Consider the following 57,671-nt stretch of genomic DNA (forward strand, 5'->3'; position numbering starts at 1 on the left):
CCACGTAAAGCATCGGAAACCATTCATATAATCAATATCCAAATAAATAGCGTCACAAGGAATCTGAAGTTTTCTAAATGTAGCCGCAATATCCTTCACCTTACGTTCTGGAAAATAGCTCCATTTGGATTGATGAAATCCTAATGCCCACAATGGTGGTAATTCAGGTACTCCCGTTAAATCAGTATAGGATTCGACCACTTGGCTCATCTCTGGGCCATAAAAGAAATAATAGTTCATCTCTCCCCCATCTGCCCAGAAACTGGTCACATTTCTTTTTTCATTGGCAAAATCAAAATATGTGCTGAACGAATTATCAAAGAAAACCCCATAGGCTATGTTTTCCTTTAGTCCAACATAAAACGGTATTGATTTGTACAACGGTTCTTGGTCCTTACCATAGGCATATGAATCCGTTACCCAATTATTTACGCGTTTGCCTTTTAAATTTGTGTGCGAAGCTTTGTCACCCATGCCATAATAGCTTTCGCCAGAATGACATACTTTTCCCATTTTAACAATGTTACCCCCATAGTCATAGTTCTCTTCCCAATGAAACCCCAACTCGTCATCACTAATGATTACATCTTCCAAATCGACAATCTGCACCTTTAGGTTGGACTTGTTGATGTATATCTTAATTTTTGATGTGGTAACTACATACTCGGGAATCTCGTCTTTTACTTCAAGCTCGTTGTACCCCAAGCTAACGTCGTCGCTTATGGCATAAGAAAAATCAGGTTCAAAAACATGTTCGGTCGCGTACCTGAACCGTACCACACTATCGCGTAGTATGGTCAGCTCCAAAATTACACCGTTCTGGGTGGTAAAATAAAGCTTATCATTTTCGTGCTTAAAGTCGACTATATGGTTAGGGTGCTGGTTACCTCTTTTTTCAATCTCTGTGTTGGTAATCATCTTTCTGTGATTAGGTCTCACAAAAGAAAGGCTTTATACCGAGAAATTAAAAAGATGTTTTAAACAACTTTACTACAACGTTTGCGTAAAATAACTATCGGTAAACCACTACACTCAAGGGAGGTAACGTCATTAAAACAGATTGCTTATGACCGTTCCATTCTTTTGCTGAAGGTTTTAGCGTTTTTTTGCCTTTTCCGGAACCGCTATATTTTTTATCATCACTGTTAAACAGCAATTTTAACTGTGTTGTCTTTGGCACCCCAACCCTATAATTTTCTCTGGGCACGGGTGTGAAATTGCAAGCAACAATGAGGTCATCCTTCGAATCATGGCCTTTTCGCATGTAAGTTATGGCCGTATTTTCCTGATCATTGTATTCAACCCATTGAAAACCCTCTGGACTAAATTGTTTTTCATAGAGTGCAGGGTTGTTTTTGTACAACGCATTTAAATCTTTGACGACTTCTTGAATCCCTGAATGAAAATCGTACTGCGTTAAATGCCAATCCAAGCTTTCCTGAAAATTCCATTCGGAAGATTGCCCAAATTCCCCTCCCATAAAAAGCAGATTTCCTCCAGGGTGGGTAAACATGTATCCAAAAAGCAATCTTAGGTTGGCAAAACGTTGCCATTCGTCACCGGGCATTCTGTACAGCAGTGATTGTTTACCGTAAACTACTTCATCATGTGAAAATGGAAGCATAAAATTTTCAGTAAACGCATAAGTCATACTGAAGGTCATCATATTTAAGTCGTACGAACGATGAATCGGTTCCTTTTTAAAAAATTCCAACGTATCGTGCATCCAACCCATCATCCATTTCATGCCAAAACCAAGTCCGCCATAATGTACAGGCTTGGAAACTCCTGTAAAGGCCGTAGATTCTTCTGCAATGGTCTGTACACCTTTAAAGCTCGCATATACTTCTTGATTCATTTCCCTAAGAAAAGACATGGCTTCTAAATTCTCGTTATTACCATACATATTGGGTTCCCACTCACCATCTTCGCGGGAATAGTCCAAATACAACATCGAAGCTACTGCATCAACACGAAGTCCATCCACATGATATTGATCTAGCCAAAAAATTGCATTACTGATCAAAAACGCTCGTACTTCGTTTCGTCCATAATTGAAAATCAAACTTTTCCAATCAGGATGGTAGCCTCTTCTTCTGTCTGGGTGTTCATATAAGTGAGAGCCATCAAAAAATCCAAGACCGTGGGCATCTTCGGGGAAATGGGACGGTACCCAATCCAAAATTACCCCTATCCCTTTTTGGTGGAATTTATCAACAAGCAGTTTAAAATCTTCAGGCTTTCCAAATCTGGATGTTGGTGCAAAATACCCTGTCAATTGATATCCCCAAGAAGGGTCATAAGGATATTCCATTATGGGCATAAACTCTACATGGGTAAAGCCCATTTCAGCAACATAATCAACGAGTTCATCCGCCAATTCAATATAGGAAAGCGATTCCCAGCCATTTTTCTTTTTCCAAGACCCCAAATGTACTTCATAAACCGAATAAGGCTTATCCAGCGCATTGTGGGCCTCTCTAGAATCCATCCATTTTTTATCCTTCCAGCTATATGGGCCGTCCCAAACTACAGATGCCGTATTTGGGGGAATTTCGCAGTACCTGCCAAAAGGGTCCGCTTTTTCGGTCCAAATGTCATTGTTATGCGATTGAATTTTATACTTGTATTTTGTGCCTTTGTCCACTCCAGGTACAAAGCCCTCCCAAATACCGCTTTCATCCCAACGTACATTGAGCTGATGCTCCCCTACTTGCCAAAAATTAAAATCCCCAACTACGGCCACAGATTTTGCCGAAGGAGCCCAAACCGCAAAATAAGTCCCTTTGACACCATCAACTTCCGTTAAGTGGGCGCCCAATTTTTCATAAAGCCGAAAATGCTTTCCTCCCTTAAAAAGATTGATATCAAATTCAGTAAAAAGACTATGGGCAACTACCTTGGACATACATGCTGATTTAACGTGTACAAGATACTACATCTTTGACCAAGAATTCGATTTTAAACACTTGGTTTAAAATAAAACTAACGTTACACAAAAATGGAATGCTTTTTGATTTTAACAAAAAAACAAATACAATGAAGACAAATCAAAAATCAAAAATTATGAATAAATTTAATGTACTAATTGGAGCACTGCTTATTTTATTTACCGTGTCATGTGAAGGCCCCGAAGGTCCTCCGGGATTTGACGGAAGGGACGGAGAAGATGGACTTGATGCTCCCATAACTGAAGTGTTCGAAGAGACCGCAAATTTTAGTTACGATGTGGAGGGCAATATTTGGAGAAGTAATCTGCTATCTTATGACATCTTAGTCGATGATGTTGTTTTTTTAGTTTACATCTCCTTGGAAGACGGGTTATTTACACCGTTACCTGCAAGTATTTTTGATGAGTTTGGAGAATTTCAATACGTTTTTGATCATGATATCAACACTGTTGAATTGCAAATTATTGGTGATAATGACCTTAGTACATTAGAGGCTGTAGATACCCAGAATATACCTGTTCGAGTAGTTATAATAGCGGCCGATCTAATCGCAACCATGTCTGCAGATCAATTGTCCAACATTAATACCGCAATGAGCTTGGATAGTGTAAATGTTCAAGACATTGAAAGTATAATCAAAGAATAAATTACTGTATCCCACAAGTTTTGAGATACGAAGTTTTATTTCTTCAAGATATTAAACCAGAAAAATCCCTTTCTTTCGAAAGGGATTTTTTTTATTTATATTAGTTTGAAAGGTTCTACTTAAAATTACGTCTATTTATAAAAAGATTACATGGGAAAAAAATTGCTATTACTAGTACTCATAAGTATTGCTGGGTGTAAGGGTATATCACAAGAAGAGAAAAAGGAAACTACAACGAAAGAAAAAGAAATTGCTTATGCCGTAACCAAAACGGATGCAGAATGGAAAGCCGAGCTGACCGATATGGAATACTACGTACTTAGAAAAGCGGCAACCGAAAATGCATTCTCAAGCGATTTATTGGAAAACAAAGAAAAAGGAACTTATGTTTGTGCTGCCTGCCAAACCCCATTGTTCAGAAGCGAGAACAAGTTTAAATCGGGAACGGGGTGGCCAAGTTTTGACCAAGAAATAGAAGGGAACGTAGCGTATGACGTAGACTATAAAATTGGTTACGCACGTACCGAGGAACACTGTGCGACCTGTGGAGGACATCTAGGTCATGTTTTTAATGATGGTCCTAGCGACACGACCGGAAAAAGACATTGTATCAATGGCGTGGCATTGGACTTCATTCCAGATGTGAAGTAGGGTTCGTTGTTCGTTGTTCGTTGTTCGTTGTTCTTTGTTCTTTGTTCTTTGTTCGTTAAAAATGTACTTTTATAACAACATGCCGCGAATTTTCAACTTAAAAACTTAGAGCTTATATTTTAGAGGGCTAGGATTCAGGAAAATTGCAAAATCCATCTGCCATCGACCAAAAAAAGATATGGAAAACAAATACGATATTCAGAAAACGGAAGCTGAATGGAAAGAGGAGCTCTCTCCCGAAGAGTTTTATGTACTGAGGCAAAAAGGTACAGAGCGACCAAATACTGGAGCATACAATCTCCATTTTGAAAATGGCAATTATCATTGTAAAGCTTGCAATGCAAAACTCTTTGAAAGCGAGCACAAGTTCGAAAGCGGCTGTGGATGGCCTTCTTTTGATAAAGCTGTAGAAGGAGCAATCGAATATATTAGGGATACCAGCCATGGTATGCTAAGGACCGAAACCGTCTGTGCAAACTGTGGAAGCCATTTAGGCCATGTTTTTAATGACGGCCCCAAAGAAACAACGGGACAGCGTTACTGTATTAACTCGGTTAGTATTGGTTTTGATGCCAAGGAACAGGAATGACGTTTGAAGAAAACTATTTAAAAAATGTTCTCTTTGAGTTTCATCGATATAAAACATTGGGAGACAAAACCTTTGCACAACTTTCCAATGATGAAATCCATTGGGTACACGGCCCTAACGACAATTCCATTTCTATCATCGTAAAGCATATGGTTGGCAATATGTTGAGCCGCTGGACCAATTTCTTGACCGAGGATGGCGAAAAAACTTGGCGAAATCGAGATACGGAATTTGTCGAAGCCTATGATTCAAAAAAAACAATGATCATTGCTTGGGAAAAAGGGTGGAATTGCCTTTTTGAAGCAATCGCCAGTATCGATGCATCTAATTTCAACACAAAGATTAAAATCCGCAATGAAGAACATACTGTTGTTGAGGCCATCAATCGGCAGTTGGCACATTATTCCTATCATGTGGGCCAGCTTGTTTTTGTTGGAAGGATGATTAAAGGTTCGGAATGGATTTCACTTTCAATCCCCAAAGGAAGCTCTGGGGGTTTCAACAAAAAAATGTTTGGACAAGACATTTCTTAAATCAAGGCCGAAGATAATTCAATGGATTTAACACTTGGTTTTTGGTGTCTTAATTGCGTACTTTTGCACTTCATTTTTAATAATTAAAATCAAAAACGAATGAGCAATTTCGATGTAATTGTTTTGGGTAGTGGTCCTGGTGGATATGTAACTGCAATACGAGCTTCTCAGCTTGGATTCAAAACAGCTATTGTAGAAAAAGAAAGTTTAGGTGGCGTATGTCTTAATTGGGGCTGTATCCCTACTAAAGCACTATTGAAATCCGCTCAGGTTTTTGAATACTTGAAGCATGCCAAAGATTACGGCCTAAATGCCGAAAACGTAGAACACGATTTTGATGCCGTTGTTAAAAGAAGCCGTGGTGTAGCCGATGGCATGAGCAAAGGTGTTCAGTTTTTGATGAAGAAAAATAAGATTGAAGTTTTAAACGGCTTTGGAAAAATACAACCGGGAAAAAAAGTAGTGGTCAAAGGCGAGCATGGTGACCCTGCCGAGTATTCCGCCGACCATATTATCATTGCTACCGGAGCACGAAGCCGTGAACTACCAAGCCTGCCACAGGACGGAAAAAAGGTAATAGGCTATCGTGAGGCCATGACCTTGGAAAAACAACCGAAGAAAATGATCGTTGTTGGTAGTGGTGCCATCGGAATCGAATTTGCTTATTTCTACAATTCGATGGGCACGGAAGTTACCGTTGTAGAATATCTGCCCAATATCGTTCCCGTAGAAGACGAAGATATCTCCAAACAACTGGAACGTAGTTTCAAAAAAACAGGCGTTAAAATAAAAACCTCTGCAGAGGTCACTAAGGTAGACACTTCGGGAGAAGGTGTAAAAGCTACCGTAAAAACTTCGAAGGGCGAAGAAGTACTGGAAGCTGACATTGTATTATCTGCAGTAGGTATAAAAACCAATATCGAGAACATTGGATTGGAAGATGTAGGGATAGCGGTGGACAGAGACAAAATATTGGTCAACGATTACTACCAGACCAACATTCCGGGATATTATGCCATTGGAGATGTTACCCAAGGCCAAGCTTTGGCGCACGTTGCATCTGCAGAAGGCATTCTTTGTGTGGAAAAAATCGCAGGAATGCACGTAGAAGCGTTAGATTATGGAAACATTCCTGGATGTACCTACTGTATGCCAGAAGTTGCTTCTGTAGGACTTACTGAAAAACAAGCCAAAGAACAAGGGTACGATATTAAAGTGGGTAAATTTCCATTTTCTGCAAGTGGAAAAGCAAAAGCCTCTGGAACTTCAGATGGATTTGTAAAAGTAATTTTCGATGCCAAGTATGGAGAATGGTTAGGCTGCCATATGATCGGTGCCGGTGTAACCGATATGATTGCAGAAGCTGTTGTTGCCAGAAAATTGGAAACTACGGGACATGAAGTTTTAAAGGCAGTACATCCACATCCTACCATGAGCGAAGCCGTTATGGAAGCTGTTGCAGATGCATATGACGAGGTAATCCACCTATAGTTTAGACCATGCTCAAAGCTTTTAGGATTACAGCAATTTTAGAAGGAATCTCTTTCCTGCTCTTGTTTGGTTTGACCATGCCGCTAAAGTATTGGGCGGGAATGTTAGAACCCAATAAGGTGGTCGGTTATGCACATGGATTCCTTTTTATAGCCTATGTCGTTATCGCATTGGTTTTTTGTTGGGAACGAAAATGGGGAATCAGAAAATTCTCTATTTTGTTTGTGGCATCGTTATTACCTTTCGGCACATTTTATGCCGATAAAAAATACCTTAAAAATCTAGGTTAAAAAACTCTGTATAGCAAGGTCATAACTCTGAAGGCCAAAACCTAAAACCACTCCTTTTGCTCCTGAAGATATGTAGGAAACATGTCTAAACTCCTCTCGCTTAAAGGTATTGGATATATGTACTTCCACAACTGGAGCTTCTATGGCCTTGACCGCATCCCCAATGCCAACAGAAGTATGGGTATAAGAAGCGGCATTTAAGATGATACCATCATAAGAAAAACCTACCTCTTGAAGCTTATCAATCAACTCTCCTTCAATGTTGGATTGAAAATACTCAAGCTGTGTTGCTTTAAACTTGAATTGAAGTTTAGAGAAATAGTCTTCAAAAGTCGTATCACCATAGACTTCGGGTTCGCGTTTTCCCAATAGATTTAAATTTGGGCCATTAATGATAATTAATTTCATGCAGATAAATATAGGGGCATATTTTAATTCAAAAAAATGAGGTCGCCCAAAAATTAATTTTTGGGCGACCTCTTAGCTATATTATGTAAAAATCGGCTTAATTAAAAGCGAACTGTATCCCAAAGCCAAATGCTCCACCTTCGGTCTCTCCAGCGTCACTTAACGCAATGGCAGGTCTCCAATCAAAATTGAAAACCAGTGGCACGCCGTCTATTTTAAAGTCCAAACCAGCATGCGGCCGCAATGAAAATATATTATCAGAATTATCGACAAGGATTATGCTGGGGCCAACACCTGCATACCATCTTAGGCCTGGTGCTCCAGCAAATTGCTTGTGGTAGGAATATAAGAAGGTGAAAATAGTTCCACCATCCTCAAAACCTAAGTCGGCCTGACCTACATGATTACTGGAAAAAAAGTATTTGGCACTAGGACCAACAAAAGTCGCATTGTCGTATAAATCAATACCGAGCCCCACAGCACCTTTATAGCTGGTTTGTGCTTTTGTGTTCAACGAAAATAAAAGGGTTAAAGCAAAGACAAAAAATATTTTTTTCATGGTTTATAGAATTTAAGATTTTAGGTTCAAACGCTAAAAATACAAAATGAGTATAGTTTTATTACTATAACTTCAATCATATGTTAAAATTGAGATATATCAACATGCAAAAGTTTATAGTTTGCTTAAGTAAGCAGTAATATGATTTTTATGCGCTGTGAATGTAGTATATCTTATCAAAAAAGAAATAAAACACCAAGAGTGGCAATGGCAAAAGTTCCATTGTTGTCTACAGCCGTGTAGGATACATTAAGTTCTGTGTTACCTGTGATATTGTAGCCGACTATAGGCCTATAATAGAATCCGCCTTCATTACCTTCGTTTATGCCAACTGCATAACCAACATCAGCACCAAACTTGAATTCAAACGTAGGGTAAATTCTAAACGATGTCGCCAAGGGGATAAACTGATAATCTTCAAATTCGGCTTCAATTTCAATAATACCTTCAGAAATAGTTTCGGTATCACCAAATGCATTTACGAAGCCCGTGGCCAAACCTACATCTAATAATTCCGAAACTCCCCAGTGGTAGGCCATATCAAAACCGATACTAAAAGAAGAGAAATCGGAGGCATCTCCAACAGGTATTCCCGCATTCATACCAGCTTTAAAACTGCTTCTATCTTGAGCATTGGCAATTAACAAGGTCATAAAAATAGCAATGTAAAATAAATATGTTCTTTTCATGGTCGATTAGTTTTGGAGATTTAAAAACGTAAACTATCCATGAATAGTATCATTTGTTTTCAAAATACTTGGCCTTAATAAACAAAAGCTAAGGCCAGTTAAGCTTTAATAACACCTTCCAGTCACATCAAAACTTATAGCCAACGCCCAGTTGAAAGCCTTTTGTTTTATACTTTATTTCAAAATCCTCAAATGCTAAATCATCTTGAATAGCATTGGGCAATTCAACATCGTAAATATTGGATAATCCAAAATTATACCTTGCATCAAAGAACAAGCCCATCGGCAAATCATATCCCAATCCAACATTTAACACAAAGTTGGTGGATTTAAGAACTTCCGTACCATTTTCTGCATCCACGAGTATCCCCAATTGCGGGCCAGCCATAATATTAAAGCCTTCGACTACATAGTACTTGAGCAAGAGAGGAACATTTACATAGGTTATGCCTGCATCCCTAGCACCCGCTATAGAAAATAATGCTTCAGGCTGTAAATGAAGTTTTTCCGAAAGCGTTACATCCAAAAGAATACCTGCAAAAGGATTTGTGGCACCTTCCGACATAGCTCCCCCAAAATCCGAAACAAATTTTAAATTGGAAAAGTTTGCACCGGCCCTAAAACCAAATTTGGTCTCTTGGGCATTGGAATCGAATAATAAGACTATAGTTAAAACAGTAAAAATGATTGTTTTTTTCATAAGTTAATATCTTTAGATTGTGTGTTGGAAATTATAATACTATCGCGAAGCTTTCATTACGGATTTTATAAGTCTAGCTGCTAATCAATTGTGTATGGGGAACAAAAACCAAGTCTTTATACAACGCCTTAGCCCTTTGATCATGTTGCCCGGTTTCCATTGGAGCTGTGTCACCAAAACTTATACCCCAACCCAATGGTCAAATAATTGAACCTTACTTTTACGTTGTCGTTTCCAGTAAAGGAGTTGTTCAATTGAAAAGAATATCGCGCCTGTGCGAAAAACAAATCTGTAATATCCAGACCCAAACCTCCCGCCAAGCCAAATTCTACACCAGTAAAATCATCGGGTATATCTTCCAAGGAAAAGGCTATCTGGGGCCCTGTTTGTAGATACAAAATGTCGGTCATGTAGAATTTACCCATAATGGGCACCACAATTGCCTGTACATCTTCTACGGCAGAGTATAACAGCTCGGGCTGAATTGCAAAATTATTGTTGACACTGAAGTTGGCAAAGGCCCCAGCATAAATCCCGGATTCCGAATCTGATATGGTAATATTACCTTCCTTAACTGTTTGTCTGACATTTGCAAAACCACCAGTTAGTCCAAAATTGATGTCTTGAGCCACTCCGGTTAAAGCTGTTCCTGTTAAAGCAAAAATCAATACTATTCTTTTCAACATTTTTTAAGATTTTAGTTACTTAAGCGAAAGTAGCAATGTCAAGAAGTTGTGGCTGTCCCATTTGACCAATGGCAGCTTTCAATTGATGGATTCCATATTGTACCTAAAATTTTAGTGAAAAAATTAACGGCTATCTTTAACCAATGAACTGGCAACAAGCGTTACAGGATTACCAAAATTACCTAAAGATAGAGCGGGGACTTTCAGAAAATACAATTTCCAGCTATGTTTTGGATCTGCAAAAGTTGACGAACTATTTAAATGCTTACGAGATTGACCAAACACCTATTCAGATAAGCCAGGAAACCGTTCAAAAATTTATCTATGATATTGCCAAAACCATAAACCCGCGTTCCCAGGCACGAATCATTTCTGGATTAAAGGGTTTTTTTGGTTATTTGATTTTTGAAGATTATCGAACCGATAACCCCATGGATTTAATAGAGCCGCCTAAAATTGGGAGAAAACTACCCGATACGCTGGCTTTAGAGGAAATCAACAAATTAATCGCGGCAATTAATTTATCCAAACCAGAAGGGGAACGCAATCGAGCCATTTTAGAGACTTTGTACGGCTGTGGTCTTAGGGTATCCGAACTAGTCAATCTTAAACTATCTGATCTTTATTTTGATGAAGATTTTATAAAAGTTACTGGAAAAGGGAATAAACAAAGATTTGTGCCCATTAGCGCGATAAACAAAAAATATATCAATATTTACACGAATGAAATTAGAAACCATTCGAACATCCAAAAGGAACATGAGGATTTCCTTTTTTTAAACCGAAGAGGTAAACAACTTACAAGGGCCATGATATTTACGATCATAAAACGATTGGCGAAAGAAATCGGTCTTGAAAAGAATATAAGCCCGCATACGTTCAGACACTCCTTTGCTACGCATCTTTTGGAAAACGGCGCAGATTTACGGGCAATTCAGCAAATGCTTGGGCATGAAAGTATAACCACTACAGAAATTTATGTGCATGTCAACAGAACCCATTTGGTGAATGTCTTAAATGAGTTTCATCCCAGAAAAATGAAATAGCTAAAACTTAAACTTTGAATTGAGTCTAAAACTAGAAGAGGGCTTATCCAATCCAAGGGGACTAAAACCTGGGTTATTAATTGGATTTTGTATCATCGCCTCCAATGAAAGGCCCGGCTTAACATCGTAACCCATTCCGTAAAAAATGCTTTGTAAAGGTCTGTTGTTTGGAGTACCTATGTTTTGATTTCGTAAATCCCACTCTTGTTCATAGCCACCAATCAAAAATGCATTTTTATTCAAATATTGTTTTACTTGCAAGCGTATTTGAAATCTTTCGGCTATCATATTTCTATAATGATTTCCAAAAACACCTATTTCAGTAGTATTGGTCAATAGATATCGTAACGAAAATGAGGCGTAGCGAGAACCATCATTAAAATCCGGGTAGCTAAAGCCGTCAACTAGCAATTTAGGTTTTTCCTCTAAACTATACTGGTTTAGCACTTGAGCGTTCAGAAAAAAATGAGGCGCAAAAAAAACTAAAAAACCTATAATCTTTATCACTTCAAAACTGTTTGGCTTCGAACTCTAAATTAATTCAAAAAAACCTTTGCTTATGTAATTGTGCAAATTTTAACCTTCTTAGCGGGAATGTTATTAATTTGCGATGAGATTGCAAGAGACCTTTTTATCTTTTACTTTTAAAAGTATATTCAAGTATCACAACACATTAATGGGCAAAAAAAATAAATCAACCAAAAATCGCTGGTCAACCGATAGAATCATTAGTTCTTCTGCATTTTTTATCAGTGTCGTTTCTTTAATAGCACTACTTTATCAATCCTATCTGGCAAGAGAGGAAAACAAACTCATTCAGAAACAGCAAAGTGCCACTGTAATGCCTTATCTCACCCAGTGGTTCGATGATTCTGAAGGTAACCATAAAATGGTTGTAGGCAATGATGGTGTTGGTCCAGCGTTTGTGAAAGCGTTCAATATTACCATAAATGAAAACCAGAATTTCAACAATACAGATGATTTGTTACAAGAATTGACCAAAACGAACAAGTTTTTGGACACTGTCAACTATTTGTACAGCACCCTTACCATTGGCACTTTGATTCCTGCAAACGAAACAGTTGAGATTATCTCTTTTGATAATTCTGAAGAGTTTAAGACCTTTCGTACTATATTATATCGCAATAAATTCGATTTCGAAATTACCTATGAAGACGTATATGGCACACAATGGACATTGAATTACGATGAGGATGTGCCAAAAAGGATAACGGAATAACTACTGCGATCAAATCAGTATTTAATACATTTTTTTAATGAAACAATCACGCACTTGGTGGAAAGAGGGAATCGTTTATCAGATATATCCTAGAAGTTTTCAAGATACTACAGGAAATGGAGTTGGCGATATTCAGGGAATCGTAAAACGTTTGGATTATATAAAGAGGCTAGGAATTGATATTATTTGGTTATGCCCTGTTTACCAATCTCCCAACGATGATAATGGATATGATATTAGTGACTATCAAAATATCATGGACGAATTTGGGACCATGGCAGATTTTGATGAACTGTTGGAGGAAATGCATAGACGTGACCTAAAACTGGTCATGGATTTGGTCGTTAACCATACCAGCGATGAACACAAATGGTTCCAAGAATCAAGAAAATCAAGAGATAATCCCTATCGAGATTACTACCATTGGTGGCCCGCTGAAAATGGAAAACCGCCAAAGCGCTTTAGTTATTTTGATGTAGATGGAAATGCATGGAAGTATGATGAACCAACGGATAGTTACTACCTCCACTACTTCTCGGTAAAACAGCCCGACTTAAAATGGGAGAACCCCAAAGTGCGTCAAGAGATTTACGACATGATGCATTTTTGGTTTAAAAAAGGGGTCGATGGTTTTAGAATGGATGTAATTCCCTTTATTTCCAAAGACACCAGTTATCCAGAACTTCCTGATGAATACAATGGAAACTTCATTCCATTTTATGCCAATGGACCAAAGCTGCATGAGTATTTGCATGAAATGAACAAAGAAGTATTGAGCAAATACGACATCATGACCGTTGGTGAAACCCCGGGGGTCGACAGAGACCAAGCATTATTATTTGTGGATGAAGATAGAGAAGAGCTCAATATGTTTTTCCATTTTGAGTTGATGTCCCTTGACCGGGATGGTGACGAGGTATTCTGGATGCGCAAAGACCCATGGAAGCTTTCCGAATTCAAAAAAATTCACTCCGATTGGGATGAGACCTTTGCAAAGAAGGGATGGGGCAGCATGTTCTTGAGCAATCATGATAATCCTAGGACCGTAAGCCGATGGGGAAACGATTCTCCTGAACATTGGTACAATTCCGCCACCATGCTTCATACATTTTTATTGACCATGAAAGGGACACCCTATTTCTACTACGGTGATGAAATTGGAATGACCAATATCCGTTTTGACAATATTGATGATTACCAAGACATTAATACCTTGAATAGATACGAATTACTGAAACAACAAGGTATAAACACAGAAACGTTTATTGCCAACGAAAAAGATGCAAGCCGTGATAATGGGCGAACACCTATGCAATGGGATGCTTCGGAAAATGCTGGTTTCTCGAAGAAAAAACCTTGGCTCAAGGTACATCCAAATCATAAAGATGGCCTCAACGTTGCCGAACAGGAAAAAGATAAAAGTTCCGTATTGAACTATTTCAAAAAAATGGTTCAGATACGAAAAACCCACTTAGGTTTGGTGTATGGAAATTATCAATTGCTAGTGAAGTATAGTGAAGAAGTTTATGCCTACACAAGAAGTATGGATTCGGAAAATTATCTGGTACTTCTTAGTTTCTCTGAACAAAAGGCAGTTATCCAACTAACCGATTTCATGGGCAAAGAAATGAAACTATTGATTTCAAACGATACCAACAGTGCATTAAAGGACAACGCCAATTTTGAGCTGAAACCCTATCAAGCTTGTGTCTATAAAGTTGATTAGCCCGGTATTTGAGTCTTGTCTATTTGATTTTGTTTTTTAAAGGGCCGTATTATCAATCGTGCTTCTCGGTCGAACCTAATGTAATTGTACACCCAATTAATGAAGACCACTACCCTATTTCTAAAACCAATTAGAAAAAATAGATGTACGAACATCCATACGAACCAAGCGAAAATCCCCTGAAACTTAAACTTGGGCAAATCCACAACTGCCTTATTTCGGCCTACAGTGGCCATGTTACCCTTATTTCTGTAAACAAAAGGTTTTGGCGATTTATTTTCTAAAATTCGGATTAAATTCTCACCTAAATTCTCACCTTGTTGCATCGCAGGCTGTGCCATCATGGGATGACCATCTGGAAAAGCTTCGGTTTCCATTTGTGCCACATCACCAACTGCAAAGATTTCTTCAAACCCTTCGACCTGGTTAAATCGATTTACTTTTAAACGGCTACCACGGCTTAACAATTCCTTCGCATTCAAGCCAGCTATGTTAACCGCCTTAACACCAGCTGCCCAGACCAAAGTTGCCGAGTTAAAGGAAATATCTGAACTGGTACTTACCAGATTCCCATCGTAATCTGTTACCCGAACGTTTTTCCAAACATTGACACCAAGGCTTTCCAGAAATTGTTCCGCTTTACTGGAAGCGACCTCACTCATGGCGGGAAGAATTCTATCACTTCCCTGTATAAGGTTTATCTGTGCTCTTCTGGTGTCTAAATCCGGATAATCTTTAGGTAAAATCCCTTTTTTTATTTCGGCCAAAGCTCCTGCTAGCTCCACTCCTGTAGGGCCACCGCCAACAATAACAAAATTCATTAACGCATCACGCTCGTGCAAATCATCGGTCAATAATGCTTGTTCAAAATTCTCCAGAATAAGGCTACGAAGATTCAAAGACTGAGGGATGGATTTCATCGCCATAGCTTTGGTCTCTATGTTTTCGTTTCCAAAGAAATTCGTTTCAGAACCTGTGGCCACCACAAGATAGTCGTATAATATCTCTCCAATATTGGTCTTCAGCTTCCGTTTCGTTGTATCAATATGGCGCACATCGGCCAATCTAAAATAAAAATTGGGGTACCCTTGTATCACCTTGCGAATGGGGTAGGCTATAGAATCGGGCTCTAAACCTCCGGTAGATACTTGATACAACAAAGGTTGAAACGTATGGTAATTGTGTTTGTCCAACAAAACTACCTGTACCTCTTTTTTTCTCAATTTTTTTGCAAGGGCAATACCCCCAAAGCCACCACCTATGATAATGACCCTTGGGAAACTGGATTGTGGAATATTCATAGCTGACATAGCATCAAATTTAAGCATTCCCAAATGCGCAAAACTATTTTGAGATATGTTTTTTAGTATCTTTAAAATCATAACTAACAAAATAACTTTCTAATGAAAAGAACACTACTCTTTACCATTGCGGCACTAATGTCCGTTACTTCTAGTTTTTCTCAAAAAGACAGGGACATAGCTTTAAAAAGTCTGGATACCAAAGCAAAACAATATGGGGATATCGCTTTAGAAATCTGGAATCTTGCTGAAATGGGATATATGGAAAATGAAAGTTCGGCCTTATTGCAAAAAACACTTTCCGATCAAGGGTTTTCTATAAACAAGGGAGTGGCAGGTATTCCCACGGCTTTTACGGCCGAGTACGGTTCTGGATACCCCGTCATTGCAATTTTGGGAGAGTACGATGCGTTGCCCGGGCTGTCGCAACAAGCAGTTCCAGAGAAAAAATCGGCCAATAAGGCAGCTGGACATGCTTGCGGACATCATTTGTTCGGTACGGCTTCTACGGCAGCGGCAATTGCAGTAAAAGATTGGTTAAAAAGCAGTAATACATCAGGAACTGTTCGTTTTTATGGATGTCCGGCCGAAGAAGGAGGTTCTGGGAAAGTATATATGGTTAGAGAAGGGCTTTTTGATGATGTGGACGTTGCACTTCACTGGCATCCTAGTTCGCAAAATGCTGCGAGCGCCGGAGCGGCATTAGCAAACAAATCAGCTAAGTTCAGGTTTTACGGGATCTCGGCTCATGCTGCAGGCGCTCCAGAAATGGGTCGCTCGGCACTTGACGGGGTAGAAGCTATGAACGCTATGGTCAACATGATGCGCGAGCACATACCCCAAGAAGCAAGAATACATTATGTAATCACCGACGGAGGAAAAGCGCCAAACGTAGTCCCAAATTTTGCAGAGGTCTATTATTATGCAAGACATAATAATAGGGATGTGGTCATCGATATTTTCGACCGTATGGTAAAAGCTGCCGAGGGAGCCGCCCTAGGAACCGGAACAACAATGGATTATGAAATGATCGGTGGCACACATGAGCTTTTGCCCAATCTGGTATTACAAAAAATAATGCATGACAACCTATCAGAAATAGGCGGAATAACCTATTCTAAAGAAGAGAAAGTATTTGCCGATAAGATTTCCAAAAGCTTAGGCTACAAAGAGTTGAATATGGACAAGGCCAAAAATGTTCAACCCTACAAAGAAGAAGCCCGTGCTTATGGCTCTACAGATGTTGGTGATGTAAGCTATACCGTGCCCACCGTTGGTATGGGAGCTGCTACTTGGGTTCCCGGTACTCCAGCCCATAGTTGGCAAGCCGTTGCCGCTGGCGGAACTTCCATAGGAACAAAAGGAATGATGGTTGCCGCTAAAACACTTACGTTAACTGCCATGGATCTTTTTAAAAATCCAAAAACTGTTGAGGATGCCAAGGCAGAACTGGAAAAAAGAAGAGGTGAGGATTTTGAATATACACCTTTGTTGGGCAACAGACCACCAGCACTTGACTACCGAAAATAAATTTATTTTAAACGGATCGTAACAAATTTTGCTTTGTCCATACTTATTAAGCAAACTTACCAACCTGAGTGAATAAAGAACTGGAACATCGTTTTGTAACGGAACTTGAGAACAATCAAAATATTGTTCATAAGGTTTGTACTCTATATACTAATGATAGAGATTCCCACAACGATCTGTTCCAAGAGATCACAATTCAATTGTGGAAAGCTTATCCCAAATTTAGGGGAGATGCAAAATTTAGTACATGGATGTACAGGGTAGCGCTCAATACTGCGATAACACTGTATAGAAAATCCAAAAGACGCGTGCAGACCCAAGATTATGATTCGGTAATTTTTAAAATAAAGACCGACGAATATGATGATACGGAAGAAAAACAGTTACAACTGATGTACAATGCAGTAAAACAGTTGGGAGATATTGATAAAGCTTTGGTTTTTCTCTATCTGGAAGACAAAGACTATGCTGAAATATCAGAAACATTGGGAATTACCGAAGTAAATGCTAGGGTCAAAATGAACCGAGTTAAAAATAAATTAAGAACCATACTAAATCCTTAGGATATGATGGATGAACTGGAACTCTTAAAGCAAGATTGGCAGAAAAAGGAAGCACACCTTCCTCAACTCACTTATGATGAGATATACAAGATGATTTGGAAAAAATCGTCCTCTATTGTGAAATGGATATTCTACATAAGTATCATAGAATTTGCACTACCACATCTGTTATATCTTATTCCTTCCGTAAAAAGTAATTTGGATATCTATTCACAATTAGGATTATCGAATGTGATATTAGTTGTTACCATTTTACAATATTTGGTGGTTTTCTACTTTATTTATCAGTTCTACGTACGATATAAAGAGATTTCTGTATTGGATAGCGCCAAACAACTCACTACCAATATTTTGAAAACCAGAAAAACGGTAAAGCACTATGTTTTTTTCTCTCTTTCCATGGTGCTATTGACATTTGCGTTACTCATCGTTGGAGTATATTTAAGTGATAATGTTCTGGAAATTTTCAACTTAATTGGAAAAATCGAGATGGTTTCAGAAGAAAAAGTAAAATTCGCCTTCATGCTGGGACTAGCAATTTTTGGCGTTCTTTTCACAGCTATTTTTGGTGGTATTTACTTTTTACTCTATGGTTTACTTACAAGAAAGTTAAGACATAATCATAGGGAGTTACAGAAACTGGAAGTCTAGTCCCCTTTATATCGATAACGCCTTTTTTGGTGTTCTGCTTCGTATTCGGCCAATTCTTCCTTTGGAATGACCTTTAAGAAAGAAGGATGTTGTTCAATTGCATATTCCAGTTTTTCTATAATGGCATCAATAGATTCGTTATCATAATCAATCTCCAATGGTTCCTTTATCTGCATGGATTGTAGGATACCTTTCTTTTTCACCCGCAAACCCTTTTTATCAAAAGAACGTCTAAAACCATCTATAACAACGGGTACTACAACGGGTTTGTATCTTTTTATAATATGGGCCGTACCTTTGCGCAAAGGTTTCCACGGGGTGGTCGTTCCTTGCGGAAATGTTATTACCCATCCATCCTCCAGCGCCATGGCTATATTGCTGATATCACTAAACTTTACCTGCCTATTTACATCCTTACCATCGGCTCTCCAGGTTCGTTCAATGCTAATGGAGCCCGCATAGGCGAATATTTTTGCCACCAAGCTCTGCTTCATGGTTTCCTTCGCCGCAACGTAGTAGATGTTCAGTTTAGGATTCCATAAATACCCCATATTCTTAATGGAATCGTCCCTACCCTTCAAACTTGCATTGAACACATGGAACATAGCAACGACATCTGCAAAATAAGTCTGGTGATTGCTGACGAACAATACATTTGTTTCGGGTAAATCCCTTATAATCTGGGAACCTTCAATCTCTAAAGTATTGAATCCTTTATAGCGTTGGTGTGTAATCATGCCTGCGATACGAATCAACCATCGCTTCAAAAATAAAATATGTCCAAAAGGATTTTCTTTAAATAGCCCCATATAATCTCCGTCGTTCGCTAATTTACAAAATAGCCCTCAAAGGACTTGCTCCAAAAGTTCCTTGATTTCGCTCATCATCATGGCCGTAGCTCCCCAAACTGTATAACCATTTAATTTATAAGCAGGTACATTGATATTTTTGGCATACGAAGTGCTTAATTTTTGTTCCATTAGATTCGCATTATCAAGAAAATCGTGCAAATAGACCTCAACCACGTCTTCTACTTCGCTTTCTTGTATAAGAAAAGGTTTAGGGTTGGAATACATGCCAATAAATGGTTGCACCAAGAAATTGCTCGGTGGTATATATACCTCGCTAAGTTGCTTTAATACTTCTACGGATTCTGGCGGAACACCTACTTCTTCATGGGTCTCTCGCAATGCAGTATCCAAAAGATTTTTATCCTCCTTTTCCACTTTCCCCCCTGGGAACCCAATTTGATTGGAATGTACACCTTCATACGTTTTACGCAGAATAAGAAGCAACTTTGTTTTTTGGTACAAATCTGGATAAAAAAGTGCCATCACTCCTGCCTTTCTGGGTTTCATTTTTTCAATCTCCCTAGATTCCAACCATTTGATTCGCATTGCCGGTGACATTTTATGGTGTGAATCCGTTCCGGGAAGAGGTAGATTTTTTATTTTTAAAGCTTGTTGATAAAACTCTTCAAAATTCATGATGCTAAAACAATCTGCTTTGCTTGCAAGTATACTATTATTTTTGGTCTCCTGTGGTGAATCATCCAAAAAGAAAAGTTCTTCCACGAAACTTGCAGCAATAGAAATAGATTCGACCCAAAAGAAAAAGGATACGGTTGTTGAAAATATAGAAGAAGCCTTTGTTCTGACCGAAGAAAATGCAATAGATTTCTTTTTTGATTATGCAAAAGAACTAAAAAAAGATAAAGTCAAGCTTACTACAAGTATGGGCAGTTTTACTGTTCAATTATATGACAATGTCCCGTATCATAAGGCAAATTTTATCTATTTGACCGAAAAAGGATATTTTGACAATACACAGTTTCATCGTATTGTGAAGAAGTTTATCATACAGGGTGGAAATTCCGATGATATAGAAACCGCCCGTAAAAGAACCAAAATTGGACGCTATCTTCTTCCACCTGACGCAAAAAAAGGACACAAACATCATAGAGGTGTTATTTCTATGCCAAGTAGCGAAAGGGACAATCCGCATATGTTGGCCTCTCCTTATGAATTCTTTATTGTGGTGACCAAACCAGGATCTTATCATTTGGATGGATCCTACACGCCTTTTGGAAAAGTGATCAGCGGTATGGATATTGTGGATAAAATCAACAATGTTGCAGTAGGTGATGGGGATTGGCCGCTGCAAAACGTGTATATTCTAAAGGCAGAAGTACTTTGATCAAACTTCTTTTTGATAGATGTTCGGCAATCTAATTTTAAATTTGACCGCCAAGAGCCGAAGCGAAATTACTACGAGTATCGCCGCTATGTATGCATAATTTTCACCTATGGGCAATAAGGTCAGCAAAAAATAGCTTCCTCCACCCAAGATACAGGCTGTGGCATAGATTTCCTTTCTAAAAATTACAGGTATCTCATTACAGAGGATATCCCGTATGACACCGCCAAAACTAGCGGTCATCGTGCCCAGTGCTATGCAAATTACAGGAGAAAGTCCGGCTTGAAGGCCTTTTTCTATCCCCAGCATAGTGTAAAGCCCAATACCAATGGTATCGAACAAAAACAGGGATTTCCTAAGGTATTTTAATTGATTGACGAAAAGCACTCCAAAAAATACCGTTACTCCAATGGTGATTACATAAGTTAAATCACGTATCCAGACTACTGGTGTATTTCCAATAAGTAAATCACGTAATGTTCCACCACCAATGGCGGTAACAAAGGCAATAATCAGCACTCCGAATAAATCCAAACGTTTTTCCATGGCAACGAGCACTCCGGAAATTGCGAACGCCACTGTTCCCAAGATATCTATAGTTTGATAAAACATGAACCTATAAATTTTGGGTATAGTGGATATAATCCTTTATGATGATTCCAACAAAGTCAATAGGTTTTAACTGTGTATTGATACCGGTCACTTCCTTAATTCGCTTTTCCAAGGAGATAATTATATTGTGGTCACCATTTAATTTTGACTTATCGTACAGTTCTTTGATCGTCCGCATTTCGGGGTCTTTAAATATGGTCACTTGGGGAAATTGAGGTTGATAATCTTCGGGCAATTCCCTTAGCAAAGTATCTCGCAGAGAAATCTTTTTCTTTTCGCTTATCACAGTTGTCCCTGCTGCAATATCACCCATTCGCTGACCATTTCCCCGAATCAAAATGGTTAGAACGGCTCCTCCACCAGAGGTTAGGCTTACATCTATAATACGAAGCGCCCATCGTACAAAGTAATTTGAAAAGCTTGGTTTGGAACCATCTAGCTTTACCACTCTTAACGACATTAGTCCCTTCCCGATAGTCTTTCCATCTGAGAATGTTTCAAAGAGCAAATAGTATAAAAATGCAGGCAGGCTCAATACCAAATAATAAGCCCATTTGTCGGCAATATCAATATCCAAAGAAATTAAAAGTATGAAAATCAAAATGGTATAGATGACAATCACTAAACTGTCTATAAGATATGCCAGCATACGTTCGCCCAAATTGGAAGTATTTTGACTTATGCTTATATTTTGGGCAGTTTCTATTTGAAATTGATTCATATTTTAGTTTCTTTACTAATAAACCATCATATTTAATGCGTGAGGCTGCTTTTGTAAAGCAAAATAAAGATAAATGGGTTGCTTTTGAAAATGTTCTAAACAATAAAGACAAGCTCCAACCCGATAAGCTCTCTGACCTCTACATTGAAATCACGGACCATCTTAGCTACGCAAAGACTTTTTACAAGGGCAGTAACACCGAATTTTATTTAAATTCCCTGGCCTCTCAGGCACACCAAAAGATTTATAAGACCAAACGAGAATCCAAAAATCGAATCATAACATTTTGGAAAACAGAATTTCCAAGTATGTTTTACAATCACCATAGGGAATTATTGATATCATTCCTTGTTTTTACATTTTTTGTAACTGTCGGTGCTTTTTCTGCGGCAAATGAAGGTGATTTTGTCCGCTCTATTTTAGGAAACGGTTATGTGAACATGACGCTGGAAAATATTGAAAAAGGAGACCCTATGGCCGTTTACAAACAACAGGGCGAATTCAATATGTTTTTGGGCATTACCATTAATAATATAAAAGTGGCCATTTATGCATTTGCTTTCGGTATTTTTTTAGGTATTGGTACACTAATGGTCATGTTACAAAACGGAATAATGTTGGGAAGCTTCCAATATTTTTTCTATGAAAAAGGATTATTATGGGAGTCGGCTCGCACTATATGGATTCATGGTACCATCGAGATATCGGTCATCATAATCGCAGGATGCGCTGGGTTGGTCCTTGCCAATGGCATATTGTTCCCTGGCACCTATACTCGACTGGAGTCTTTTAAGAAAGGCGTAAAAAATGGATTGAAAATAATGGCAAGTACCGTTCCCTTTTTTATCATAGCTGGTTTTTTAGAGGGTTTTGTCACAAGACATACCGAAATGCCAGACTGGCTCGCTATACTTATCATATTGGGTTCTCTGGGCCTTATTCTATTCTATTATATCATATACCCTAACCAACTGAAAAGAAAAAGACAACATGCAACAACCACAATACATTGAGTTTAAAAAACAACGAGAACTGGGTGAAATACTCTCGGACTCTTTTGGGTTTATTAGAAATCAATTTAAGCCGTTCTTTGGGGCAATATTAAGAATTGTAGGTCCCTACTTATTGGTCATGCTTATCTCAATGGCTTTTTATATGTATACCATCGGAGATATTTTCAATTTTACGGCATTAAGCAATCCCAATGTCTTTGACAGCAATTTTTCACCCCTTATAATGATTCTTGCGGTTATTGCTTTGTTTGCAAGTTCTATAGCTGCCTATGTCCTAGCACAAGCCACTGTATTGATTTACATAAAATCGTACATCAATACAAAGGGAAATCCTGTTTTTGAAGACATCCAAAAAGAGGTATATGATTCATTCTGGGCATTTATCGGATTGGGTATTTTGGTTTCTTTATCAGTTGGGGCCGGGATGCTATTTTGTCTCATACCAGGCATTTATCTTGCTGTTCCGTTATCGCTATCCTTCGCTATTTTTGTTTTTTTAAAGAAGGACGTAATGGATTCTTATCAGTATAGCTTTACATTGATCAAAGAAAACTGGTGGATTACCTTTGCCACACTTTTAATTGTTTACATTATTGTTGCCATAGCTACATATGCTTTTAGTTTGCCAGCGGTGATTTACACATGGGCCAAGATGGGAATATTTTCGGGAGAAATGGATGCTGAAAGCTTTGGAATATTCAATGACCCTATCTACCTACTATTGAACATCATAAGTACTTTGGTCCGCTTCTTAATGAATATTATACTTTTAGTGACAACCTCATTTATTTTCTTCAACCTTAATGAACTAAAGAATTTTACGGGTACGTACGAACGGATTGATAACCTGGGAAAATCTGGAGAGGACTAAATGCTAAAAAAGTTGGTTTTAGGGTTTGTTCTTTTATGCTGGGGCAGTAGTTTTTCCCAGAACGATTCTATTATCAAATACGACAGTTCTGAAATCACAACATTCGAAATTTCTGAAGAGGATTTAAGAACACATCAAGAAGATGAAAGCTTTGACTATGAGGTCGTCAAGGTGGAAAAAACATGGTGGGATGATATCAAAAACTGGTTGTATAGTGTTTTACGTCGTTTTTTTGAATGGCTTTTTGGGGTTGATGAAGCAGTTGGCTATCTGGCCTATTTTTTAAAAGCATTGCCCTACCTCCTTTTAGCAGTTCTATTATTTCTGATCATGCGTTTTTTTATCAAAGCCAACACCCGTTCTTTAATCTACAGTCAGCAGAATCCTAATCTTGTTAATCTATCAGAGGAAGAACGTATTATTAAAACTCAGGACATACAAAAGCTCATCAAAGAAGCCCTAGCAAAAAACGATTACCGATTAGCCATCAGGTACTACTATCTTTTTATTTTAAAATTGCTTTCTGAGCGAGAGTTAATTGAATGGCAGCTCCAAAAAACCAATGATGACTACATTAACGAACTTTCTGGCAGTACCCTAAAAAATGCTTTTGCAAAAGCGACATTACTGTACGATTATATTTGGTACGGTGAGTTTACCATAGACCAACATAATTATTCAAAGGCCGAGGCCGTTTTCGCATCGCTTAAAAAATCAATTGCAACAGATGTTTAAGAAAGGTTGGGTCTACATAGTAATAGCGATTATCACATTAGGACTTATTTTTCTTATTGAATATAACAAGCCCAAGAAAATCAATTGGTCAGAATCTTATGTTTCCCATCACAAAATCCCTTATGGCACATATGTTTTCAATGATTTGATGGAGAAATATTTCCCCTCAAAAACGAAACAGGTTCGTAAACCTCCATTTGAATTCCTGAGCAGGAACGATTCTATTGAGGGCACCTATATATTCGTAAACAGATTCGTAGATTTTGGAGAAGCAGAGCTAAATACCTTGCTCGATTGGACCAGTAAGGGAAATACACTTTTTATTGCTTCGGATGGGTTTGAAGAGCAGTTATTGGATACTTTAAACCTTGAACAATACAGCATCTACAGTGGCGGGCAACTAAACCCTCTTTTTTATCATGAGCTGGTAAATCCAGGATTACAAACGGATACCATTTCTTTTGAAAAGGACTATTATACACTTGCCTTTGATCAAATAGACACTCTAAATACAATTGTTTTAGGACAGGTGTACGCGAAACCGGACAGCACAGAAATCAACCCGAAAAACATAAATATCGTTAAACAACCTTTTGGGAACGGAGAAATTATTCTCTCCACATTTCCAAAAGCCTTTACCAACTACTTCATCCTTAAAGATGAAAATAAAGACTATACCGCAGGACTTTTATCCTACTTGGATAAAGGAAAATCCATTCTGATGGATAACCACCATAAATCTGGAAAATCTTTTTATACCTCCCCTATGTACCTTTTTTTAAATACAAAAGAGCTGAAATGGGCGTACTATCTGGTCCTAATCGGTGCTTTGGTATACGTTATTTTTGAAGGCAAACGCAAGCAACGGGCAATACCTGTAGTTGCTCCTTTAAAAAACCAGACCTTGGCATTTACCAGAACAATTGCAGACATGTACTTTGAAAGTGGGGAACAAAAAAAAATTACGGAACATAAGGTGGCTTACTTTCTGGAATATATACGTACAAAGCTCTACATGGCCACACAAGATATTGACGAATCATTTTTACGCAGACTTGCCACAAGAAGCAATAATACTTTGGAAGATGTACAACAATTGTTTGCACTTATTCACAACATGGAATCCAAAGAACAGATTACTGATATGGAATTACAACAACTAAACAAAAAAATAGAAGCATTTAAAGCTAAGGTTGATGGAAAATAATGATTTAAACTTTGATAACAGAGTTCCCTTAGAGGAGCTAAAAAATACAGTAGAACTCGTAAAAAAAGAATTGGGAAGTGTCATTATAGGGCAACGGCACTTTGTAGATCTATTGATTGTTTCCCTTTTGGTGGATGGCCATGCCTTGATAGAAGGTGTACCCGGAATTGCGAAGACCATTACTGCCAAACTGTTTGCAAAGACACTAAAAACAGATTTTAACAGGATACAGTTTACGCCAGATTTAATGCCAAGTGATATTCTGGGAACTTCTGTTTTTAATATGCAGACCTCAGCTTTTGAGTTTAAAAAAGGTCCCATTTTTTCCAATATCGTCCTAATAGATGAAATAAACAGGGCACCCGCCAAGACCCAAGCTGCACTGTTTGAGACTATGGAAGAAAGACAGGCTACTGTAGATGGGACAACATATAAAATGGCCGAACCCTTTATGGTACTGGCAACACAAAACCCTATTGAACAAGAAGGCACCTATGCACTGCCCGAAGCACAGCTCGATAGATTTCTTTTCAAGATTAAGGTAAACTATCCTTCAGTTGAGGAAGAGATTAAAATAATTGAAAGCCATCATGGGCGAAAAGGTAAAAAACCTGAAGAAAACATTAAAGCAGTACTTACTCCAAAAAAACTGGCAGAGTTCAAGAAGAATATTCATGATATCATCGTAGAGGAAAAAATCATCACTTACATTGCAAACATAATTACCAGTACCAGAAACCATCCACATTTGTACTTGGGTGCTTCACCAAGAGCTTCCATTGCTACCCTAAATGCCTCAAAGGCTTTTGCAGCAATCTCGGGAAGGGATTTTGTAATTCCCGAAGATATAAAGAAAGCATTGGTCCCGGTCCTTAATCACAGAGTAATTCTAACTCCAGAAAGAGAAATGGAAGGAATGACCACCGAAAGTGTCGTAACCATGATTATGGAATCTGTAGAAATTCCAAGATAAAGAAATGCGCTTTCTAAGGTCATTTTATATTCATAATAGGATCTTTAAGTATGTCGCAATTTTGGCGGCTAGCTTTGTCCTATCCTATTGGCTTCCTGAGCTATACCCCATAGCCTGGGTACTGGTCTTTATTCTTATGGTCCTTTTCGTCTGCGATTGCTACCTTTTATATGGTACAGCTAATGCTATCATAGGAAAACGAAGCACACCGCAAAAGCTTTCTAATAGTGATGACAACGAATTACAGACCGAGCTTGTTTCAAAATATCCTTTTAGAACAGGAGTTGTTGTGATTGATGAACTTCCCGTCCAATTTCAAAAACGTGATTTTGAATACAAAACATACCTCACCAAAGGAGAAAAGTATCTGTTCAATTATACGGTTAGGCCCGTAGAACGGGGGGAATATATCTTCGGTAATTTGAATATATATGCCTCTTCCCCTTTGAGAATTATAAAACGACGATATATATTCCAAAAAGACCAAATGGTTCCCGTATACCCATCCATCATACAGATGCAACAGTATGACTTTTTGGCGATAAGCAACCGTTTAAGCGAGTTTGGGCTAAAAAAAATACGGCGAATAGGACATACACAAGAGTTTGAACAAATAAAGGACTACATAAAAGGTGATGATATACGGACCATTAATTGGAAAGCTACGGCAAAGAAAAACCAATTAATGGTCAACCAATACCAAGATGAAAAATCGCAACCCATCTATTCCATTATCGATACCGGCAGGGTGATGAAAATGCCCTTTAACGGATTGAAGTTATTGGATTACGCCATTAATTCTACCCTTGCGTTTTCCAATGTAGCTTTAAAACGAAATGACAAAACGGGTATGATCACGTTCTCCAAAAAAATTGAAACGTTTGTGCCAGCATTGCAAAAAATCTCCCACCTCAACACTATTTTAGAGAAATTATATAACATTACCACAGAATTCACCGATTCGGATTTTGGTTTGCTTTATGCCCATCTAAAACGAAAGGTAAATCATAGAAGTTTACTTTTGTTATACACTAATTTTGAGCATATTTCAGCACTAAAAAGGCAACTTCCCTTCCTATTGGCCATTGCTAAAAAACATGTTCTTGTTGTTGTGTTTTTTGAAAATACAGAACTTGAATCCCTTATCAGTGAAGATGCCGAAGATTTGCAGACCATTTATCACAAAACAATTGCTGAAAAGTTTTCGTTGGAAAAAAGACTCATGCAAAAAGAGCTACAACAGTATGGCATTCAAACCATTTTGACCAAACCGGAAAACTTGTCCATCAATACCATAAATAAATATCTTGAAATTAAAGCAAGAGGACTTCTTTAGTACTATTAGTGAGAGCGGTAGTTGTTTATAAGACTTGAAGAAAGACCAAAAGACGTTAAGTTAGGTAATGTTTCTTCAGTAATAAAAAGTTTATCATCATACTGACTACTATGCAACTTATTCAAATTAAAATGGGTTGCTGAGGAATCATGTTTAGGTATCTTATCACGCTTTTTGGAAAAAAGCTCAATGGCCACACCAACTGTTACTCCCCCTAAAATAGTTGCGAGCAAATCATCATTGTCCCAACCATTCTCTCGCTGACCGGCATCAACCGTTTCTTTGGCCAAACCGATTAACGTACCACCGGCAACAGCTCCCATAAAGGTCCAAACCCTGTTCCCATCAGAAGCATTTTTCGCAATACCTGCTCCTGCCAAGCCAAAAAGATTACCTCCTAGAAAGTGTAGTGCCTTATCACGTTCCACCTGACCGTGCAAGTGTACCGTAAGTATCAAAAGAAGAAATATAGGGGTTAGCTTTTTCATTACAATCGTAAATGTAAAGAAAGCTGATTATTTTAAAAACTTTTGACTTCTTCTACTCCTTTATTAAACCCTGCCATCAAGTCTTCTACGATAGATGCTGCCGATTTAATTTCATGGATAAGTCCAGATACTTGACCAATTTCCAGTTCCCCTTCATTCAAATCCCCTTCAAACATACCTCGCTTGGCCCTTGCCCTACCTAATAAATTTTTCAAATCTTCCACAGTTGCCCCATCAGCATAAGCATTTTGAACATCTTTATAGAATTTGTTTTTCAATAAGCGAACGGGAGCCAATTCCTTTAGTGTTAATTGTGTATCCCCCTCTTTTGCTGTTACGATCTGCTCTTTGAACAAATCATGTGAAGAACCTTCTACACTAGCAGCAAAACGACTACCTACTTGTACGCCATCGGCCCCCAGAACCATTGCTGCCAACATGGCCCTCCCTGTAGCGATACCGCCCGCAGCAATCAAAGGAATATCAATTTCCTCTTTTACTGATGGAATTAGCACCATTGTTGTGGTCTCGTCCCTTCCATTATGTCCACCCGCTTCAAACCCTTCGGCCACGATGGCATCCACCCCGGCATCTTGAGCTTTTAACGCAAACTTCACACTACTGACCACATGTACCACAGTAATACCATGGTTCTGTAGATGATTGGTCCACGTTTTTGGATTTCCCGCTGAGGTGAAGACAATCTTTATCCTACTGCTCAGAATGATTTCCATCAATTCTTCAATGTTTGGGTACAACATGGGAATGTTTACGCCAAAGGGTCTATCGGTTGCTTTTTTACATTTTTCAATATGCTCTTTTAGAACTTCTGGGTACATACTACCAGCTCCGAGCAGTCCCAATCCGCCGGCATTGGAAACCGCAGATGCCAAACGCCAGCCACTTGTCCAGATCATTCCTCCTTGTACAATAGGGTATTTTACTCCAAAAAGCTGGGTAATCTTATTGTGCTGCATATATTAAGAAATAATGCCTGAGCCAATTAGTTCATCACCTTTATACCACGCTACAAACTGGCCTTCGGTTATGGCAGATTGCTTTTCTTCAAAATCTACGTAAAGCCCACTCTCAGTTCTGTAAAGTATGGCTTTTTGCAAAGGTTGCCTATAGCGGATTCTTGCTTCTACCTCCATCGTTTCATCAATCGTTAAAGCCAAATCTTCACGTACCCAATGAAGTTCGTTTTCACTTACAAATAGGGTGTTCCTTAAAAGCCCCGGATGAGACTTTCCCTGTCCCGTATAGATGATATTATTATCCACATCCGTATCAATTACAAAAAGTGGTTCTTTAGTTCCTCCAACATTCAAGCCTTTGCGTTGTCCTGTTGTAAAATAATGCGCTCCTTGATGTTCCCCTACTACTTTCCCATCGGATAAAACATACGCCGGTTTCTTTGAGTAGTATGCCAATTCCTCAGCTTTATCTTCAAATTCCGGTGACTCTGCTATAAAGTGGGATGCGGTATTCGGTACTTCAACAATAACACCTTTTTTGGGCTTCAATTTTTGCTGCAAAAAATCCGGCAAATGTACTTTCCCTATAAAACACAGTCCTTGAGAATCTTTCTTATCGGCGGTAATCAAATCGTTTTCCGCTGCAATTTTTCTAACCTCTGGTTTGGTAAGCCCGCCAATTGGAAACAAGGTCTTGCTCAACTGCGCTTGGGAAAGTTGACATAAAAAATAAGATTGATCTTTATTCCCGTCTACACCCGATAACAACTGATAGGTTTCTGAGCCATTTTTATTCTTAATGATTCCCTTTCTACAGTAATGCCCTGTTGCCACAAAATCAGCCCCCAATTGTAGGGCTATCTTTAGGAAGACATCAAATTTTATCTCACGATTACAAAGTACATCAGGGTTTGGCGTCCTCCCTCTTTCATATTCATTGAACATATAGTCCACTATCCGTTCTTTGTATACCTCGCTTAAATCCACTGTTTGAAAGGGTATACCTAATTTTTCAGCAACAATAAGTGCATCATTACTATCCTCTAACCAAGGACATTCATCAGATATAATTACGGAGTCATCGTGCCAATTCTTCATGAATAGACCAATAACTTCGTACCCCTGTTCTCTTAAAAGATAGGCCGTTACACTCGAATCAACACCTCCTGAAAGTCCAACAACAACTTTTTTCAACTTACTTATCAATTTAGAGTGCAAAATTACGAATTATAGGTAGATTTTAATTTTAACAAATGACTTCTTAAGATTACAAGCAACGCTTTCCACTTTTTTCATCTTCAAGAAAAGTAATAACCTAAACTAAATAACAAATGAGATTTTCTTTATTTTTTTCTACCTTATTATTAATGGCTTTGAGTTTCAATTCATGCTCTTTGGACGACGATGGTATAAATCGACCAGATGAAAGTCTTGCCGACTTGATTTCAAATGACACTAATTTTCAAATGTTAAAGACAGCCTTGGAAGAAGTAGAGCTGCTTGACAATTTAGACCGTAGTGGACTGAATACTATTTTAGCACCTACGGATGAAGCTTTTAATTCCTTTCTTGACGGCAAAGCACTTTCTGATATTTCCAAAGCGGATTTGAGAAAATTATTGTTGGCACACATTGTAGTAGGGGAAGTCAATACGCAGGATTTTGTTTCGGCAGAAGAAGGATATATGATAACCTCTTCACCTGGAATTGCTCAAAACAGTTCAATCAATCTATACTTTAAAAATGATAACGGTATCGTAATCAGTGGAAAGGCCAAGATTGTTAGTTCCAGTTCAAACAAAAGGGCCTCTAACGGTATCTTGCATCAAATAGATGCGATTCTTGAACTACCTACGCTTGCGGACTTCATTGCAGTAGATGACAGGTTGAACGAACTGGAAAAATCGTTAACATCTCCGGGACAACCAGATTTCATGGCAACTCTTGATACCCCAAACGGAGAAGCACCTGCCCCATTTACAGTATTCGCACCGATCAATGACGCTTTTGAAGATTTTGGGGATCTACCTACTGGCGATGACCTTACACCTGTTTTGGAACATCATGTTATTGCCTCCAAGAATATTGTTACACGCGACATGGAACAAAGCATGACTCTTGAAACCATAGAAGGAGATGATTTAACGGTAAGGATTATTGGGAATCAAATCAACCTTATCGATGGTGCCAATAACAATACCACAAGAATTGTAGGCGCCAATCTTCAAGCATCAAATGGTGTGCTTCATTTGGTGGATGACATTTTGATTCCAGATACCACCAACTAACATCATAAATAGTTAAAAATAAATTTTGTATCAACGTTCATACACCCTATGAATAGATGCTCCATAAAAAATAGTACATGAAACAAGTTATTGCAATCCTTGGTCTTTTGTTCTTCGTAAACTGTCAAAATGGTTCAATTGTTGAACCTTCAAAATTTAAAACCATCATGATCAAATCTTTTGGAGAAGTAGAAACACCCCCCGATATGGCTACTTTTCATATAGATTTAAGCTGTTTGAACAAATCAATACAAACTTCGAAAAAATGCTTGGTCGATAAGTCAAATATACTCCATGATCGTTTATTGGGTTTTGGAATAGAAAAGAATGATATTTTAACAACTTCAGTAGCTATGAACAAGAGCTATACTTGGAGAAACAATTCAAACATATTTGAAGGTTACAGGAGTTCCACAAGTGTTTTTATCACAGTAAGAAATATTGAAAAGCTCAGTGAGATTTATACGGAGTTGCTCGAGAACAGAAACCTTGATTTGGGTGGTTTGAGTTATTCGCACTCAAAAATTGATAGCTTAGAAAACGCTGCCTATGTGAAGGCACTCGAAAAATCGAAAATACTTGCTGATAGATTGCTACAGGAACTACCAGAGTCCAAGAAGGAAATCTTAAAAATTGGGAATGTCGAAATTTCCGGTTCTATGCTCGAGAAAAACATATTTCAACCTGAAAATGAATTTGGCATGGCACAGCAACCCAACGTTTTACAAGAAAAATCGATAGCTATAAGCAAAGGGATTCTTAAAATGAGCGCAACACTGTATGCTGAATACCAGATAAAATAATCTCGTGTAGGTCTTATCAACATATACCGTATAGGGATTGATCGGTAGAGCTTAAGTACAATTTCCTTAACGTTGAGGCTGGATATTTAAAACTGGGGTAACTTAGAATTAAGACTACATTTAACTGGTTGAGGGCATTATATTCTATTTTCAAGCCTAGAACACAGAACCAAATTAATCTGAAAAATGAAAAACATCCCGCATTTAGGAAAATCCCTTGTAGTATTGATTTTAGTCCTTTTTATAAGCTCTTGCAGCAAAAATGACGACGCCAACCCAAAGACAGATGATGAAATTGGCAATACCGATGATGATCCAACCACATTACCCAATATCGTAGCACTGGCAGAAAGTGTTGATATGTTAAGTACTTTAATGGATGCAATTGAATTAGCTGATGCTGATTTGGTACAAACATTATCCGCAGATGGCCAATTAACCATTTTTGCTCCCACCAATGACGCTTTCAATGCACTTCTAGATCAGCTTGAAGGTTTTGAAAAGCTCGAAGATTTTGATGAGGAAGAAGAAAAGGCCCTCTTAGCTGAAATTTTAAAGTACCACGTTATTTCTGGTACTGTTGCTTTATCCTCTGATTTATCGGATGGTAAAGTATTGGAGACACTCCAGACTGAAAGCTTAAAAGTTAACGTAGATGGAAGTGTTTTTATAACGGACAAAACAGATGACCTTTCCGAAGTAGTTAGTGCGGACAATAATGCTTCCAATGGCGTGGTTCATATTGTGGATAAAGTTTTAGTACCACAAGCTGCCTTGGATATACTTTTTCCAAAACCAAGTATTGTAGAAATTGTTGTTGAAACAGAACAATTGTCCCTGTTGGAAGAGGCCGTCTTAAAAGTAGGTTTGGATGAGGATTTGAATGCAGAAGGTCCATTCACATTGTTTGCCCCAACGGACAAAGCCATTGAAGAACTTTTTGAACTTCTTGGAGATAGCTTTACAAGCTTTGATGATTTTGATAATTTCTTGGAACTTCAAATTTTAAAGCAGATTTTACTGTACCATGTGGTCTCAGGAAATATTACTTCCAATGAGCTTTCTCCCGGCACCGTTCCTACCTTGCTAGAGAATGAGAACATTGAGGTAATAGCCTCCAATGATACCTTTGTAATTGGAGATGCTTCGGACATTGATGCAAACCTCGAGGAAATAGATAAAGAAGCAAGCAATGGAGTAGTCCATATTATTGACAAAATTTTGATTCCTCAAGAAGTACAGGATTTTTTGGACGCCTTGAATCCAGATGACCCAAACACAGGTATTCCAACAATAAAGGAACTGCTTGAAGATTCCGATGAGCTTACTTTCCTAAAGGAAGCGTTAGAGCTCACGGGATTATTGGATACATTAGGTGAAGAAGGTCCTTATACGGTCTTTGCTCCAACCGGGGAAACCATAAACTTTCTTTTTGGTCTTTTAGGGGAATCTTTTACCAAACTCGAAGACTTTGACCTCGATTTTGAAATTGATTTGTTGAGGCAAGTGCTCAGTTACCATGTTGTGCCCGGTGTATTTACTGCTAATGATTTGGTCATTGGTGATTTAAATACCCTATTAAACGATGATACCATAGCAGTAGGTTATGTAAACAACGCTTTTTTTTTACAGGATGCATTGGGTCTTAATGTAAGTTTTAGAGTTACCGATATTCCTGCCGGCAATGGTGTCATCCATACCATCAACAGGGTCATGGTTCCACAATCAGTAATCGATACCATAGTTTCCAGAACCGAGAGTACCATCACGAGAATTTTGGATAGACTAGACCCAGAGCATAAAGAGTTGGCCATAGCAGCTTGCCTATTAGTGCATGAAAGTTTTGAAGATATTCTAAATACCGAGTTCACCTTTTTTCTTCCCACAAACCAAGCGTTCCTAGATTTGTTCGATCAACTGGACGGTATTGATTCCTTAGCTGATTTTGATACCGAAGAAGAACTAAAACTATTGGGCACGATTCTTACCTATCATTATATAGAAGGTACAAAAGCTAAATCAACACAGTTGACCAATGGCCAAGAATTGATTACATATCAAGGAGAAAAGTTAAACATAAATACAAATGGTGGAATACAGCTTATTGACCAAACTGGTGAGCCTTCCAATGTCACTTCACCAGATATTGAAGTTTTAAGCGGAGTCATTCATATTGTGGATAAAGTACTACTTCCTAAGCAAGCCTTAAACAAACTTGACATGTAGCAGAGTTATAGCATTCTTTTAAAAAATTGGGTTGTCTATAATGGACAGCCCAATTTTTTTTGCTGTAATGTTTAGTGTTTTCAATTAAATTGTTAAATATTTTATAAAATAGATTAAACAAAAGCAACCTATTATGTTTAAATACATCTTTGTAACGTTAAACAATTTTTAATCTAAAAAAAATTAAATGAAAGCACTGATTAAATTATCTAAACTCACATTACTGGCGGTTGTCTTTATTTTTGCGTCCTGCTCGGACGATGATGACAATGGGCCAACGACCCCAACACCTACCTTGAATATAGTAGAAACTGCTGATGCCGAAAACGATTTAAGCAGTTTGGTGGGTGCATTAAAAAAAGCTGATGAAAGTGCCGACAACGATTTGGTCAGTGCTTTAAGTGGAGATGGTCCTTTCACGGTCTTTGCACCTACCAATGCTGCATTTGATGATTTATTTAAACAATTGGGTGATTTTGATGGTTTAGACGATTTCAATACACAAGAGCTTCAAAATGTACTGGCAGTTGTTTTATCATATCATGTCATTTCTGGAACAGCCGCTCTTTCATCTGATTTGAGCGACGGCCAAGTTTTGACGACATTGCAGACCGGCACTTTAACAATTTCTACCGAAGGAGGCGTTTTCATTGATGATGCCACTGATGTTAATGCCGAGGTTACAACAGCCGACGTAGAAACCACAAACGGCGTTGTACATATCATCGATAAGGTATTGTTACCACAAGAAGTTATAGACCAGTTAAGGATACTTATTACCATTACTGATTTAGCTTCGGGTAACGAGAACTTGGAAAGCTTAGTCGCCGCATTGCTTGCCGCAGATGAAGATTTAGATGAAGTACTTAAAGGTGATGGTCCATTCACGGTGCTCGCGCCAAGCGATGAAGCTTTTGCCGAATTCTTGGGTGAAGATGAGCTTGCAGATATCCCTGTTGAAACGTTGACCAATGTATTGAAAAATCATGTAATCAGTGGCGCATTGCTTCAAGTTGATTTGGAAGCAGCAGGTTCTGGTTACGCAAATACCCTTGCTACAAGAGAGGATGATAACATCAGTATTTACTACAACACAACAGATGGCGTTGTATTTAATGGTGTATCTACTGTGGAAACCGCAGATGTTGAAGCACTGAATGGCATAGTGCATATTGTTGATAAAGTAATAGATTTACCAACGGTGGTAACTTTTGCAACTGCAGACCCAACCTTTGAGTCTTTGGTAGCCGCCTTGACCACAGATGGACAACCAGACTTTGTCTCTACACTCGGAGGTGATGGTCCATTTACGGTATTCGCCCCAACAAACGATGCGTTCCAAGCATTATTGGATAGCAACGATATGTGGGACGGCTTAACTGATATTGATTCTGGTCTACTTACCAGTGTATTGGAGCACCATGTTATTGCTGATGTGAATATCCGTTCAACAGATTTAACTGAAAACGGTGTAACCGTTACACCTGCTACTTTAGAAGGTGATACTTTTTCAATCACCCTACCAGGTACTAACGGCAACATTGCTGATGTAACAGATGGTGCAGGAAATACAGGAATAGGTATTGACGCAGTTGACGTACAAGCTGCAAATGGCGTAATCCATGTATTGGATGCCGTACTTATACCAGATACAGAAAATTAATTTCATTGGGCAGGTCTCCCTTGGGAGGCCTGCTTTATCTCAACACTATATTTAACCCTAAGAACACTTTCAAAATGAAAAATTATTTACGATTAAAGGGCTATCTCTTTTTGGTAGTTCTAACAGTATTTGCATTCTCTTCCTGTGATAAAGAAGACGATGGAACAACAGACAAAGAAACAGAAGCCCAAAGTACAATTGTACAAACTGCTCAAAACACCGATGCACTAAGTTCATTGGTCGCGGCTTTAACAAAAGCCGATGAAAACGAAGATTCAGATTTGGTCGGTACCCTTGATGGCGAGGGAACTTTTACCGTATTTGCACCTACGAATGAAGCCTTCACGCAACTCTTTAAGGATTTAGATGGTTTTGATTCACTTGAAGATTTTGACTCACCAGAAAAAAGAGGCATTCTTGCTACGATTCTACAATATCACGTAGTAACAGGTGTTGCGGCTACAGCCGAAAGTTTGGATGACGAACAAAAGATTCCAACCGTTCAAGGAGAAGACGTAACTATTCGTCTTCAGGATGACACTGTGTTCGTTCAAGATGCAACAGATGCAGATGCAGAGGTCATTATTGAAGATGTACCTGCTTCAAATGGTATTGTACATGTTATTGATAAAGTACTTTTACCACAGGAAATTATCGATATGCTCAATGAAGAGGAAGAGACCTCAACCTTAGTGGACATTGTTGTAGCAACAGATGCACTTTCGATTTTAGAAGAAGCAGTAATCAAGGCTGGTTTAGCAAATACATTGAATGGGGAAGGTCCTTTCACGGTTTTTGCACCAACGAATGATGCCTTTGTAGCATTATTGGGAATATTGGGAGATGATTACAGCTCTTTAGCAGATTTTGATACTGAAGAAGAAATCGTTCTTTTAAGAAACATACTGCTCTATCATGTAATTCCATCAAAAGTTTTAGAAGCTGATTTAGCACCAGGCGATGTTCCAACTGCCTTTGATGGAAACTCTATAAGCGTAATTGCAAGTGACGATACTTTTGTAATCGGGGATGCCTCAGATGTTAATGCAAACATTACTGGTACGGATATCATTGCATCCAATGGCGTTGCACATACCATAGATAAAGTGTTATTGCCACAAGCAGCGTTGGATTTTGTAGCCTCTTTACAATTGAAAACTATCGTAGAAATCGCAGTGGAAACTGATGATCTTAGCCTTTTGGTCGAAGCATTACAGACAGCAAATGCAGGTTTGGTAGAAACCTTGAGTGGTGATGGTCCTTTTACTGTATTCGCTCCAACAAACCAAGCCTTTAAAGACTTGTTGGATTTCTTGGGAGATGACTTCAAGAGCCTTGCCGATTTTGACACACAAGAAGAAAAAGACTTATTGGTAACGGTTCTTACCTACCATGTTGTTGCAGGTACTGCTGCATTTTCTGATACATTAAATAATGGAGATCAAATTGAAACCTTCCAAGGTGAAAATGTTGGTGTCAACATAAAAAATGGAACCATTCATATCGAGGATGCTACCGATGATAATGCCACTGTAGTTCTTGAAGACGTTGAAGCTAGTAACGGCGTTGTTCACGTTATCAATAAGGTTTTACTTCCACAGGCTGTGTTGGACATTCTATTTCCACCTACACCAGACATTGTACAACTGGCACAATCCGTAGATGATTTAAGCCTGTTAGTTCAAGCTTTGATTCAAGCGGATGCAGGTTTAGTGGATGCTTTAGGCGGTGACGGACCATTTACGGTATTCGCTCCTACCAATAAAGCTTTCAAAGAATTATTGGATGGTTTGGGAAATAACTATAATAGTTTAGAAGATTTTGACACAGCTGAAGAAAAAGCATTATTGGCTCAATTGTTATTGTACCATGTTGTAGCGGGGGAAGCTATCCCATCTTCGGCTATCACTGGCCATGTAGAGCTTACAACAGAGCAAGGAGAGAAGATTGAAGCAGTTGCGGGACACCCTATCAAAATCAGGGACAAAACACATACTCCTGCAAAAGTAGTTGCAGCGGATAATGAAGCTAGTAACGGTATTGTACATATTATAGACAAAGTGCTTCTACCACAAGAAATAATAGATGCACTTCATTAACAAAATCTATTAGAAAAAGAGAATTTTGTAAGTTTTTATTTATTAAAATCCCCGTGATTTAAATTACGGGGATTGCTTTTTAAAGATGATTTTTACCGTTAATCGATGACACATCAAAAGCGTCTCGTTTACCATACAAAACCGTCTGTTTTACAACTATTACTTTTTTTAGCAGGTATTTAGATGCATCTTTGAAGTCCCAAATCTTTCCAAACTAAATCTATAAATGGTGAAACTCTCCTTAAATACTAAGGAGAGTTTTTACTTTTGAATCAATCTTGATTTAACGCTTCCCAGTCTTCTTTTGCGCCTCTGCCTGCTCCATCATTTCTCGCATCTTTTTCTGGAACTTGTTCTCCTTTTTGGGCTTTTTCTTGTTCTCTTGAATCTGGGCGTGGATTTTATCCTCATCCAAAATGTAATTTTTAATTGCCAACATAATAAAGATGGTAATCAAGTTGGAGATAAAGTAATATAGACTCAAACCACTAGCGTAGTTGTTGAAGAAAAACAACATCATTACCGGTGACAGGTACATAATAAATTTCATATTGGGCATACCGGGTTGCTGCTGCATCTGCATACTCTGTCCAGTCGTCATCGTCATATAGAAGAATATCGCCACTGATGCCAAAATTGGAAAAAGACTCACATGATCACCGTAAAACGGAATCGCAAATGGTAAATTAAAAATAGTATCATAAGACGAAAGGTCTTCGGCCCATAAGAAAGACTTTTGCCGTAATGCAAATGACGTGGGGAAAAACATGAACAGCGAATAAAAGATAGGCAATTGCAACAATGCAGGGATACAGCCGCTCATGGGGCTCACACCAGCTTTGTTGTACAGCTTCATGGTTTCCTGCTGCTTCTTCATTGCATTGTCCTTATACTTCTCGTTTAACTCCGTAATCTCTGGCTTTAAAACTTTCATTTTGGCCTGGGAGAGATACGACTTATAGGTTACCGGAGATAATGCCAACCGTACAATGATGGTCATTACGATAATGGCGATACCAAATGGCAAGAACGAGCTTAAGAATTCATAAAATGGTGTAAAGACATACCTGTTTATCCAACCGAATATCCCCCAACCAAAGGGAATGGATTCCACCAAGCCCAAATCTTTGTAATCATCCAGTACTTTAACATCTGTAGGACCATAATACCAATGCATGTTTTGGGAAAGTTCCCCACCTTGCAGTTCTATGGGCGCCTTTGTACGAAACGCTTTTGTAAAGAGTGTTTCCTTACTTTCTTCCTCTACCAAGTTCTTGGAACTCAGTTCTGCTTTTTTAAAATGATTGTCCGTTGCTAAAATAGAGCTGAAAAAATGTTGACGATAGGATAACCATTTTACATCAACCTCGGTCTCTTCGTCCAAATCGCTGCTCTCAGAGAGCTTGCTTATTTTTCCCTCATCGTGATTATAGGTCAAACGTGTATAACGATTTTCATAGTTGACACTCTTGTTGTGCCGTATACCCTTAACGTCCCATTCCAATTCAATAGGTCGGCTTGAATTTAGTACCCCATTAAGACCTTGGGAACGAATCGTAAAATCTACCAAATAATCGGTTGGCTTCATTTCATAGCGGTATTCCAAAAACTGACTTTCGGAAATCTTCGCTTTCATGGAAAGGACTTGATTATCACCACTTTTTGTCGATGAAGGTTCAAAAAACAAATCCTTTGTATTAAGGACCCTATTATCCGACGTAGAAAAATTAAGTCCAAAACTGGCATTTCCTTCTTTTACCAGATATACTGGAACAGAATCGTGGGTCACAAAATTTTTCATTTTGGCCTCCACAATTTGTCCTCCTTTATTGGCCACTTCTAAATAAAGTACCTCATTTTCAATTGTTGTAGTGCCTTCTGAGGCCTTAGTAAAACCGAAAGCACCGACTGAACTCTTATAACTGGCAACTGCCGTGGAATCCTGTAAATCTATGGTTGCAGAACTATCCGTAACTTCTGGTTGAATTTTCTCTTCTTCTTTTTTAGCTGCGGCCTCAATTTTTTCTTGCTCCGCTTTTTGGGCTTCAAGCTCTTCAGGTGTGGGCTGATTTTGGTAAAACATAAAAATGAGTATTCCAAAAATCAATACAAAACCAATAATGGATTTGACGTCCAGTTTCTTTTCTTCCATGAAAGTTATTTAGTGAAAAATCTGCTTTTTCGACTTTTAAAGTGGCAAATATATGTCCAAAACTGGAGTTTATGCCAAACTGGCATTAGTTTGTTGTTGTTTTTGAACTAATGCCGCTTTTACAAAACCTACGAACAATGGATGCGGGTTTGCCACGGTACTTCGATACTCGGGGTGATACTGTACGCCAACAAACCAAGGATGTGAGGGAATTTCCACGACTTCGACCAAGCCTGTTTTTGGATTAAGGCCTGTTGCCATTAATCCTGCTTCTTCCATTTGGGTTTTGTACATATTGTTATATTCAAAACGATGTCTGTGACGTTCCGTTATATCTGTTTTTCCGTAAACTTCATGAACCAGACTATTTGGCTTGAGTTGGCAATCCCATGCACCCAATCGCATGGTACCGCCCATATCCGTGACCAATTTCTGTTCCTCCATTAAACTGATGACCGGGTCAGCGGTTTGCGAATCCATCTCTGTTGAATTAGCGTTTGGAAGTCCTAAAACATTTCGTGCAAATTCAATTACGGCCATTTGCATCCCCAAACAGATTCCCAAGAAAGGAATATTGTTTTCACGGGCATGGCCTACCGCTATTATCTTACCCTCTATACCACGTTCGCCAAAGCCGGGAGCTACTAAAATACCGTCCAATCCTTTCATCTGGTCGGTCACGTTAGCCTCTGAAATGTGTTCTGAATGAATCGACTTTACTTCAACCTTGACCTCATTTGCTGCTCCAGCATGGATGAAAGACTCCAAAATAGACTTATAAGAATCTTGAAGCTCGACGTACTTACCAATAAGTCCTATGGTAACTTTATGCTTGGGATTTTTATGTTTTTTTAAGAATTGCTGCCATTGTTCAAGGTCGGTTTCAGCATCATTAGGCAAGGCCAATTTATCCAGGGTCACTACATCCAGCCCCTCTTCTTGCATAAGTATGGGAACATCATAAATGGTGGATGCATCTATGGATTGTATGACCGCTCCCTTTTTTACATTACAGAAAAGGGCCAATTTTTCTTTGATATCGTCCGAGATTTCATGCTCTGTTCTACATACCAAAATATCGGCCTTTATACCACTTTCCATCAAGGTTTTTACGGAATGTTGTGTAGGCTTGGTCTTTAGTTCACCGGCTGCGGAAAGATAGGGCACCAAAGTTAAATGAATAACGATTCCATTATTCTCCCCCAATTCCCATAACAACTGTCTAACAGCTTCTATGTAGGGCAAAGACTCTATATCACCTACGGTACCTCCAATTTCGGTAATAACAATGTCGTAATCCCCACTATTCCCCAAAATTTGGATACGCTGTTTTATTTCATTGGTGATATGCGGTACTACCTGAACCGTTTTCCCCAAAAATTCGCCCCTACGTTCTTTTTCTATAACACTTTGATAAATTCGTCCTGTAGTGACATTATTGGCCTGTGAAGTTCGCACATTTAAAAAACGTTCGTAATGTCCCAAATCCAAATCGGTCTCTGCACCATCATCCGTTACGTAGCATTCTCCATGTTCGTAGGGATTTAGCGTACCCGGATCTACATTGATATATGGATCTAATTTTTGAATGGTAGTTCGGTAACCTCTAGCCTGAAGCAATTTGGCCAAGGATGCGGCGATAATTCCTTTACCTAAAGAAGAAGTTACGCCCCCCGTAACGAAAATGTACTTTGTCTGTGACATATTTGGGATTTCTATTACGGGGCGTAAAGTTACAAATTGAAGAATAAAACGAGTGGTAAAACTGTCAAAAAAAGTTTAAGAACTGTCAATCTAAGTTTCTAAATAAATTTTTAGTAAAAGTATTGGGTTACAAAATCTAAAACACTCGTTTACAACGTATATACAGCATTCGAATTCCGATAACTAATATTTTCATTTCTAAATCAATACAAAATCCTCAATAGAACTTATGAAACTTAATCTAAGTGCACTGGTTATTTTTTGCTGTTTACTAATCCTTTCAACAAATTCTTGTGGCGATAATTTTGAACCATCCGATATTTTGGTTGAAGAAATAAATGAAGAAAATAGTGTAGATGAGGAAAATGATGGAGATACCACCAATGATGATGAAAGTGATGGTGAAAAAAATGAAGAAGACGAGAATACTGACGATACCGGAGATTCCACCAATGATGAAACCGGGGATGAAAATACAGAAGACGAAAACACAGGAGACCAGACTGGCGATGAAACCACAGGAGACGAAACAGGTGATGAAAACACCGGAGATGAGAACACGGCAAGTGCAATCGTAGGAAATTGGGAACTGGTAAGCGCCACCATAAATAATGGTCAGGGTTCAACTAATGTAGAAAATTTTGGCGTAGTTAGTTTTCCATTTTCAGCTTCGTCAAAAGATGAGGACGCTCAGATTACCTTTTCTGAAAATCCAAACGAGGTAAATGGTACAGGGGAATACACTATCATTATATCGTATACACTTTTCAATCAAGAGTTTACGGATGAATCCAATCTAGAAAGTCCCATAACCAACGGCACATGGCAACAATCCAATAATGATTTGATCATAACGGGCGGTGATGAAAACGTACCCGGTGATTTTATTATAAATGAGCTTACTACCAGCAGAATGGTATTGGAAGTTGCTTTTGATAGGACAATACCCGTAGGCGAACTAGAAGTGGATGCAACCGGCACTTTGGTCATTACACTAAATAAAATGTAGGATTTTATTTAGGGAGTCAGGATTTTTGTGGAAATTCTTTTTGAATTTTTCTGATCATGGGTTCTAGTCCGTTGTCTTTAATATCCAACATTGTACTTAGAAACTCCCCTAATTTTCCTTTGGGAAGCCCTTTTTGTCTGAACCACACTAAATAAGGTAAGGGTAAATCTACTAGGTAACTATCCTTAAACTTACCAAAAGGCATTTTGTAATGGGCAAGTTCCACTAACTTCTCTTTATCGGGTCGAATTTCCATTTGTATATCTAAAATACTATCTTTCTACATATAAATACTTCATCATGAAGCGAAGAAATTTCATCAATACCGTGGCAGCTGGTTCTGCTGGGATATTATCAAGCTCTTCCATGGCCCACCAACAACAAACACAAAAAGACTTCAAATTAAAAAACAACATCAATCACAGTGTCTGCCAATGGTGTTTTAATCATTTACCGTTAGAAGAATTTCTTCAAATATTAACTGGCTTGGGAATAAAGGCAATTGATTTAATAGGGCCAAAAGATTGGCCACTTTTAAAAAAATATGATATCCATTGTTCTATGTGCAATGGTGCCGAAATAAGTCTTACAGAAGGATGGAACGATCCAAAATATCATGAGGAACTCATAGAAAACTACCTAGAAATTATTCCACTAGTGGCGGAAGCGGGCTATACCAACTTAATTTGCTTTAGTGGCAACCGTAGAGGCATAAATGACTATGTAGGGTTGCAAAACTGCGTGGACGGACTTTCTCAAATTATGCCATTGGCCGAAAAACACGGAGTAGTAATTCAGATGGAACTATTTAATCAAGTAAACCATCCAGATTATATGTGCGATAGCTCTATTTGGGGGGTCGAACTTTGTAAACATTTAGGGAGTGAAAATTTTAAACTGCTCTTTGATATTTACCACATGCAAATTCAAGAGGGAGATATTATTCGAAGCATTCAAAACTACCATCCCTATTTTGGACATTACCATACTGCAGGCGTTCCAGGAAGGCACGAAATTGACGAAACCCAAGAACTCTATTACCCAGCTATCATAAAAGCTATTTTGGATACTGGTTTTAAAGGTCATGTTGCCCAAGAGTTTATTGTTACCTGGGAAGATAAAATCGGGGCGCTTAAAGATGCTTTTTTACGGTGCGATGTTTGATCAATCCAACAAAGCGGGCACGATATATTCATTCATAAGCGCATCGGTATACGAATGGGCTTTTCTTTTACCGTAATTGGTGGTCGTAATCACTACGACGGTATTAAGTTCAGGCATCGAGAGCACTTTCTGACCGCCATTTCCCGACATGTAGTAAGCGCCATACTTCTGATCAGAACCAAAAGACTTTATCCAAAGCAAGTAACCATAATCGACGCCTTCCCTAGCATTCGCCTTTGGTGTTGTGGCCTTTTTTACCCATTCTTTGGAAAGGATTTGTTCGTCATTCCATTCACCGTCTTGAAGAAAAAGCTGAATCATTTTTAAAAAGTCGCGGCTTTTATATTCGCTACCACCGGCAGTATTCAAGGTCTTATAAGGATTGTAATGCAGTTGATAGTCCTTTATGTCCAAAGGACTAAAAAGGTTTTGTTTTGCAAAACTGTCCAATGGCATTTTCACCGCACTTTCCACTACCTCGGCCATAGCAGCTGCTCCTGCGGAACAATAACTCATAACCCTTCCGTAAGGAGAATCGGCTGGCTTCGGCCCAAAAGGGTGTGAACGAATGGGCAGATCCAGAAAAAATTGAAGCCAATCCTCCACAATGTACATACGTTCCTCATGTCCTCTAGAGAACATGTTGTCATCATCGCATTCCAAAATGGAACTCATGGTCAACAAATCTTCAATAGTAATATCTTGCTTTCTTTCGTCTTGATTCTTTACAGGCAATCTTGGATTCACATAATCAAGAATTTTATCTTTTTCGGATTTAATAAACCCTTTATCTATAGCGATTCCAGTTAGTATTGTGGCCATCGTTTTCGTTACGGACCGTGTATTGTGCTTCGTGTTTAACCCTGCATTATTAAAATAGCTCTCAAAAACCAATTTTCCATCTTGAGCTACCAGAACACTTGTTATATTTTCATAGTCGCCCTTATTTATTTTCTCTTTCATTGTGTTGAAAAGAGGGTGGTCAAGTCTATGCTTTTCTGAAAAATCCAACTGAGCGGTCAACACTAATGGAAAGGTAAAAACGGATACTAAAAATAATAGCTTATTCATTTGATTGCTTTTGATTATCACAACAAATAAAGGCAACATTTTTCCTTTAAAATAGAACGTATTTAACCTGATTAATTCCTAAAAAAATCGCTGTCTGTATCTTTTTGGTGTCTCACTAAAATAGGATTTGAAAGTTCGCGTAAAATGACTGTGATCGGAAAAACCGCATTCATGCGCAATTTCAGTCAACGATAAAGTTCGGCTGCCCAATAAGGAAATCGCTTTTTTGATTTTATTCCTACGGACATAATCCCCTAAGGTCGTATTCAAATATTTTGGCAGACTTCTGGACAAATGGACAGGGTGAATCCCTAAAGCATTAGAGAGTGAGGTCAAGGTTAAGTTCTCCACATCATCATAAATTAGTTGCTTCAACTGGTCTACCCAGTAAGGCTCCATATTTTTGGATGATAGATTTTTGCCCCATACTTCATCACAAAGTTGCAACATCAAAACATCCATGGACAATTTTGAATCATCATCATCATTTTTGAATTCGTAATAGATTTTTGCCAAAGTTTCATGTAATCTCGGGTCTTTCATGATTTTACTGCCCTCCCAAAGGTCTGTGTCAAACTTTTTGTCCTGAAACCATTGCTTATCCAATTCAATATGGAATCCGCGTGCATTTCGGGTTTCTTTGGTGTTCATATGGGTTTCTTGCCAGTTATGAAACAGGAAACTACCAGGAGGACAAAGGGTAGTTTTACGTTGATTGATATCTTTAAGATTCCCCTCTAACACATACATGAAATATGGGTTTTCATGATAATGCCAATCTGTTTTTGGCAAATGATAATCGTACTCAGAAAAGGAAACACCTGTATTTTCTATTTCTAACTTCCTGATTCCGTAATAGTTGCCCTTTTTTAGAATTTTCATACACTATAAAGACCACGGAATATGAAAAACGTTACAACGGAAAGCTAAATTCAGTTCCTATCCAAAGCTTTAGCTATCTTATTGTTCCATTCCAGTTGCTTCTTTGTATTTCTGGAAAAATTAGTTTCCCAATCGTACAGCTCCTGAAAATCCTTGAGCTCCTTTAAAATTTCCTTGTAAATCCTTCGAATCTCGGCCTTTACATTATCGGAGAAAGAGGTACGTTGTAACTTGTCTCGCATTTTACGGGCAAATAGTTCGGATATATCAAAATGTAGCTGTTCGTGACTCAAGATGATATCGTCGCAAACTTCGGGTTTATACCAAGATTCATTGGGATAGAAATACGCGTTCACTTCAAAATCCAGTTCAACTTCGTGATGAATCAAATTTGCCGAGTATTTATAGCTTATGCCACTTGCAGTAGTCGCTGCAGGTACAGCGGCAGGTGGAATCTTACCCTTAAAGTCGGTCCATGTGAGTCTTTTATCGGGATTCCACAACACACTTTCTTCAAGCTGTTGGGAATTCCCAAAGAAACCGAAAACTAAAAAAAATCCTATGTAAACTACCTTACCCAATTAAATTGAATTACTTTTTCAATATCTGGATGAAGGCTGTAATGTACGGGACATGTATTTGCAGTATTTTCTAAAATTTTCCTGTGCTTATCAGAAATATTTTTAGGAAATTCCATTTTTACTTCGATTTTAGAAATCCTTCTTGGATTTGCTGCCATATGCTTGGTAACTTCGGCAGTGGAACCGGTTAAATCCACTTCCAAATCCCTGGCCTTAATACCCATCATAGTCAGCATACAACTTGCTAATCCGGTTGCTACCGTATCTGTTGGCGAGAATGCCTGTCCCAATCCATTATTGTCGATAGGAGCATCTGTGATAAATTCATTTTCGGAACGCAAATGCAAACAAGTAGTCCGTAATTCTCCCGTGTAAGTAACTTTAGAGGTCATTGAGTTGTATTTCTTTAATTCTAAGACCATCATACTCCATTAGGTAAGATGCCCTATTATAATAGCCAGAGGATAAATTATTGTAATAATTAAAACTGTTGCCCGTATACTCCGTAAGACCAATAATCTTTGAAGTCTCAAAAAGATTGTTTTTGTGAGCAAGTTTCAATAAAATATCGAAAGTGACATCAAAACCACGCACAGCGTAACGGTCAGGTTTTAAATCATTGTATTTTTTCCGGTACGCCTTAGTAAAAGCATCCTCCTTTATTTCTCTATAAAAAGACGGATACGCAAACTTTAGGTTGGAAAGGTGTGTATTGGACACTACATCACTCTCAAAAGCATTATTAAAGTTTGTCGTAAACATGCGTACGACCGTTTTATCAGCATTGGCCGAGTTTAAAATCGAGCTCACACTGGCAACCATATTCGGTTGGTTTGTTTCCACAAAAACCCAATTCTCCTTCGTTTCGGAAAGCTTGACCAAAAACCTATTTAAATGTAACGATTTATTGTCAATGATTTTTGCAATCTGAGCCGATGGGAACTTAGCTATAATTGAATCTTTGGCCACCTGATGCGTCGAATCCGCAATGATTATAATATTCTGATCGGTATAGGTTTTTCCTAGATAAGACAGCATTTTTTGTCGTAATACCTCATCTGTTGGTACCGAAAAGAAAACATTGTTATGACTATAGGAACTGTTGGATGCTATAGGGGAAATAACAGGGATATTTTTTGGAGCGGCTTGAACGGCCACCTCATTCAGAGCTGTAGATGACACGGGGCCAATAATGGCATTGACTCCCAATAAGCTTTCTCTGGATAAAATTTCTTTGACTTTTGCTTGATTTAACTCCGTATCAAAGGTTTTAACATTGACAGAGATTCCCATTTTCTTTATGGAATCCAAGGCCACCAAAGCACCTGAATAAAATCCAAGACTTAGACTTACATCCCTTCTTGTTTCAATCTGCGTAGCCGTCTTCTTTCTATCGTTTAGATTAATACGGTCCAATCTAAATGGCAGCATGAATACCAGTTTGGGCCTGTTCTGCAAATTAATACTGTCCAAAAGATTGATTTTATCCAAAACCAATGCATTTTTTACTTCCAGGCCTTCTGTATTTTCATTTGGAAGTTTTAAGACCATCCCAGCTTTTAGACCATTCTCTAAAGCTGGATTCAATCGGAATAGCTCATCTCTGGTAATCTTCAGGTTTTGGGTAAGCCTGAATATATTTTGCTTTGGTTTTACTTCGTAAAAAATGAAATTTTCGGTATTAACCTCGCCAGAAGTATCCTGTTTTTTGGGCAGACGTAACACCATACCTTCTTTTAGACCACCGAGCTTCATAATTTCAGGATTCAATTTTATAATGGAATCCGAGGTAATACCATACGCTTTACCTAAACTGTAAAGGGTTTGTTTGGGTGGAACTGTGAAAGAAGTAAATAGTTCAACTTCTTGGTCTTCAAGACTATCCCCTTTTGGTCGTGGCAAATTTAGTTCTTGCCCTACAGCCAAATAATCGGAACTTTTGTTTAGATCAGGGTTTAATGCAACCAAACTGTCTACAGTAATCCCGTATTTATGTGCAATGCTCCATCGGGTTTCTTTAGGCTTTACGGAATACGTTTCAAAATCCAATGCACGCTCTTCCTCGGTAGTAAGCTCAGGAAACTTAGGTATCTGTAAGACCATTCCCTTTTTAAGGGGTTCGGAATACAAATTTCTATTGTAGCGCTTCAACTGCTCCTCGGTAATTTTGTAACGCTGCGTAAGACCAAATAATGTTTCCCTTTTCCTGACTCTATGTCTTGAGAAACTTAATGGTTTAATTTGCTTAACGACCTCTTCTTTTTTTGGTTTGATTTGTTGCGTAATTACAGACCCATCAAGTGGAATTATCAAGATTGTGTTCGGTTTCACATCCGAAGCAGTTTTGATTTCCTTATTGGATTGAAGAATGGTATAAGGGGTCACCCTATACTTTCTGGAGATACTCTGTAACGATTCTCCTTCCTTGACAGCATGTGTCGTGTAATTTTGGGCAGAAACTTGTATTGATGCCAACAAAAAGGCCACAACACCCAATCTAATTATATATTTTTTCATTCCCATTCTATAGTTGCAGGTGGTTTTGAGCTAATGTCATACACTACTCTATTAACGCCTTTGACCTTATTTATTATATCATTAGAGGTTTTTTGCAAAAACTCATAGGGTAAATTTACCCAATCCGCTGTCATACCATCCGTACTTTCCACCGCTCTCAAGGCCACACACTTTTCATATGTACGTTCGTCACCCATTACCCCTACACTATTTACGGGCAAAAGCATGGCTCCGGCCTGCCAAACCTTATCATAAAGCCCCCATTTTTTGAGCCCGTCTATAAAAATAGCATCCACTTCTTGTAATATAGACACCTTTTCTGCGGTAATGTCACCTAAAATACGAATTCCAAGACCAGGTCCTGGAAAAGGATGTCTTCCTAAAATAAAATCTTCCATGCCAATACTCTTCCCAACCCGTCTTACCTCATCTTTAAACAACAAGTGTAAAGGCTCTACCACTTCCAATTTCATATAATCTGGTAATCCACCTACATTATGATGGCTTTTAATAACTGCTGATGGACCACCACTTGCCGATACAGATTCAATTCTATCTGGGTAAATAGTCCCTTGTGCCAGCCATTTGACATCTTTAATTTGCTGTGCTTCATCATCAAACACATCGATAAATGCCTTTCCTATAATTTTTCTTTTCTTTTCTGGTTCCGATTCCCCAGCCAAAGCATCCAAAAAACGTGCCGAAGCATCCACACCCTTAACGTTCAGCCCCATATGCTTATATTGGTCCAATACGTTTTCAAACTCATTTTTGCGAAGCAATCCGTTGTTCACGAAAATACAGTAAAGGTTTTTCCCTATAGCTTGATGCAAAAGCATTGCCGCAACACTGGAGTCAACTCCACCCGATAAACCCAGCACCACTTTATCATCACCAATTTTTTGCTTTAGTTCCGCAACTGTGGTCTCCACAAATGCATCGGGGGTCCAATCCTGCTCCAGACCTGCTATATTGACCAAGAAATTTTTCAATAACTGCGTCCCATCCTTGGTGTGGTAGACTTCGGGATGAAATTGTATCCCAAACGTTTTTTCCCCATCAATTTTAAATGCGGCGTTTTCAACGTCATGTGTACTTGCCAATAGAACTGCACTTTCGGGGAGTTCCTTTATAGTGTCACTATGGCTCATCCACACTTGGCTACCTTCACCGATCTCACTTAAAAAATCTTCGCCTTCTTTTATATAAGAAAGCTTGGCCCTGCCATATTCTCTTGTGGCCGAGGGAGCAACATTCCCGCCGTTAAAGTGTGCCAAATATTGTGCTCCATAGCAAATGGCCAACAAAGGTATTTTTCCTTTTATTTCTGATAAGTCCGGGTGCGGTACATCCTCACCTCTTACCGAAAATGGAGAGCCTGAAAGAATTACCGCTTTGTAGCTGGATATATCTTCAGGAAGCTTGTTGTAAGGTTTTATTTCTGAGTAAATATTGAGTTCCCTAACGCGACGTGCTATCAACTGGGTGTACTGGGAACCAAAATCTAGGATAAGTACGTTATTATGCATGGGCAAAAATAGCAATTTACAGGAGTTGAAAAAGTATCTTTTTACATATTTATAAGAACTTCTTCACATGGTTATCCTGTACACACTTTGACTAAATTTGACCGCTCTTAACTACCTAAAACTTATATTGAAGGTTTGTTTTTAAAAATAAAGAAGTAATCAATAAAATAAAACTTGGATAAAATAGTACATCGTCGAATATAACGTTAAGTAGCTTTTTTCTTAACAAATTTCACCATTTATTTGCAAGGCTAAACATGCTCAACCATGATTAAAGGATTTATTTTTGATTTAGACGGTGTTATTACAGATACTGCAGAACTACATTATGTTGCATGGAAAAACCTTGCAGACGAAAGAGGATGGTTGTTCGACAGGGAAGTCAATGACAAGCTACGGGGTATTTCCCGTACGGATTCCATGAGAGTAATCCTAGAGCACAACAACACTTCTTTAGATGAAGAAACATTGGCCCAATTTGCCAAAAAAAAGAACGATATCTATGTGGCAAGCCTAGATGGGATGACACCAGAAGATTACCTTCCCGGGGTAAAGGAACTCTTGACCAATCTTAGAATTGAAGGATTTAGCGTAGCATTGGGCAGCGCAAGTAAAAATGCAGTCAAGGTATTGGAACAGCTTAATGCAAAAGCATTTTTTGATGTTATTGGTGATGGCAACAGTGTATCCAAAAGCAAACCAGAACCAGATATTTTTCTATACGGAGCAGAAAAATTGAATTTACAACCAGAAGAATGTGTCGTTTTTGAAGATGCGGAGAGTGGAATTGATGCGGCAAAAGCCGGAGGATTTCACAGTGTAGGAATTGGTCCCGAGGAACGTTTAGGGCATGCCGACCTAAGATTCGATTCCATGGAAGAGGCAACTTTATTCGAAATAAAGTCCTATTTTAAAGACTTGTTTTAAAAGTCTCTAAAAATGAAAACAACTTTTTTAGTACTATCATTTTTGATAGGTACTTTTTCCTTGATAGGTCAAGAACAAGGCTGGTCGCTTACTTCTGAAAAAGTCAACAAATATACTGGTATTGTTACTGCAAATGGTAGAATCGGAATTCTCCCAAAAGATAAACCTTTTAAAACCAAATCCGTAATTCTCAATAATGTATATGACAAGGAATCTCCTCTAGGAGTAAGTCGAATTTTATTGGGAATGAACTTCGCAAACCTGGAAGTCGAAATCGATGGAGAAAAAATAACAGAGGAAAACATATCTAATTGGCAGCAAACCCTAAATATGAAAACTGCCGCTTTCACGACCAACTTTACGTTCAAAAACAAGGCAAAGATATCCTACACAATTTATGCCTTGCGCAATATTCAATATTCAGGATATATAGATGTTCAAGTTGAACCTTTAAAAGATATTGAAGTCAAAGCTACTGGCATCATTGAAACTCCAGATGAATACCATAGCCCCAATAGTACTTTTAGAGTGCTTCAAGATTTGGAAACTACTATGCCAATTCTTCAAACCGTTGCAGAAAGTAGAATGGGAAAACATATGGTAGCGACTTCCGCAACCTTTATATGGCATGCCATTAACTCTACCAGAGAACATGAACGTCCAGAATTGATTCATGAACCAATTTCAGCTTATGATAATAGAATCACTTTTGAAAAAATATTGAAAAAAGGTGAGAAATTTGAATTCGCGTGGACAGGTGCCGTATGCAGTACCCAAGATTTTGATGACCCGCAAACCGAATCGGAGCGTTTTGTGATTTTTAATCTATTGACTCCAAGGAAAGACCTTTTGGGGCAACATAAGAAACTATGGGAAGAATTGTGGGAAGGCGATATAGTTATTGAAGGGAATCTTCAAGACCAATTGGATGTGCGATTAGCGCTTTATCATCTGTACGCATTTTCGAGAGGGGATTCTGATTTGAGCATTGCCCCTATGGGTCTTTCTTCGCAAAACTATAATGGACATATTTTTTGGGATACGGAGCTTTGGATGTTTCCGCCCTTGTTGATGCTGAATCAAGATATTGCACGGTCTTTGGTCAATTACCGTTCGGACCGTTTGGGCAAGGCCAAGGAAAAAGCTATCAATTTTGGGTATAAAGGGGCTATGTTCCCTTGGGAAAGTGATGATACAGGTGAGGAAGCCACACCTGCATGGGCGCTTACAGGCACATTCGAACATCATATTACCGCAGATGTGGCTATTGCTTTTTGGAACTATTACCGTGTCACCCAAAATATGGAATGGCTCAAAGAACGTGGCTATCCCATGCTCAAAGAAGTTGCCGACTATTGGGTAAGTCGTTCCACAAAAAATGAAGACGGTAGTTATAGTATCAAAAATGTGGTAGGGGCCAACGAGTTTGCACCCAACGTAGATGATAATGCCTTCACCAATGGTTCGGCCATAACCGCTTTACGATATGCTACCGAAGCTGCAAATATGGTAGGAGAAACAGCAGACGCTACATGGAACGAGGTGGCTTCCAAAATCAGGATTTTGAAATTTCCTGATGGAACCACTAAAGAACATGCTACCTATGATGGGGAGCGTATCAAACAAGCAGACGTCAATTTATTGACCTATCCTTTGGATGTGGTCAATGATGAAGCTACGATTCTTAAAGATTTAGAATACTACGAACCCAAATTAGCGGAAGAAGGACCCGCCATGGGACAGTCGGTTTTTGCGGTTATCTATGCACGATTGGGTAATGCGAAAGAAGCCTATCGACTGTTCCGCAGAAGTTATGAACCCAACAAACGTCCACCTTTTGGAGCCTTAGCCGAAGCGGCTACCAGTGACAATCCCTATTTCGCAACAGGGGCCGGAGGCATGCTCCAAGTAGTACTGGCCGGTTTTGGTGGATTGGAAATCACGAATGAAGGTATTGTCCAAAAAAATCCAATTTTACCCAAAGAATGGAAATCGTTGATCCTAAAAGGTGTGGGGCCAGAACGAAAGACCTACACAGTAAAATAATAAAAGAGAGTCTCGATTTTTTCGAAGCTTTATTTTGTAATTAATTCTTTTTCAAAAGGTTGGTAAAATTTTCTATTTTTAAGAAAAATCAACCTGAGGGGGTCAGTGAGCCAGAAATTCTGGATGAGGACCCTCTGACGCGGGACGATGAAGACCCTTCTTTGGAATGTTTTACAACCTACTACAAGCATGCTCCCGGTTTTAATGACATGCTTGCTCTGGACCCTTCGACCGATGTGATTTTTCCAGGGGCCATTCTAAAGGGAGAGTCTATCCCAACAGGCGAATACATTCCTATTGTTGCCGATCGGGCACCAATTACCCTTTCGGCCTCACTGACTAATATTAGTGGCAGTCCCGTTGTTGAAGTCACAGACCCCAAATTATCCACCGACCGGGAAGGGGTGAAATCCATATTAGATCAGGAAGTCACAGGAGCCACTCCGGCAAGAATCAATTTTGAAATTTCTGAGGTATATACCAAGGAACAGTTAAATCTGGCCATTGGAGCGAATTATAGATCTGCAGCAGCAAAGGTTTCGGCCTCTTTTAATTTTACCAATTCAACGTATAAGTACAAATATGTTTTGAAGTACTTTCAAGTATACTATACCATCGACATGGACCCTCCTCAAAATCCCAGCGATTTGTTTACGGATACACCGGATTTAGATGCCTTGGGAAGTACCAGTCCAGTATATGTAGCCACGGTCACCTATGGGCGGATGACCATCTATACGATAGAATCAAATTCCACAAAAACAGAAATCGACGCAGCATTCAGTGCTTCATTTGCCTCGGGCGATGGAAGCATAGATGCTGAATACCAAAAGACAATTGATGAATCAAGCGTTAAGGCCTTGGTCATCGGTGGATCCGGAAGTGACGCCGCCCAAGTGGTCAACGGTCCTACGGATGTCTATAACTATATAGCAGAAGGGGGAAACTATTCTAAAGAATCACCTGGAGCTCCTTTGTCCTATAAATTGCGTTATTTAAAACAAGGAACACCCGTAGCAAGAGTTGTTTTGGCTTCGGAATATGCCGTTCGCGAATGTGATCTAGCGTATCCGGTCTATAACGCTACCTTAGTAAGCCTTAGCTGCGACGGATGCCATGATGGTTTTGATGCTGAAGGGGAATTGTACGGTATCATAAGCGGACAAATGTACCAGGCTGGTACTGTGGTGAACTCCACAACATTTTGGAGGTACAAGAGGGACAATACATTTGATGTGGGAAAAGATGCTTCCAAACTTGTAGGTAAAACGGCTAGAACGGAATTTTACAAACCTGATTATGCCAATGATTATATCCGATTTTATGGTGACATGGAAGAAGCTGATGAGGGTTGCCCTTTCGATTGTGATGATGACTTTGGTAGTGCTGACAAACGTGTCTTTTTGCACGAAATAGAACTAGGCGCCCCCCCTTTGGAAGTAAACCTGAGCTTTAGTGGACTGGTTAATGCAAAATTTCATTTTGAGAGAGTTCAATAGCATATTGCTTTTGAGTTAGTTAAAAACAAAAAGCCCCAGGAACCACTCCGGGGCTTTTTAATAAAATCAAAACCAACCTAAACATATGAGTTTGACCACTCATATTTTTTTGAAAATTTCAAAGCAATTTTCAGTGTTAAAACAACTAGCTTGGAAGAAACCCTACTTTAAAATCAGTTTTTCTGAAAAAAATATAATTTTTCCTGCTCAGGCCCATAATTTAAGATGCTGTCTTTGGGCTGCAAGTTTCCAAAAACGTTTTTCAAGTTGGATACGATTATAAGGTTATCGCCTTTCTTTTTCTTGTCTGGTATTGAGAAATCATCCAACGTTAAAAGTTCTTTTTTTGGATTCAACAATCTAATTTGCCCACCGTAAGTAACATTGGGCAAAACCCAGACGGCATTAGCATAATCTGTTTTTAATTTTTTTGATAGGTGTCCATAATCAAAGTGAATAGCTGACGGTATTCCTAAAAATCGTTCCATTGGAGTACGTAATACTTGAAATGTGATAATCAATAAAAACAGAACAATTCCTGCCTTTCTGCTATTTTCTTTATTGATATCGATACTTTCCATAAAAACTACTGCGTAGGGCAGTACCAATGGAAGCAGCCAACGCGTTTGGACTTCCTGAACATCCATGAGCATAAAACATAGAGTCAGTAATACTACTTGTCCCACTATTAGTTTAAAAAGCCAACCTGAACGCTCTGCTTTTCGCCATTGCACTACTTTAAATAGAAATAGCAAGATAAAAACTAAGATAAAGGGAGCGCCAATCTCAAAAAAGGCCTTAAAGGTTTCAAGAAAAGGTGTAAAAACGATTGTTCCATCTCCTTCTGTGCCCAACTTCATATACAGGCTTTCTTGTACATTTTGCAAATAAGCTGTGGTAGTGTACCAATATAGATGGGGCAAGAAAAGTATTATAGCAATACTATATGAAATCAAGATTCTTTTGTTCCAAAAAACACGTTTAATAGTCAAGTCAAAAAGTGAAGTTACCATAACTGCCAACAAGAAAAATGCATAATTGTATTTAGAAAGCATTCCTATACCAAAACAAATTCCCAATAAAATATAATCATGGGAACTCTTTTTTTCAATTAGTCTAGCTATAACATTAAAAGTTAGTAAAATAACCAGACCGAGCAGTAACGTATGGGACAGCCTCCTGAAGGTAAAATCGATAAAAACAGGAATCAACGCCGAACTCAATACAACCAACTGGGCCTTGAACTTATCTTTCAATACTTTTCTACCAAATTCATAAAAAGCCAAGAGTGTGGCTGCGAAAAAAATAGCTCGCAAAAACGAGAAAGAAAATTTAGTGACTCCAAATATAGCGTTCACCACTTTTTGCAACCAAGTATATAAAGGAGGTTGGTCATCATAGCCCAATCTCCACCATTGTGAATAATAGGCCTGCTCGGCATCTTCCAATTCCAATGAAGTTTTGAGATAGCTGATAAAAATTATAGCAATAAAGGAAACCAGCGCCAAAACCCATTCCAACGGCAAGCTTTTTATCCTTCTTAGCACACTCAGGAGGTTTTTACTATGAGAAACTCATTCAAGAAAGGATTCAGGCTGTCCATTAACTCCGGAATAAGCTGTTCCCCAAACTCCAGATACAAGGTGGAAAAATTAAGCTGACGTTCTTGTAAAGATGCATTGGGAAAGAGTTCGTTTTGGATATCCGTCATTCGTATGACGTGGTCTTTTAATTTTCGCTTTTGTGCTTTGAGCAATCTTTTTTCTAGAGTGTCCAATCCTTTTTTTTGTTTTACCTCTTGGGCTTTTATGGCACCAATAAAGGTAGCATCAGTTTGTTCCGCAAGCTGGTAAAGATTCTGGAACTGTTCTTCCAAATGCCTTTTTTGAGGTGAAAAATCAATATCGATATTGGAGATTTCCCGAATCTTTTTATTGATGAAACTATTTTGTTTTAAAAAAAGGTCGGAAACCTTTAAATTCAAATTTTCAATTTTCTTCGACTGTTTTTCCGTAATCAATAAAGCTGAATTTCTGAGCAAGAGCATTGGAAAGGTAACATCCATAGCTTCAAAATAGGACTTCAGCTCCAACCAATAGGCCAACTCTCCTCCTCCTCCGATATAGCATAGA

At 38.6% G+C, this 57,671-nt stretch carries 56 protein-coding genes (2 of these 56 cut by a window edge); 29 read left to right on the forward strand and 27 right to left on the reverse strand.

Annotation, left to right across the window (positions count from 1 at the left end; genetic code table 11):
- Both KIM67_RS14915 and glgB read right to left on the reverse strand, forming a co-directional pair.
- On the reverse strand, positions 1–918 hold the beginning of the coding sequence (locus KIM67_RS14915; RefSeq protein ID WP_213832350.1) for a TIM-barrel domain-containing protein. It extends 1,482 nt beyond the left edge of the window; 918 of the gene's 2,400 nt are visible here — the first part of the coding sequence; the start codon lies at positions 916–918; its stop codon lies beyond the left edge, outside the window.
- A gap of 94 nt (positions 919–1,012) precedes the next feature.
- Positions 1,013–2,908 (reverse strand): 1,4-alpha-glucan branching protein GlgB, encoded by a 1,896-nt coding sequence (gene glgB, locus KIM67_RS14920; RefSeq protein ID WP_213832351.1) that lies wholly within the window; start codon positions 2,906–2,908, stop codon positions 1,013–1,015.
- A 158-nt stretch (positions 2,909–3,066) separates the two neighbouring features.
- Between glgB and KIM67_RS14925 the strand changes: the two genes are divergently transcribed.
- The 6 genes from KIM67_RS14925 (at position 3,067) to KIM67_RS14950 (ending at position 7,151) form a co-directional block, all read left to right on the forward strand.
- Entirely contained in the window at positions 3,067–3,597 is a 531-nt protein-coding gene (locus tag KIM67_RS14925) for a hypothetical protein (RefSeq protein ID WP_213832352.1), read from the forward strand.
- 150 nt (positions 3,598–3,747) lie between these two features.
- Positions 3,748–4,248 carry a peptide-methionine (R)-S-oxide reductase MsrB gene (msrB, locus tag KIM67_RS14930; RefSeq protein WP_213832353.1) on the forward strand — a complete coding sequence of 167 codons (501 nt, stop codon included), beginning with the start codon at positions 3,748–3,750 and terminating at the stop codon, positions 4,246–4,248.
- A 178-nt stretch (positions 4,249–4,426) separates the two neighbouring features.
- On the forward strand, positions 4,427–4,837 hold the full coding sequence (msrB, locus tag KIM67_RS14935) for a peptide-methionine (R)-S-oxide reductase MsrB (RefSeq protein WP_213832354.1): 411 nt from the start codon (positions 4,427–4,429) through the stop codon (positions 4,835–4,837).
- On the forward strand, positions 4,834–5,370 hold the full coding sequence (locus tag KIM67_RS14940; RefSeq protein ID WP_213832355.1) for a DUF1572 family protein: 537 nt from the start codon (positions 4,834–4,836) through the stop codon (positions 5,368–5,370). The genes msrB (KIM67_RS14935) and KIM67_RS14940 overlap by 4 nt, the downstream gene beginning before the upstream one ends.
- A gap of 99 nt (positions 5,371–5,469) precedes the next feature.
- Positions 5,470–6,861 carry a dihydrolipoyl dehydrogenase gene (gene lpdA / locus KIM67_RS14945; protein ID WP_163419365.1) on the forward strand — a complete coding sequence of 464 codons (1,392 nt, stop codon included), beginning with the start codon at positions 5,470–5,472 and terminating at the stop codon, positions 6,859–6,861.
- An 8-nt stretch (positions 6,862–6,869) separates the two neighbouring features.
- The gene (locus tag KIM67_RS14950; protein WP_213832356.1) at positions 6,870–7,151 is read left to right on the forward strand and encodes a DUF3817 domain-containing protein; all 282 of its coding nucleotides are present in this window, start codon (positions 6,870–6,872) and stop codon (positions 7,149–7,151) included.
- On the opposite strand, the gene aroQ is transcribed toward KIM67_RS14950, so the two are convergent.
- The 5 genes from aroQ to KIM67_RS14975 all read right to left on the reverse strand — a co-directional run bounded on the left by aroQ (position 7,143) and on the right by KIM67_RS14975 (position 10,193).
- A complete protein-coding gene (gene aroQ, locus KIM67_RS14955) occupies positions 7,143–7,559 on the reverse strand; it encodes a type II 3-dehydroquinate dehydratase (RefSeq protein ID WP_213832357.1) in 417 nt (138 codons plus the stop codon). The two genes, KIM67_RS14950 and aroQ, sit on opposite strands and share 9 nt — an antisense overlap.
- Before the next feature lie 97 nt (positions 7,560–7,656).
- Positions 7,657–8,118, reverse strand: a complete 462-nt coding sequence (locus KIM67_RS14960; RefSeq protein ID WP_213832358.1) for a hypothetical protein — start codon at positions 8,116–8,118, stop codon at positions 7,657–7,659.
- Between the two features lie 176 nt (positions 8,119–8,294).
- The gene (locus KIM67_RS14965) at positions 8,295–8,807 is read right to left on the reverse strand and encodes a hypothetical protein (protein ID WP_213832359.1); all 513 of its coding nucleotides are present in this window, start codon (positions 8,805–8,807) and stop codon (positions 8,295–8,297) included.
- Between the two features lie 127 nt (positions 8,808–8,934).
- The gene (locus tag KIM67_RS14970) at positions 8,935–9,507 is read right to left on the reverse strand and encodes a porin family protein (protein ID WP_213832360.1); all 573 of its coding nucleotides are present in this window, start codon (positions 9,505–9,507) and stop codon (positions 8,935–8,937) included.
- Positions 9,508–9,677: 170 nt separating this feature from the next.
- Positions 9,678–10,193 carry a porin family protein gene (locus KIM67_RS14975; protein WP_213832361.1) on the reverse strand — a complete coding sequence of 172 codons (516 nt, stop codon included), beginning with the start codon at positions 10,191–10,193 and terminating at the stop codon, positions 9,678–9,680.
- 143 nt (positions 10,194–10,336) lie between these two features.
- Between KIM67_RS14975 and xerD the strand changes: the two genes are divergently transcribed.
- Positions 10,337–11,239, forward strand: a complete 903-nt coding sequence (gene xerD / locus KIM67_RS14980; RefSeq protein WP_213832362.1) for a site-specific tyrosine recombinase XerD — start codon at positions 10,337–10,339, stop codon at positions 11,237–11,239.
- On the opposite strand, the gene KIM67_RS14985 is transcribed toward xerD, so the two are convergent.
- On the reverse strand, positions 11,240–11,746 hold the full coding sequence (locus tag KIM67_RS14985; RefSeq protein WP_213832363.1) for a hypothetical protein: 507 nt from the start codon (positions 11,744–11,746) through the stop codon (positions 11,240–11,242).
- A gap of 169 nt (positions 11,747–11,915) precedes the next feature.
- Here KIM67_RS14985 and KIM67_RS14990 point away from each other — a divergent pair, with 169 nt between their 5' ends.
- Together KIM67_RS14990 and KIM67_RS14995 are read left to right on the forward strand one after the other, a co-directional pair.
- Positions 11,916–12,479 carry a hypothetical protein gene (locus KIM67_RS14990; protein ID WP_213832364.1) on the forward strand — a complete coding sequence of 188 codons (564 nt, stop codon included), beginning with the start codon at positions 11,916–11,918 and terminating at the stop codon, positions 12,477–12,479.
- Between the two features lie 37 nt (positions 12,480–12,516).
- Positions 12,517–14,205 carry an alpha-glucosidase gene (locus KIM67_RS14995; RefSeq protein WP_213832365.1) on the forward strand — a complete coding sequence of 563 codons (1,689 nt, stop codon included), beginning with the start codon at positions 12,517–12,519 and terminating at the stop codon, positions 14,203–14,205.
- Here the strand turns inward: KIM67_RS14995 and KIM67_RS15000 are convergent.
- Positions 14,202–15,506: an NAD(P)/FAD-dependent oxidoreductase gene (locus tag KIM67_RS15000; protein WP_213832425.1), complete on the reverse strand. Its 1,305-nt coding sequence runs from the start codon at positions 15,504–15,506 to the stop codon at positions 14,202–14,204. The two genes, KIM67_RS14995 and KIM67_RS15000, sit on opposite strands and share 4 nt — an antisense overlap.
- Positions 15,507–15,608: 102 nt before the next feature.
- Here KIM67_RS15000 and KIM67_RS15005 point away from each other — a divergent pair, with 102 nt between their 5' ends.
- From KIM67_RS15005 to KIM67_RS15015, 3 genes are all read left to right on the forward strand, one after another.
- Positions 15,609–17,036, forward strand: a complete 1,428-nt coding sequence (locus tag KIM67_RS15005) for an amidohydrolase (protein ID WP_213832366.1) — start codon at positions 15,609–15,611, stop codon at positions 17,034–17,036.
- Between the two features lie 68 nt (positions 17,037–17,104).
- The gene (locus KIM67_RS15010; protein ID WP_213832367.1) at positions 17,105–17,599 is read left to right on the forward strand and encodes an RNA polymerase sigma factor; all 495 of its coding nucleotides are present in this window, start codon (positions 17,105–17,107) and stop codon (positions 17,597–17,599) included.
- Positions 17,600–17,602: 3 nt separating this feature from the next.
- Positions 17,603–18,250 (forward strand): hypothetical protein, encoded by a 648-nt coding sequence (locus KIM67_RS15015; protein WP_213832368.1) that lies wholly within the window; start codon positions 17,603–17,605, stop codon positions 18,248–18,250.
- Here the strand turns inward: KIM67_RS15015 and KIM67_RS15020 are convergent.
- Positions 18,247–19,059, reverse strand: a complete 813-nt coding sequence (locus KIM67_RS15020; RefSeq protein WP_213832369.1) for a 1-acyl-sn-glycerol-3-phosphate acyltransferase — start codon at positions 19,057–19,059, stop codon at positions 18,247–18,249. The genes KIM67_RS15015 and KIM67_RS15020 overlap by 4 nt on opposite strands.
- 36 nt (positions 19,060–19,095) lie before the next feature.
- Positions 19,096–19,737, reverse strand: coding sequence for a CoA pyrophosphatase (locus KIM67_RS15025; protein WP_163419379.1), 642 nt, complete (start codon positions 19,735–19,737; stop codon positions 19,096–19,098).
- Here KIM67_RS15025 and KIM67_RS15030 point away from each other — a divergent pair.
- Positions 19,736–20,446, forward strand: a complete 711-nt coding sequence (locus KIM67_RS15030; RefSeq protein ID WP_163419380.1) for a peptidylprolyl isomerase — start codon at positions 19,736–19,738, stop codon at positions 20,444–20,446. The genes KIM67_RS15025 and KIM67_RS15030 overlap by 2 nt on opposite strands.
- On the opposite strand, the gene KIM67_RS15035 is transcribed toward KIM67_RS15030, so the two are convergent.
- Positions 20,447–21,058 (reverse strand): trimeric intracellular cation channel family protein, encoded by a 612-nt coding sequence (locus KIM67_RS15035; RefSeq protein WP_213832370.1) that lies wholly within the window; start codon positions 21,056–21,058, stop codon positions 20,447–20,449.
- A 4-nt stretch (positions 21,059–21,062) separates the two neighbouring features.
- Positions 21,063–21,779 carry an RDD family protein gene (locus KIM67_RS15040; RefSeq protein WP_213832371.1) on the reverse strand — a complete coding sequence of 239 codons (717 nt, stop codon included), beginning with the start codon at positions 21,777–21,779 and terminating at the stop codon, positions 21,063–21,065.
- 35 nt (positions 21,780–21,814) lie between these two features.
- On the opposite strand from KIM67_RS15040, the gene KIM67_RS15045 reads away from it, so the two are divergent.
- From KIM67_RS15045 to KIM67_RS15070, 6 genes are read left to right on the forward strand one after another with little or no spacing between them, the layout of a single operon-like run.
- The gene (locus tag KIM67_RS15045; protein WP_213832372.1) at positions 21,815–22,792 is read left to right on the forward strand and encodes a stage II sporulation protein M; all 978 of its coding nucleotides are present in this window, start codon (positions 21,815–21,817) and stop codon (positions 22,790–22,792) included.
- Positions 22,770–23,663 carry a hypothetical protein gene (locus tag KIM67_RS15050; RefSeq protein ID WP_213832373.1) on the forward strand — a complete coding sequence of 298 codons (894 nt, stop codon included), beginning with the start codon at positions 22,770–22,772 and terminating at the stop codon, positions 23,661–23,663. Before KIM67_RS15045 ends, KIM67_RS15050 begins: the two co-directional genes overlap by 23 nt.
- The gene (locus KIM67_RS15055) at positions 23,664–24,398 is read left to right on the forward strand and encodes a DUF4129 domain-containing protein (protein ID WP_213832374.1); all 735 of its coding nucleotides are present in this window, start codon (positions 23,664–23,666) and stop codon (positions 24,396–24,398) included. It begins immediately after the preceding gene.
- Positions 24,391–25,605: a DUF4350 domain-containing protein gene (locus KIM67_RS15060; RefSeq protein WP_213832375.1), complete on the forward strand. Its 1,215-nt coding sequence runs from the start codon at positions 24,391–24,393 to the stop codon at positions 25,603–25,605. Before KIM67_RS15055 ends, KIM67_RS15060 begins: the two co-directional genes overlap by 8 nt.
- Positions 25,595–26,578 (forward strand): MoxR family ATPase, encoded by a 984-nt coding sequence (locus tag KIM67_RS15065; RefSeq protein ID WP_213832376.1) that lies wholly within the window; start codon positions 25,595–25,597, stop codon positions 26,576–26,578. Before KIM67_RS15060 ends, KIM67_RS15065 begins: the two co-directional genes overlap by 11 nt.
- A 4-nt stretch (positions 26,579–26,582) precedes the next feature.
- Positions 26,583–27,914, forward strand: a complete 1,332-nt coding sequence (locus tag KIM67_RS15070; protein ID WP_213832377.1) for a DUF58 domain-containing protein — start codon at positions 26,583–26,585, stop codon at positions 27,912–27,914.
- Between the two features lie 5 nt (positions 27,915–27,919).
- On the opposite strand, the gene KIM67_RS15075 is transcribed toward KIM67_RS15070, so the two are convergent.
- The 3 genes from KIM67_RS15075 to mnmA are packed head-to-tail and all read right to left on the reverse strand — an operon-like array spanning position 27,920 to position 30,573.
- Complete coding sequence (locus KIM67_RS15075) at positions 27,920–28,402, reverse strand: hypothetical protein (RefSeq protein ID WP_213832378.1); 483 nt, start codon at positions 28,400–28,402, stop codon at positions 27,920–27,922.
- A gap of 32 nt (positions 28,403–28,434) precedes the next feature.
- On the reverse strand, positions 28,435–29,379 hold the full coding sequence (locus KIM67_RS15080; protein ID WP_213832379.1) for a nitronate monooxygenase family protein: 945 nt from the start codon (positions 29,377–29,379) through the stop codon (positions 28,435–28,437).
- Positions 29,380–29,382: 3 nt separating this feature from the next.
- Positions 29,383–30,573, reverse strand: coding sequence for a tRNA 2-thiouridine(34) synthase MnmA (mnmA, locus tag KIM67_RS15085; protein WP_213832380.1), 1,191 nt, complete (start codon positions 30,571–30,573; stop codon positions 29,383–29,385).
- A 137-nt stretch (positions 30,574–30,710) separates the two neighbouring features.
- Here mnmA and KIM67_RS15090 point away from each other — a divergent pair, with 137 nt between their 5' ends.
- From KIM67_RS15090 to KIM67_RS15110, 5 genes are all read left to right on the forward strand, one after another.
- On the forward strand, positions 30,711–31,667 hold the full coding sequence (locus KIM67_RS15090) for a fasciclin domain-containing protein (protein ID WP_213832381.1): 957 nt from the start codon (positions 30,711–30,713) through the stop codon (positions 31,665–31,667).
- A gap of 77 nt (positions 31,668–31,744) precedes the next feature.
- The gene (locus tag KIM67_RS15095) at positions 31,745–32,470 is read left to right on the forward strand and encodes an SIMPL domain-containing protein (RefSeq protein WP_213832382.1); all 726 of its coding nucleotides are present in this window, start codon (positions 31,745–31,747) and stop codon (positions 32,468–32,470) included.
- A gap of 186 nt (positions 32,471–32,656) precedes the next feature.
- A complete protein-coding gene (locus KIM67_RS15100) occupies positions 32,657–34,696 on the forward strand; it encodes a fasciclin domain-containing protein (protein WP_213832383.1) in 2,040 nt (679 codons plus the stop codon).
- Positions 34,697–34,883: 187 nt separating this feature from the next.
- Positions 34,884–36,359, forward strand: a complete 1,476-nt coding sequence (locus KIM67_RS15105; protein WP_213832384.1) for a fasciclin domain-containing protein — start codon at positions 34,884–34,886, stop codon at positions 36,357–36,359.
- Between the two features lie 74 nt (positions 36,360–36,433).
- Positions 36,434–38,458: a fasciclin domain-containing protein gene (locus KIM67_RS15110; RefSeq protein WP_213832385.1), complete on the forward strand. Its 2,025-nt coding sequence runs from the start codon at positions 36,434–36,436 to the stop codon at positions 38,456–38,458.
- A gap of 283 nt (positions 38,459–38,741) precedes the next feature.
- Here the strand turns inward: KIM67_RS15110 and yidC are convergent, their stop codons facing one another.
- On the reverse strand, positions 38,742–40,610 hold the full coding sequence (gene yidC, locus KIM67_RS15115) for a membrane protein insertase YidC (protein ID WP_213832386.1): 1,869 nt from the start codon (positions 40,608–40,610) through the stop codon (positions 38,742–38,744).
- Positions 40,611–40,679: 69 nt separating this feature from the next.
- Positions 40,680–42,314, reverse strand: a complete 1,635-nt coding sequence (locus KIM67_RS15120) for a CTP synthase (protein ID WP_213832387.1) — start codon at positions 42,312–42,314, stop codon at positions 40,680–40,682.
- A gap of 229 nt (positions 42,315–42,543) precedes the next feature.
- On the opposite strand from KIM67_RS15120, the gene KIM67_RS15125 reads away from it, so the two are divergent.
- A complete protein-coding gene (locus tag KIM67_RS15125; RefSeq protein WP_213832388.1) occupies positions 42,544–43,323 on the forward strand; it encodes a hypothetical protein in 780 nt (259 codons plus the stop codon).
- Positions 43,324–43,339: 16 nt separating this feature from the next.
- Here KIM67_RS15125 and KIM67_RS15130 read toward each other — a convergent pair whose 3' ends face one another.
- On the reverse strand, positions 43,340–43,579 hold the full coding sequence (locus tag KIM67_RS15130) for a DUF3820 family protein (RefSeq protein WP_213832389.1): 240 nt from the start codon (positions 43,577–43,579) through the stop codon (positions 43,340–43,342).
- Positions 43,580–43,623: 44 nt separating this feature from the next.
- On the opposite strand from KIM67_RS15130, the gene KIM67_RS15135 reads away from it, so the two are divergent.
- Complete coding sequence (locus KIM67_RS15135; RefSeq protein WP_213832390.1) at positions 43,624–44,487, forward strand: hydroxypyruvate isomerase family protein; 864 nt, start codon at positions 43,624–43,626, stop codon at positions 44,485–44,487.
- Here KIM67_RS15135 and KIM67_RS15140 read toward each other — a convergent pair whose 3' ends face one another.
- The 6 genes from KIM67_RS15140 to guaA form a co-directional block, all read right to left on the reverse strand.
- Positions 44,488–45,558 (reverse strand): serine hydrolase, encoded by a 1,071-nt coding sequence (locus tag KIM67_RS15140; protein ID WP_213832391.1) that lies wholly within the window; start codon positions 45,556–45,558, stop codon positions 44,488–44,490.
- A gap of 78 nt (positions 45,559–45,636) precedes the next feature.
- Complete coding sequence (locus KIM67_RS15145) at positions 45,637–46,440, reverse strand: helix-turn-helix transcriptional regulator (protein WP_213832392.1); 804 nt, start codon at positions 46,438–46,440, stop codon at positions 45,637–45,639.
- Between the two features lie 50 nt (positions 46,441–46,490).
- Positions 46,491–47,021 (reverse strand): DUF922 domain-containing protein, encoded by a 531-nt coding sequence (locus KIM67_RS15150; RefSeq protein ID WP_213832393.1) that lies wholly within the window; start codon positions 47,019–47,021, stop codon positions 46,491–46,493.
- Positions 47,009–47,413: an OsmC family protein gene (locus KIM67_RS15155; protein ID WP_213832394.1), complete on the reverse strand. Its 405-nt coding sequence runs from the start codon at positions 47,411–47,413 to the stop codon at positions 47,009–47,011. Before KIM67_RS15155 ends, KIM67_RS15150 begins: the two co-directional genes overlap by 13 nt.
- A complete protein-coding gene (locus KIM67_RS15160) occupies positions 47,403–49,538 on the reverse strand; it encodes a LysM peptidoglycan-binding domain-containing protein (protein WP_213832395.1) in 2,136 nt (711 codons plus the stop codon). Before KIM67_RS15160 ends, KIM67_RS15155 begins: the two co-directional genes overlap by 11 nt.
- Complete coding sequence (gene guaA / locus KIM67_RS15165) at positions 49,535–51,067, reverse strand: glutamine-hydrolyzing GMP synthase (RefSeq protein WP_213832396.1); 1,533 nt, start codon at positions 51,065–51,067, stop codon at positions 49,535–49,537. The genes KIM67_RS15160 and guaA overlap by 4 nt, the downstream gene beginning before the upstream one ends.
- A gap of 267 nt (positions 51,068–51,334) precedes the next feature.
- On the opposite strand from guaA, the gene pgmB reads away from it, so the two are divergent.
- The 3 genes from pgmB to KIM67_RS15180 are packed head-to-tail and all read left to right on the forward strand — an operon-like array spanning position 51,335 to position 55,539.
- On the forward strand, positions 51,335–51,994 hold the full coding sequence (gene pgmB, locus KIM67_RS15170; RefSeq protein ID WP_213832397.1) for a beta-phosphoglucomutase: 660 nt from the start codon (positions 51,335–51,337) through the stop codon (positions 51,992–51,994).
- Between the two features lie 12 nt (positions 51,995–52,006).
- Complete coding sequence (locus KIM67_RS15175; RefSeq protein WP_213832398.1) at positions 52,007–54,040, forward strand: glycoside hydrolase family 65 protein; 2,034 nt, start codon at positions 52,007–52,009, stop codon at positions 54,038–54,040.
- A 59-nt stretch (positions 54,041–54,099) separates the two neighbouring features.
- A complete protein-coding gene (locus KIM67_RS15180; protein WP_213832399.1) occupies positions 54,100–55,539 on the forward strand; it encodes a thiol-activated cytolysin family protein in 1,440 nt (479 codons plus the stop codon).
- 173 nt (positions 55,540–55,712) lie between these two features.
- Here the strand turns inward: KIM67_RS15180 and KIM67_RS15185 are convergent, their stop codons facing one another.
- Positions 55,713–57,086 carry a glycosyltransferase family 39 protein gene (locus KIM67_RS15185; protein WP_213832400.1) on the reverse strand — a complete coding sequence of 458 codons (1,374 nt, stop codon included), beginning with the start codon at positions 57,084–57,086 and terminating at the stop codon, positions 55,713–55,715.
- Positions 57,087–57,088: 2 nt separating this feature from the next.
- Positions 57,089–57,671: the end of a bacillithiol biosynthesis cysteine-adding enzyme BshC gene (gene bshC / locus KIM67_RS15190; protein WP_213832401.1), read on the reverse strand. 1,022 nt of this gene lie beyond the right edge of the window; the window shows 583 of its 1,605 coding nt (coding positions 1,023–1,605); its start codon lies off the right edge, out of view; its stop codon occupies positions 57,089–57,091.

Origin of the sequence: Flagellimonas sp. 389, from assembly GCF_018449435.1 — a bacterium.
Lineage (GTDB): Bacteria > Bacteroidota > Bacteroidia > Flavobacteriales > Flavobacteriaceae > Flagellimonas.

What these genes read in the sequence shown, in the direction of transcription:
- KIM67_RS14960 (WP_213832358.1), bottom strand. Translation starts at nt 8,118, where the DNA reads ATGAAAAAAATATTTTTTGTCTTTGCTTTAACCCTTTTATTTTCGTTG.
- KIM67_RS15110 (WP_213832385.1), top strand. Translation starts at nt 36,434, where the DNA reads ATGAAAAATTATTTACGATTAAAGGGCTATCTCTTTTTGGTAGTTCTA.
- KIM67_RS15050 (WP_213832373.1), top strand. Translation starts at nt 22,770, where the DNA reads ATGCAACAACCACAATACATTGAGTTTAAAAAACAACGAGAACTGGGT.
- KIM67_RS14970 (WP_213832360.1), bottom strand. Translation starts at nt 9,507, where the DNA reads ATGAAAAAAACAATCATTTTTACTGTTTTAACTATAGTCTTATTATTC.
- KIM67_RS15095 (WP_213832382.1), top strand. Translation starts at nt 31,745, where the DNA reads ATGAAACAAGTTATTGCAATCCTTGGTCTTTTGTTCTTCGTAAACTGT.
- KIM67_RS15070 (WP_213832377.1), top strand. Translation starts at nt 26,583, where the DNA reads ATGCGCTTTCTAAGGTCATTTTATATTCATAATAGGATCTTTAAGTAT.
- msrB (WP_213832353.1), top strand. Translation starts at nt 3,748, where the DNA reads ATGGGAAAAAAATTGCTATTACTAGTACTCATAAGTATTGCTGGGTGT.
- KIM67_RS15155 (WP_213832394.1), bottom strand. Translation starts at nt 47,413, where the DNA reads ATGACCTCTAAAGTTACTTACACGGGAGAATTACGGACTACTTGTTTG.
- KIM67_RS15145 (WP_213832392.1), bottom strand. Translation starts at nt 46,440, where the DNA reads ATGAAAATTCTAAAAAAGGGCAACTATTACGGAATCAGGAAGTTAGAA.
- KIM67_RS15075 (WP_213832378.1), bottom strand. Translation starts at nt 28,402, where the DNA reads ATGAAAAAGCTAACCCCTATATTTCTTCTTTTGATACTTACGGTACAC.
- KIM67_RS15100 (WP_213832383.1), top strand. Translation starts at nt 32,657, where the DNA reads ATGAAAAACATCCCGCATTTAGGAAAATCCCTTGTAGTATTGATTTTA.
- lpdA (WP_163419365.1), top strand. Translation starts at nt 5,470, where the DNA reads ATGAGCAATTTCGATGTAATTGTTTTGGGTAGTGGTCCTGGTGGATAT.
- yidC (WP_213832386.1), bottom strand. Translation starts at nt 40,610, where the DNA reads ATGGAAGAAAAGAAACTGGACGTCAAATCCATTATTGGTTTTGTATTG.
- KIM67_RS15025 (WP_163419379.1), bottom strand. Translation starts at nt 19,737, where the DNA reads ATGAATTTTGAAGAGTTTTATCAACAAGCTTTAAAAATAAAAAATCTA.
- KIM67_RS15160 (WP_213832395.1), bottom strand. Translation starts at nt 49,538, where the DNA reads ATGAAAAAATATATAATTAGATTGGGTGTTGTGGCCTTTTTGTTGGCA.
- KIM67_RS14940 (WP_213832355.1), top strand. Translation starts at nt 4,834, where the DNA reads ATGACGTTTGAAGAAAACTATTTAAAAAATGTTCTCTTTGAGTTTCAT.
- guaA (WP_213832396.1), bottom strand. Translation starts at nt 51,067, where the DNA reads ATGCATAATAACGTACTTATCCTAGATTTTGGTTCCCAGTACACCCAG.
- KIM67_RS15000 (WP_213832425.1), bottom strand. Translation starts at nt 15,506, where the DNA reads ATGAATATTCCACAATCCAGTTTCCCAAGGGTCATTATCATAGGTGGT.
- KIM67_RS15140 (WP_213832391.1), bottom strand. Translation starts at nt 45,558, where the DNA reads ATGAATAAGCTATTATTTTTAGTATCCGTTTTTACCTTTCCATTAGTG.
- aroQ (WP_213832357.1), bottom strand. Translation starts at nt 7,559, where the DNA reads ATGAAATTAATTATCATTAATGGCCCAAATTTAAATCTATTGGGAAAA.
- KIM67_RS15135 (WP_213832390.1), top strand. Translation starts at nt 43,624, where the DNA reads ATGAAGCGAAGAAATTTCATCAATACCGTGGCAGCTGGTTCTGCTGGG.
- glgB (WP_213832351.1), bottom strand. Translation starts at nt 2,908, where the DNA reads ATGTCCAAGGTAGTTGCCCATAGTCTTTTTACTGAATTTGATATCAAT.
- KIM67_RS14995 (WP_213832365.1), top strand. Translation starts at nt 12,517, where the DNA reads ATGAAACAATCACGCACTTGGTGGAAAGAGGGAATCGTTTATCAGATA.
- KIM67_RS15015 (WP_213832368.1), top strand. Translation starts at nt 17,603, where the DNA reads ATGATGGATGAACTGGAACTCTTAAAGCAAGATTGGCAGAAAAAGGAA.
- KIM67_RS15005 (WP_213832366.1), top strand. Translation starts at nt 15,609, where the DNA reads ATGAAAAGAACACTACTCTTTACCATTGCGGCACTAATGTCCGTTACT.
- KIM67_RS14990 (WP_213832364.1), top strand. Translation starts at nt 11,916, where the DNA reads ATGGGCAAAAAAAATAAATCAACCAAAAATCGCTGGTCAACCGATAGA.
- msrB (WP_213832354.1), top strand. Translation starts at nt 4,427, where the DNA reads ATGGAAAACAAATACGATATTCAGAAAACGGAAGCTGAATGGAAAGAG.
- KIM67_RS15130 (WP_213832389.1), bottom strand. Translation starts at nt 43,579, where the DNA reads ATGGAAATTCGACCCGATAAAGAGAAGTTAGTGGAACTTGCCCATTAC.
- KIM67_RS15045 (WP_213832372.1), top strand. Translation starts at nt 21,815, where the DNA reads ATGCGTGAGGCTGCTTTTGTAAAGCAAAATAAAGATAAATGGGTTGCT.
- xerD (WP_213832362.1), top strand. Translation starts at nt 10,337, where the DNA reads ATGAACTGGCAACAAGCGTTACAGGATTACCAAAATTACCTAAAGATA.
- pgmB (WP_213832397.1), top strand. Translation starts at nt 51,335, where the DNA reads ATGATTAAAGGATTTATTTTTGATTTAGACGGTGTTATTACAGATACT.
- KIM67_RS15105 (WP_213832384.1), top strand. Translation starts at nt 34,884, where the DNA reads ATGAAAGCACTGATTAAATTATCTAAACTCACATTACTGGCGGTTGTC.
- KIM67_RS15090 (WP_213832381.1), top strand. Translation starts at nt 30,711, where the DNA reads ATGAGATTTTCTTTATTTTTTTCTACCTTATTATTAATGGCTTTGAGT.
- KIM67_RS14925 (WP_213832352.1), top strand. Translation starts at nt 3,067, where the DNA reads ATGAATAAATTTAATGTACTAATTGGAGCACTGCTTATTTTATTTACC.
- KIM67_RS15035 (WP_213832370.1), bottom strand. Translation starts at nt 21,058, where the DNA reads ATGTTTTATCAAACTATAGATATCTTGGGAACAGTGGCGTTCGCAATT.
- KIM67_RS15080 (WP_213832379.1), bottom strand. Translation starts at nt 29,379, where the DNA reads ATGCAGCACAATAAGATTACCCAGCTTTTTGGAGTAAAATACCCTATT.
- KIM67_RS15175 (WP_213832398.1), top strand. Translation starts at nt 52,007, where the DNA reads ATGAAAACAACTTTTTTAGTACTATCATTTTTGATAGGTACTTTTTCC.
- KIM67_RS14950 (WP_213832356.1), top strand. Translation starts at nt 6,870, where the DNA reads ATGCTCAAAGCTTTTAGGATTACAGCAATTTTAGAAGGAATCTCTTTC.
- KIM67_RS15020 (WP_213832369.1), bottom strand. Translation starts at nt 19,059, where the DNA reads ATGGGGCTATTTAAAGAAAATCCTTTTGGACATATTTTATTTTTGAAG.
- KIM67_RS14965 (WP_213832359.1), bottom strand. Translation starts at nt 8,807, where the DNA reads ATGAAAAGAACATATTTATTTTACATTGCTATTTTTATGACCTTGTTA.
- KIM67_RS15055 (WP_213832374.1), top strand. Translation starts at nt 23,664, where the DNA reads ATGCTAAAAAAGTTGGTTTTAGGGTTTGTTCTTTTATGCTGGGGCAGT.
- KIM67_RS15125 (WP_213832388.1), top strand. Translation starts at nt 42,544, where the DNA reads ATGAAACTTAATCTAAGTGCACTGGTTATTTTTTGCTGTTTACTAATC.
- KIM67_RS15065 (WP_213832376.1), top strand. Translation starts at nt 25,595, where the DNA reads ATGGAAAATAATGATTTAAACTTTGATAACAGAGTTCCCTTAGAGGAG.
- KIM67_RS15120 (WP_213832387.1), bottom strand. Translation starts at nt 42,314, where the DNA reads ATGTCACAGACAAAGTACATTTTCGTTACGGGGGGCGTAACTTCTTCT.
- KIM67_RS15060 (WP_213832375.1), top strand. Translation starts at nt 24,391, where the DNA reads ATGTTTAAGAAAGGTTGGGTCTACATAGTAATAGCGATTATCACATTA.
- KIM67_RS15040 (WP_213832371.1), bottom strand. Translation starts at nt 21,779, where the DNA reads ATGAATCAATTTCAAATAGAAACTGCCCAAAATATAAGCATAAGTCAA.
- KIM67_RS14975 (WP_213832361.1), bottom strand. Translation starts at nt 10,193, where the DNA reads ATGTTGAAAAGAATAGTATTGATTTTTGCTTTAACAGGAACAGCTTTA.
- KIM67_RS15030 (WP_163419380.1), top strand. Translation starts at nt 19,736, where the DNA reads ATGATGCTAAAACAATCTGCTTTGCTTGCAAGTATACTATTATTTTTG.